We start from the raw sequence: 54685 nt of genomic DNA on the forward strand, positions 1-54685 counted from the left end.
ATCATCTACCAGGCCAAGTAAGCAAAAAGGCCGGCATCTCTCGATACCGGCCTTTTTGCTTACTTGGCCTGGTAGATGATCCCCGGGCTGCACTGCACCATCTGGTAATGGTCCGGCAAGCCGTTCAGCGCTTCCGAGGCGCCGAGGAACAGGTAACCACCGGGCTTGAGGGTACTGTGAATGCGCAGCAGGATGTCCTTCTTCACCTGCGCCGAGAAATAGATCAGCACATTGCGGCAGAACACGATATCGAACTTGCCCAGACTGGCATAGCTGTCGAGCAGGTTGAACGAGCGGAACTCGACACGGCTGCGAATCGCTGGCTTGACCGCCCAGCGCCCCGGTCCCTTGGGGTCGAAGTAGCGCTGCAAGCGTTCCTGGGACAAGCCGCGGGCAATCGCCAGGCTGTCGTATTCGCCAGTCTTGCAGTTGGTCAGCATGGTGCCGGAGAGGTCGGTGGCGACGATCTGCGCCCCCATCTTCAACTGGCCGAGGTTGCTGCGCTCGAACTCATCGATCGCCATCGAGATGGAATACGGCTCCTGCCCCGACGAACAGGCCGCCGACCACATGCGCAGTCGCTGGCCGGGGTTGTTGCGAATGAACTCGGGGATAACCTTGTTCTTCAGCACTTCGAACGGATAGGTGTCGCGAAACCACAGGGTCTCGTTGGTGGTCATGGCATCGACCACCTGCTCGCGCAAGCCGCCGCGCGGCTGGGCCTGAATGCGCTGCACCAGCTCACCCAGGCTCTTGATGCCCTGTTGTTCCATCAGCTTGTTGAGACGGCTGGAAACCAGGTACTGCTTATTCTCGCCCAGCAGGATGCCACAGGCTTTCTCCAGGAAGACCCGGAACTGTTCGAAATCCAAATTACCCGTAGACACTACTGCCGCCTCTTTTCAATCACTGGTGCCGAGGGGCATGCCCCCGGCTGCTTCAATGCGCTGCCTTGATCCGGTCGACCACCCGTTGGGCCAGGTCGTCCGGCTTGAACTTGGCCAGGAAGTCATCGGCGCCGACCTTCTTGACCATTGCCTGGTTGAACACCCCGGAAAGCGAAGTATGCAGGCAGATGTGCAACTTTTGCATGCGCGGATCGCTGCGAATCTCCGCCGTTAGCGTATAGCCGTCCATTTCCGGCATTTCAATGTCCGAGATCATCATCAGGAACTCTTCTTCCGGCTTTTTGCCCTCATCCACCAGCTGACGCAGGTAGTTCAGCGCCTGACGACCATCATTGAGCGCCACCACCTCGACCCCTACGGTCTGCAGGCAACGGCTGACCTGCTTGCGCGCCACCGACGAGTCGTCGACGGTCAGCACCCGCATCAATACCGCCTTGTCCTGCACCTCGGCATCGATCACACCGGCCGATACCGACTCGGACGACGGCGACACTTCGGCCAGCACCTTCTCCACATCGATGATCTCGACCATGCGGTTGTCCACCCGGGTGACCGCAGTCAGATAGTGGTCACGGCCGGTCCCCTTGGGTGGCGGATGAATCTCTTCCCAGTTCATGTTGACGATGCGCTCCACCGAATGCACCAGGAAGCCTTGGGTCTTGGTGTTGTACTCGGTGATGATCACGAAGCTGTTGCGTGTGTCTTCCTGCAGCGGCCGCAACCCGGTGGCCATCGACAAGTCGAGGATCGGGATGGTCGCCCCGCGAATATTGGCAACGCCACGCACCACAGGGTGCGCCTTGGGCAGCAAGGTCAGCGCAGGGCATTGCAGTACTTCCCTGACCTTGAACACATTGATGCCGTAAAGCTGTTCGCCATTGAGGCGGAACAGCAGCAATTCCAGGCGATTCTGCCCCACCAGCTGCGTGCGCTGGTTGACCGAATCCATAACACCCGCCATGCCAGACTCCTTAACGTTTCAGCCTTTCGTTGCCACTCAGGTAGCGAGTCGGCACGGGCTTTGCTTTTTTGAGTGTCATGCACACGAAAACGACATTTTCCCGACGATTGACACGCCTGCTGGCCACGCTGTGCCTGCTGATGCCCGGCGTTCGCACGGTAGCGGACGCGTTCACCTTGCCTGAACAGCTTATCGGTGTCACCCAAGGGTTTCTTGAATTCACCGTTGAAGATTATCTGTCCACCACCCAGACGGCCGGCCGCTATGAAATCCAGGTCAACCCGCTGGACCCACGCCTGCGCATGCCGTTGTGCAGCCAGCAGCTGGACGCTTCGTTGGAAAGCCCGGCCAAGCCGCTGGGCCGGGTGACGGTAAGGATACGCTGCAACGGCGCAGCACCGTGGACGGTATTTGTACCGGCCACCGTGCGACTTTTCCGCGACGTGGTAGTGGTAACCCGCCCGCTCAAGCGCGACAACACGGTCGGCGAAGGTGACGTGGCCCTGCGCGAGCGCGATGTCGGCACCCTGGGCCAGGGCTTTCTGACCGAACTGGACCAGGCGGTGGGCATGAAGATGCTGCGCCCCACGGTGATCGACCAGGTGCTCACCCCGCAACACCTGGAACAGGCCGAGGTGGTTCGCAAGGGTGACCATGTGGTGATCATTGCCCGCAGTGGCAGCCTGAGCGTGCGCATGCCGGGCGAAGCCCTGAGCAAAGGCGGCCTGAGCGAGCAAATCCGGGTACGCAACCTCAACTCCAAACGCGTGGTCAAGGCCAGGGTTACCGGGCCTGGCCAGGTCGAGGTCAGTATGTAGGCCAACCACCAGATTGCGCTGGCAGTGAGGAACCGCTTTTCCTAAACTGTGTCAGAACACGGGTTCGCGGGCTTGCCGACAGGCGGCAGTGCATTTGTGCCTAAAGTTTATATCGGGTTGGCCGAAAACAAGGCAAGCGTCCAAATACCCAGAGGTTTCTGATTATGGTCATCGACTTCAGTCGTTTGAATAACTCTCCGTCCGTCACGGGCGGCGTACGCGGCAACACCGCGTCCGGCAGCGCCGAAAAACCGGCAGCCAGCCAGGAAGCGGCAAGCGCCACCAATGCCAGCGGAGAAGCAGTACACCTCAGCCAGGAGGCCCAGCAGTTGCAGAAGATCAGCGACAAGCTGCGCGACGAGCCGGTGGTCAACAGCGCCCGCGTGGCCGAGTTGAAACAGGCGATCGCCGACGGCAGCTACCAGGTCGATGCCGGCCGGGTCGCCAGCAAACTGCTTGATTTCGAAGCCCAGCGCTGACCGTACGGCGCGCTGACTTCACGGACGCTAGAAAAGCCAAGAGTTAGCCATGCACGACACCACCTTGCTGCAACTGATCGAAGATGACATTGCCCCGATGCAGGAACTGCTCGACCTTCTGCACAAGGAAGCAATCGCCCTGCATGGCCGCGACATGCCGCTGCTGGAGCAAATCCTGGCGCGCAAGCAGTCGTTGATCATCTTGCTCGAGCAGCACGGCCAGCGCCGCAGCCAATTGCTCGGCAGCCTGGGCCTGAGTGCCGACCGCACCGGTGTGCAGGCTGTAGCCGCGCAGTCACCCCATGGTGATGTGATGCTGCAGCGGCTCGACATGCTGTCGCAACTGATGGACGACTGCCAGCAGGTCAACCAGACCAATGGCCGGATCATCCAGGTGCAGCAGCAGGTCACCAACAACCAGATCCGCATCCTTCAGGGCGGCGATTCGCCCTCACTCTACGACAGCCGTGGCAGCACCTCGCCTCTGGCCAAGCCGCGTGCGCTCAGCCAAGTGTGATTTTTCTATCAAGGCACAGAACATAGTGGCAAAATGCCGTCACTTGCGTGTGTCGCTTTTGCCTGGAGAACGATAAGCTGTGTTCAATGAATCCGATGCCCCGCAGCCACCCAAGGTGTTGAGCACCCCCTTGGAGATTGCGGCCAACTTGCGGCAGCTGCAGGAAAGCCACGACCCCCTGATCATCACCTTCCACGACCGCAGCCAGCGCTTCCAGAGCTATGTGGTGCGCGTGGACCGCGAAAGCAACACCCTGGCGCTGGACGAGATGATCCCCCGTGACGGCGAGAAATTCATCGAGAACGGCGAGCACTTCCGCGTCGAAGGCTTCCACGATGGTGTACGCATCGCCTGGGAATGCGATCACGAGCTGAAAATCAGCGAAGTCGACGGCCACCGCTGCTACAGCGGCGCCCTGCCGCAAGAGATGACCTACCACCAGCGCCGCAACGCCTTCCGCGCCGCGCTGAAGCTATCGCAACTGGTCGACATCATCCTCGACGGGGCTCACCTCAAGGGCAACGGCGCCATGCGAGGCAAGCTGCTGGATATCTCGGCCACCGGCTGCAAACTGCGCTTCGAAGGCAATATCGAAGACCGCTTGCAACTGGGCCAGGTGTATGAGCGTTTCAAGGCGGGCAACCCGCTGGGCCTGGTGGATACCATGGTCGAACTGCGTCATCTGCACTATGAAGAGCGCATCAACACTACCTTTGCCGGCGTGCGCTTCCACAATCTGAGCGGGCAGGCTCAACGCAAGATCGAGAGTTTCGTGTACCAGCTGCAGCGTGAGGCGCGGCGGTTCGACAAGGACGATTATTGATCGTCAGTCGGTAAAACAGAAAACGCCACCTGCTGAGGTGGCGTTTTCATTTGTGTTTCTGCTGGGCTGGCCTCTTCGCGGGTAAACCCGCTCCTACACTGACTTGCTGACCTCTTCAGGTTCAGGCGCCTGTTGCTGCGCGCCCTTCTCTTCATCCTCGGTGTCTTCAGCCGCCACCGGCGCCTGCATCACGTCCTGCACGGTCTGCTCATCCACCCGCGGGTCCAGCGCCGCCGACAACGGCGAACCGGCCGCCGGCATTGCCACGTGGCCCAGCGGTGCATCCTGTACCTGATGCAGGCCGGTAACCGCTTTCGGCCGAATGCGCCAGACCAGCACCAGGGCAAAGAATACGAAGAAGGCATACAGCATCTGCGCACCCAATACCTTCATCAGAACCCCTGCCGCCAGCGGGCCGACACATGCACCCACACCGTAGGTCACCAACAGCATCGCCGTCAGCGATACCCGGCGCTCGCTTTCAACGTGGTCATTGGAGAAGGCAACCGCCAGCGGGTACAGGCAGAACTGCAGCAACGAGATCAGGAAGCCGATACCAAACAGCAACTCCAGCGGCACACTGGGCAGTATTGCCAATGGCGCAGCAGCCAGTGCCAGCCCCACCGCCACGCTACGAATCAGCACGGCCCGGTCATAACGGTCAGACAACCAGCCCAGCGGCCACTGCACCAGCAGGCCGGCAAAAATGCAGCTACCCATGAACAGACCGATCTGTTCGGTACTCATGCCCTGGCTTGACGCATATAAAGGCGCCAGACCGTAGAACGAGCCGACAATCAGGCCCGAGCCCAACACCGTACTGAGCGACTGCGGCACACGCTTGATGAAGAACTTCGGCTCCATCGGTGCCGGGCGCAAGGGCGCCGGGTGAATACGCCGGGTCATCGCCACGGGCACCAGGCACAGGGCAAAGCACATCGCCACCAGCATCAGCAACTCAGGGCCGAGCTGCGGGTGCACCACCAGGATCAACTGGCCAAGCACCAGCCCCAGGTACGAGGCAATCATGTAACCGCTGAACACCGCGCCCCGGTGTTTCACATCGGCCTGCTCATTGAGCCAGCTCTCGATGACCATGTATTGGCACATCATCCCCAGGCCGACGATCATGCGCAGCCCGACCCAGGCCGGCAGCCAGCTGGTCAGGCCATGACCGAGCACCGCAGCGCCGACGATACCGGCACAGGTGGCATAGGCGCGTATGTGCCCTACCCGCCCGATCAGCCGGTGGCCAACCTTGCCGCCAACCGCCAGGCCAAAGTAGTTGGCCGCCATCAAAGCACCCACCCACAGGCTGTCGACATGGTCGGCAGCCAGGCGCAGGGCCAGGTAGGTGCTGAGCAGGCCTGAGCCGATCAACATCATCAGCGCGGCGAAATACAACGACTGAAACGGCTTCCATACATTTCGCATACGTCCCGTGGAGCTCCCTGGTCAGGTGGCAGTTTTGGGTGCTAGCAGCATAAATGCAAAAACCGCCTGGCGCAGGCCCCCCGACAGCTATTTGGCTGTGCGGGGGCGTGCCCGGTGCAGGTTGTGTCGCGCTCAGGCCTGTGCCGCCAGCACCCGGCGCTCCCACGGCGTGATCTCGTCGAAGAAATCGCTCAGCTCAAGGGTCTTGCTGGCGATGTAGCCTTCGATGAACTCGCTGCCGAACAGTTCCCGCGCCAGCGTGCTGCGCTCGAGCCTTTCAAGGGCCGCGTGCAGCGTGCACGGCAGGCTCAGGTGCTCGGGCACCTCGAATTCGCCCTGAATGGCCGGCGATGGCTGCAAGCGCTGCTCGATGCCATGCAGCCCGGCGGCCAGGCTGGCAGCAATGGCCAGGTACGGGTTGGCATCGGCGCCAGGCAGGCGGTTTTCCACCCGTCGCGCGACCGGCGCACTGGCCGGTATGCGCAATCCAGCAGCACGATTGTCCTCGGACCAGCATGCATTGTTCGGCGAGGCATAGGGGTGGCACAGACGCTGGTAGGAATTGACGTTGGGCGCGAACAGGGCGGTGAAGTCGGCCATGCACGCCTGCAACCCGCCGATGAAATGGTGGAAGGTGTCTGTCGGCAGGCCTTGTTTGTCACTGAACACGTTACGCCCGCTGCTGGCCTCGACCAGGCTCTGGTGAATATGCATGGAGCTGCCGGGCGTACGCGCCAGCGGCTTGGCCATGCAGACCACCGTCAGCCCGTGCTTGAGCGCCACTTCCTTGAGCAGGTGCTTGAACAGGAAGGTCTGGTCGGCCAACAGCAGCGGGTCGCCATGCAGCAGGTTGATCTCGAACTGGCTGACACCCATTTCATGCATGAAGGTGTCACGTGGCAGGCCGAGCGCGGCCATGCAGTGATACACCTCCTTGAAGAACGGGCGCAGGCCGTTGTTGGAACTGACACTGAACGCCGAATGGCCCAGCTCGCGGCGACCATCGCTGCCTACCGGCGGCAGGAACGGTTGCTGCGGGTCGGTGTTGGGGGCAAAGACGAAGAACTCCAGCTCGGTTGCCACTACCGGCGCCAGGCCCAGTACCGCATAGCGGGCTATCACGGCCTTCAGCTGGCCCCGGGTGGACAGTGCCGAGGGGCGGCCATCCAGCTCGTTGGCATCGCAGATGGCCAAGGCGCGGCCGTCATCGCTCCAGGGCAGGCGGTGGACCTGACCGGGTTCGGCCACCAGTGCCAGGTCGCCGTCGTCACTGCCATAGAATTTCGCTGGTGGATAACCGCCCATGATGCATTGCAGCAGCACGCCCCGGGCCATCTGCAGACGACGGCCTTCGAGGAAGCCGTCGGCGGTCATCACCTTGCCGCGCGGGACGCCGTTGAGGTCGGGGGTGACGCATTCGATTTCATCGATGCCCTGGAGCTGAGCGGTGCTCATGACGCTTGTCCTTGTTGTTGTAGGCTGACAACAACATAGGCTGCGGGTGTTTAAAATATCAAGCAGCCCATTGGGTGGCTGTACCGGCCTCTTCGCGGGTGAACCCGCTCCTACAGGTGGATGCGATCCTTGTGCCGGCGCCGCCCCCCCCTACTCCCGCAAGGTCATGCCATTGGCCGGCAACGGCAACGCCGTCTTGTAGCGCACCTGCTTCAGGGCAAAGCTCGAACGAATATTGGCTACCCCTGGCAAGCGCGTCAGGTAATCGAGAAACCGCTCCAGCGCCTGGATGCTGGGCAATAGCACCCGCAACAGGTAATCCGGGTCACCCGTCATCAGGTAACACTCCATCACCTCGGGCCTTTCGGCAATTTCTTCCTCGAAGCGATGCAACGACTGCTCCACCTGTTTTTCCAGGCTGACATGGATGAACACGTTCACATCCAGCCCCAGCACCTCCGGCGACAGCAAGGTCACCTGCTGGCGGATCACCCCCAGCTCTTCCATGGCCCGCACCCGGTTGAAACAAGGTGTGGGCGACAGGTTCACCGAGCGTGCCAGCTCGGCATTGGTGATGCGGGCGTTCTCCTGCAGGCTGTTGAGAATGCCGATATCGGTACGATCGAGTTTGCGCATGAGACAAAATCACCGGTTTTTTGTGTTTATGCGGAATGTTTATCTGCCCCGCTCGGTAAAGGCAATCAACTTGAGAGAAAAATTCTCCTGCCGGGCCACTAAGATGTAAGTGACGCTGACTTACCAGTCACAAGCCGGTACTCAGCGGCGGCCGCTTCAGAGCTCACAAAAACAAATACCCGAGCGAGCGTAAAAAGCATGAACGAGTACGCCCCCCTGCGTTTGCATGTGCCCGAGCCCACCGGCCGGCCAGGCTGCCAGACCGATTTTTCCTACCTGCGCCTCAACGATGCAGGCCAGGCCCGTAAACCCGCTATCGATGTCGATGCTGCCGACACTGCCGACCTGTCCTGCAGCCTGGTCCGCGTGCTCGACGAGCAAGGCGACGCGCAAGGCCCGTGGGCCGAGGACATCGACCCGCAGATCCTTCGCCAAGGCATGCGCGCCATGCTCAAGACGCGGATCTTCGACAGCCGCATGGTGGTTGCCCAGCGCCAGAAGAAGATGTCCTTCTACATGCAAAGCCTGGGCGAAGAAGCCATCGGCAGCGGCCAGGCGCTGGCGCTGAACCGCACTGACATGTGCTTCCCGACCTACCGCCAGCAAAGCATCCTGATGGCCCGCGACGTGTCGCTGGTCGAGATGATCTGCCAACTGCTGTCCAACGAGCGCGACCCCCTCAAAGGCCGCCAGTTGCCGATCATGTACTCGGTGCGCGAAGCCGGCTTCTTCACCATCAGCGGCAACCTGGCGACCCAGTTCGTGCAGGCGGTCGGCTGGGCCATGGCCTCGGCGATCAAGGGCGATACCAAGATCGCCTCGGCGTGGATCGGTGACGGCGCTACTGCCGAGTCGGACTTCCACACCGCCCTCACCTTTGCCCACGTGTACCGCGCCCCGGTCATCCTCAACGTGGTCAACAACCAGTGGGCCATTTCCACCTTCCAGGCCATCGCCGGTGGCGAGTCGACCACCTTTGCCGGCCGTGGCGTGGGTTGCGGGATTGCTTCGCTGCGAGTTGACGGTAACGACTTCGTCGCCGTGTACGCCGCCTCGCGCTGGGCTGCCGAACGCGCCCGCCGTGGCCTGGGCCCAAGCCTGATCGAGTGGGTCACCTACCGTGCCGGCCCGCACTCGACGTCGGACGACCCCTCCAAGTACCGCCCTGCCGATGACTGGAGCCACTTCCCGCTGGGTGACCCGATCGCCCGCCTGAAGCAGCACCTGATCAAGATCGGCCACTGGTCCGAGGAAGAACACCAGGCCACCACGGCCGAACTCGAAGCTGCCGTGATTGCCGCGCAGAAAGAAGCCGAGCAGTACGGCACCCTGGCCAACGGGCATATCCCGAGCGCCGCCTCGATGTTCGAGGATGTGTACAAGGAGATGCCCGAACACCTGCGCCGTCAACGCCAGGAACTGGGGGTTTGAGATGAACGACCACAACAACAGCATAAACCCGGAAACCGCCATGGCCACCACTACCATGACCATGATCCAGGCCCTGCGCTCGGCCATGGATGTCATGCTTGAGCGCGACGACAACGTGGTGGTGTACGGCCAGGACGTCGGTTACTTTGGCGGCGTGTTCCGCTGCACCGAAGGCCTGCAGAACAAGTACGGCAAATCGCGCGTGTTCGATGCGCCCATCTCCGAGAGCGGCATTGTCGGTACCGCCGTGGGCATGGGCGCCTATGGCCTGCGCCCGGTGGTGGAAATCCAGTTCGCCGACTATTTCTACCCGGCCTCCGACCAGATCGTCTCCGAGCTGGCCCGCCTGCGTTACCGTTCGGCCGGCGAATTCATCGCCCCGCTGACCCTGCGCATGCCTTGCGGCGGCGGCATCTATGGCGGCCAGACTCACAGCCAGAGCCCGGAAGCGATGTTCACCCAGGTGTGCGGCCTGCGCACCGTCATGCCGTCCAACCCTTATGACGCCAAAGGCCTGTTGATTGCCTCGATCGAATGCGACGACCCGGTAATCTTCCTGGAGCCCAAACGCCTGTACAACGGCCCGTTCGATGGTCACCACGACCGCCCAGTAACGCCGTGGTCCAAGCACCCGCACAGCGCCGTGCCCGACGGCTATTACACCGTACCGCTGGACAAGGCCGCCATTACCCGCCCTGGCAATGACGTGACCGTGCTGACCTACGGCACCACGGTGTACGTGGCCCAGGTGGCCGCCGAAGAAAGCGGCGTCGATGCCGAAGTGATTGACCTGCGCAGCCTATGGCCGCTGGACCTGGACACCATCGTCGAGTCGGTGAAGAAGACCGGCCGTTGCGTGGTGGTGCACGAGGCCACCCGTACCTGCGGCTTCGGTGCCGAACTGGTGTCGCTGGTGCAGGAGCACTGCTTCCACCACCTGGAGGCGCCGATCGAGCGCGTCACCGGCTGGGACACCCCCTACCCTCACGCACAGGAATGGGCTTACTTCCCCGGCCCTTCGCGGGTAGGTGCGGCACTGAAAAAGGTCATGGAGGTCTGAATGGGCACGCACGTCATCAAGATGCCGGACATTGGCGAAGGCATCGCGCAGGTCGAGTTGGTGGAATGGTTCGTCAAGGTCGGCGACATCATCGCCGAGGACCAGGTGGTGGCCGACGTCATGACCGACAAGGCCACCGTGGAAATCCCTTCGCCGGTCAGCGGCACAGTGCTGGCCCTCGGTGGCCAGCCCGGTGAAGTAATGGCGGTCGGTAGCGAACTGATCCGCATCGAAGTGGAAGGCAGCGGCAACCATGTGGATGTGCCTCAGCCAAAGCCGGTAGAGGCCCCGGCTGCCCCGATTGCAGCACAGCCGCAACCGCAGAACGATGTAAAACCCGCCGCGTACCAGGCGCCCGCCAACCATGAAGCTGCGCCCGTCGTGCCGCGCCAGGCGGGCGACAAGCCGCTGGCTTCGCCGGCCGTGCGCAAACGCGCCCTGGATGCCGGCATCGAACTGCGTTATGTGCATGGCAGCGGCCCGGCCGGGCGTATTCTGCACGAAGACCTCGACGCCTTCATGAGCAAGCCGCAAAGCACTGCCGGGCAAACACCTGATGGCTATGCCAAGCGCACGGACAGCGAGCAGGTGCCAGTGATCGGCCTGCGCCGCAAGATCGCCCAGCGCATGCAGGACGCCAAACGCCGTGTCGCACACTTCAGTTATGTCGAGGAAATCGACGTCACCGCCCTGGAAGCCCTGCGCCAGCAACTCAACAGCAAGCATGGCGACAGCCGTGGCAAGTTGACCTTGCTGCCGTTCCTGGTTCGCGCTCTGGTCGTGGCGCTGCGTGACTTCCCGCAGATCAACGCGACCTACGACGACGAAGCGCAGATCATCACCCGCCATGGCGCGGTGCACGTGGGCATTGCCACCCAAGGTGACAATGGCCTGATGGTACCCGTACTGCGCCACGCCGAAGCGGGTAGCCTGTGGGCCAATGCCGGCGAGATTTCACGCCTGGCCAACGCCGCACGTAACAACAAGGCCAGTCGCGAGGAGCTGTCCGGCTCGACCATCACCCTGACCAGCCTTGGCGCCTTGGGCGGCATTGTCAGCACGCCGGTGGTCAACACCCCGGAAGTGGCAATCGTCGGGGTCAACCGCATGGTCGAACGGCCAGTGGTGATCGACGGCCAGATCGTCGTGCGCAAGATGATGAACCTGTCCAGTTCGTTCGACCACCGCGTGGTCGATGGCATGGACGCCGCACTGTTCATCCAGGCCGTACGCGGCCTGCTCGAACAGCCCGCCTGCCTGTTCGTGGAGTGAGCATGCACCAGACTATCCAAACGACCCTGCTGATCATCGGCGGCGGCCCTGGCGGTTATGTGGCTGCCATCCGCGCCGGGCAACTGGGCATTCCTACCGTACTGGTCGAAGGCCAGGCACTGGGCGGCACCTGCCTGAACATCGGCTGCATTCCGTCCAAGGCCCTGATCCATGTGGCCGAGCAGTTCCACCAGACTTCGCGCTTTGCCGGGGCGTCCGAGCTGGGCATCAGCGTAGCCTCGCCGCGCCTGGACATCGGCCAAAGCGTGGCCTGGAAGGACGGTATCGTCGACCGCCTGACCACTGGTGTTGCCGCCTTACTGAAAAAGCACGGGGTCAAGGTAGTACATGGCTGGGCCAAGGTGCTCGACGGCAAGCAGGTCGAGGTCGATGGCCAGCGCATCCAGTGTGAGCACCTGTTGCTGGCCACCGGCTCCAGCAGTGTCGAACTGCCGATGCTGCCGCTGGGTGGCCCGGTGATTTCCTCGACCGAGGCCCTGGCACCGAAAGCACTGCCGCAACACCTGGTGGTGGTCGGCGGTGGCTATATCGGCCTGGAGCTGGGCATTGCCTATCGCAAGCTGGGTGCACAGGTGAGTGTGGTGGAAGCGCGTGAGCGCATCCTGCCGACCTACGACAGCGAATTGACCGCCCCGGTGGCCCAGTCGCTGAAAAAACTGGGCATAGCTCTGCACCTGGGCCACAGCGTCGAGGGCTACGAAAATGGCTGCCTGCTGGCCAGCGACGGCAAGGGCGGGCAACTGCGCCTGGAGGCCGACCAGGTACTGGTGGCCGTGGGCCGCCGGCCACGCACCCAAGGCTTCAACCTGGAATGCCTGGACCTGAAGATGAACGGCGCCGCCATTGCCATCGACCAGCACTGCCAAACCAGCATGCGCAACGTCTGGGCCATTGGCGACGTGGCTGGCGAACCGATGCTGGCGCATCGGGCCATGGCCCAGGGCGAAATGGTCGCCGAGATCATCGCCGGCAAGGCACGCCGCTTCGAGCCGACTGCGATTGCCGCCGTGTGCTTCACCGACCCGGAAGTGGTGGTGGTCGGCAAGACCCCGGAACAAGCCAGCCAGCAGGGCCTGGACTGCATCGTCGCGCAATTCCCGTTTGCCGCCAACGGCAGGGCCATGAGCCTCGAATCGAAAAGCGGTTTTGTGCGCGTGGTGGCGCGGCGTGACAACCACTTGATCCTGGGCTGGCAGGCGGTTGGCGTGGCGGTTTCCGAACTGTCCACAGCGTTTGCCCAATCGCTGGAGATGGGCGCGCGCCTGGAAGATGTGGCCGGCACCATTCATGCCCACCCCACGTTGGGTGAAGCGGTACAGGAAGCCGCGCTGCGCGCCTTGGGCCACGCCTTGCATATCTGACACTGAAGCGGCCGAGGCCGATTTGGCCCGCTGCGCCGAGAGGCGCTGCGGGTCTTTTTTCATTCAGGCCATGTAACCTTCCAGAAAACAGCGCCCTCTCCGAGGGGCGCGCTACTCGGCAATTGCGTTCTTGCCTGCCCTCTTGGCCCTGTATAGCGCCTTGTCGGCACGCGCCAGCAGCGCGTGCTGATCCTCCCCTTCCAGCCATTGCACCACGCCATAGCTCATGGTCAGCCGACAATCACCCACCGGCTCCACCTGCTCCAGCACCTGGCGCAAGCGCGCTGCCACCTCCAGCGCCTCCCCCAACGCGGTCTGCGGCAGCACGATGACGAACTCGTCGCCGCCCCAGCGCGCCAGCAGGTCCAGTTCGCGCAAGCAGGTGCGCAGGTTTTCGGCCACCCGCACCAGCGCCGCATCGCCACGGGCGTGACCGTAGCGGTCATTGATCGGTTTGAAATCATCCATGTCCATGGCAATCAGCGACAACGGCTGGCGGAAGCGCTGGGCGCGCTGGCACTCCAGTTGCAATGCGCTCTCCAGCCGGTAACGGTTGGCGACGCGGGTCAACGCATCGCGTTCGGCCAGTTCACGGTTTTCGTCCAGTTGCCGCTGCAACTGCTGGTTCACCCAGGACAACTCGCGAGTGCGTTCGGCCACCTGAAACTCCAGCGACTGGTTCTTCTGTTCCAGTTGAGCTACCAAGCGCTTGCCAGCGTCGATATTGCGATGCGCACCCAGCATGCGCGCCACGGAACCGTCCTCGTTATGCGCGATGATGTAGCCGCTGTCTTCGATCCAGATGTAGCTGCCATCCTGACAACGGCAACGGTATTCAATGCGGTAGCGCTCGTTGCGCTGATTGATATAGGCCTCGAAATGCGCCATTACCCGTGGGTAGTCTTCAGGATGGATCACGCTTTCCCAGGTAAATACCGAGTTGGCCATGGAATGGCTGGCATACCCCAGCATGCTGTACCAGCCCGGATTGCGATAAACGTAGCCAGTATTGGTACTCCAGTCCCAGATGCCATCGCTGATCAAATCGAACAAGGTGTGCAACTGCTGTTCACTGAAGCCGGCAGGTACCGGCCTGGTTTCTTGACTCATGGACACTCTCCCTGATGCCCAGCAACTGCGCTCCGATCAAGGGGCTGCCGACAGTGGTGGTAATTGCCGCAGGCGGCAAGATCATGCCTGACACGGGCAAGCATATGCCCGCTCGCGTGTAACGGAAATAGCGCAAAAGCCCTGATTTCGACCGGCACAGCGCTGGCATGGCTTTTGCGCTGGGTACCTGCCAACGAGATTTCCAAGGAGGAAACATGATAATCGCCCATAACGGCGTGAGCTGGCAGCCCACGCTCCATCAGCCTCGGCACGCCAGCGATGAGCAGGCAGTGGCCCAGATTGCGCCTGTCCGCACGCCAATATCCACCGCCAACACGGCAAGCCAACAGCAGAACGGAGGCAGTACCGCTCAGCAAAACGCTGAGGATGCTCGTGCAGAAGCCTTTGCCAAATTCAAGGTGATGCTGCAAAACCTGGGTTCTGCGACCACCGATCCGGTCATCGGAGAACCACTGCCGCCCAAGACTGCCCGGCAGGAATTTCATGACTTCATGTCCAAGTCGCCTGGCGAGATGATCAAGGAAAAGCTGCTGCGTGAAATAGGCCTGACCGAAGAAGAGTACGACGCCCTGCCGCCAGAAATGAAAGCAAAAGTCGACGAGTTGATTGCCCAGCGCATGAAAGAAGACATCGAGCGCAAGATGGAGGAGAAAGCGCAAGAGCAGGTCGCCAAGGTGGATGGCGGCCAGGATGAAGAGCAACAAGCGGCAAGCCCGGCATGAGGGAGTGGCAGCGCTCGACTGGTATAGCGCCGCGGTTCGTCCAAGGCTCCCCGACCTGACCGGTTTGAAGGCGTCAGGTGGCGTCGATGTTCAGGTGGTGCATGGCTTCGTCAACTGCACCGCTATCGGCGCCATCACCGGCCTCAGGAAAAATCGGCAGGATGTTGTGCAGAGAATTCGTTTGAGGTCCTTGGCCTTATTGTCCAGGGTGGCAGGCTGGTAGCTATTTGCCACGCGTGGACGCAGGCGCATGACGATGCCTGCGTTGGGGGACGATGTCGGATCCCTCCAAGAATAAGAGAGGACAAGGAAATGCAATCCAACAGTTTGAAGCAAAGCCTCAAGCAGCGGCATATCACCATGATCGCGCTGGGTGGGGTGATCGGTGCAGGCCTGTTCATGGGCTCGGGCTCACTGATCGCATCGGCAGGGCCCGCGGCCATACTGTCGTATTTCATTGGTGGCCTGGTGGTCACCCTGGTCATGTTCATGCTGGGCGAAATGGCCTGCCGCAACCCGGATGCAGGGTCGTTCTCGACCTACGCCAACACCTACCTCGGCGACTGGGCAGGGTTTGCGGTCGGCTGGCTGTACTGGTTCAAGTCGATGATGACCATCACCCTGGAAGCGGTACTGCTGGGTGCCATCCTGCATGACTTCCTGCCCTGGCTGCCGATCTGGGCAGGCGCCTTCCTGATGCTGGTGACACTCATGGCCAGCAACGCCTACTCGGTACGCTCGTTTGCCGAAGTAGAGTACTGGCTGGCCGCGATGAAGGTCGCCACCATCCTCATCTTCATGCTGCTGGGCGTCTCGATCCTGCTCGGCCTGCACAGTGAGATTCCCGCCCCCGGCCTGGTCAACCTCACCGCCCATGACGGTTTCATGCCCAACGGCCTGTCACCGGTGATGGCCGGCGTTATCGTGGTGATCTTCTCACTGGGCGGCAGCGAAATTGCCGCTGTGGCCGCGGGTGAATCAGAGAACCCCCGACAGAACGTGATCCGCGCGATCAAGAGCGTGATCCTGCGTGTGATGCTGTTCTATGTGGGTTCCGTGTCGATCCTGATCCTTTGCCTGCCCTGGACCGACAAGGCCAACCTGGCCTCGCCCTATGTTTCGCTGTTCAGCCTGGCCGGGTTCGGTGGTGCTGCAGTGGCCATGAAACTGGTGCTGTTCGTCTCGTTCATGTCGGTCATGAACTCGTTCATGTTCTCCAACTCGCGCATGCTGTTCTCGCTGAGCCAGCGCGGTCACGCGCCCAAACTCTTCTCGCGCACCAGTGCCAAGGGCGTACCGATCAATGCCCTGCTGCTGAGCCTGTCGATCTGCACGATGATCCTGACCGTGCACTTTGTCAGTGGCGGCGACCTTTTCATGACCTTGGCCAAGAGTACCGGCAGCCTGGTCATGGTCGTATGGATCTTCATCATCATCGCTCACGTGGCCATGCGCAGGAAAACCCGCCACGAAGCGGTCGCCCCAAACGCCTTCCGTGCCTGGCTGTTCCCCTACACCAATATCATTGCGCTGTTCGCCTTGCTGGCAGTCATCGGCACCCAGGCGTTCGACCCAGCATCGCGTTTCCAGTTCTGGTTCACGGTGCTGACGGTACTGCTGGTGGTGGCGGGGTACTTCCTGATGCGCCAGCGGCTGGCATCAAGCGCGGCGTTAGCCCACGGACGTGATGCATGACAGCGCTGGCCGAGCGCAGGTGCTGTCAACAGCAGCACGGCGGCAACAAAGGCGACGGAGACAATGATGGGAATGACGAGAATGGCGTCCCAGGCAGGAATTGAACCTGCAACCTTCCCCTTAGGAGGGGGATGCTCTATCCAATTGAGCTACTGAGACGCTACGACCGGCAGCGAGCGCTGCACAGCGGGATGGCCAGCATGTTAACCAGCATGCTGGCGTTTGTCATGCCTGAACTGGGCTTTTTCGCGTAATCCTTTTCTGCGGCTGCTATCCTCGCGGTAGCACGCCCTGATTGCGCAGCAGCGAAAGGAATGCAGCGACCGCCGCCTCCAGTGTGGAAGAATTATCCAGCACATGTACCGACGGGTCGGCTGCAGCCTGCAAGCGTGCGCTGCGCGCCAGGCGCTGCTCTACTTCTTCTGTGGTTTCACGGCCCCGGGCCAGCAAGCGCTGGCGCAGCACCTCAGGCTTGACCTGGACCAACACGACCAACAAATCCGGATAGCGCTGACGGGCCTCTGCCAGATAAGCCCGCGAGCCGTTCACCAGCACCGCCCTCCCCGCCGCCAACCACTGGTCCACCTGCCGGGGTATGCCATAGTCCAGGCCATTGGCCCGCCAGTGCATGGCAAAAGCACCCTGCGCACGCAGGGTATCAAACTGCTCGGGCGTGACCCCTTGGGCGGCTTCGCCTTTGGCTTCGGCCGAACGGGTGATGACCCGGCGGGCAATTTCTACCCCCGAGACGGCCAGTTGCTCACGCAAAGCGTCGATCAGGGAATCTTTCCCGGAACCCGACGGCCCAACCAGAAATAGCAACCGGCCTTTCCCTGATCGGCGGTCGCTTGCGTCATGTTGCATAGCCACTATGCTCTATGGAGGGAACCGGCGCATTCTAGGGTTTTTCCGGGCATTTTTCTGCGTTTTACCAATTGTTGACGGCAAAAGACTGACGGCCAGGCTAGCCAGAGCATGTGAAACTTTTCAAACCAGTGCTCATTTCTGATAATTGGTACTGGCATAAAGCCTTTATCCGGCTCACTATTTGTCACATAATTGACGCCAAGCAAACGGCGACCTTGAGGCAAGATGAGCATCCATTTTTCACTGGCGGTTGAACATTTTGTCGTCGCCACGGTCGTACTTCCATCCCGTGCGGCCAATTTGAGAACCGCTTCCCCTGAACTAAACTCCGGTCAATTTATATGCGCCCAATGAAACAGGCTATTTATTCGAGCCGCACCGCTGACAAGTTCGTCGTCCGCCTGCCAGACGGAATGCGTGAGCGCATTGCCGAGGTAGCGCGCAACCACCACCGCAGCATGAACTCCGAGATTATCGCACGCCTGGAACAGAGCCTTATCCAGGAAGGTGCGCTGGGTGACGAGCTGAGCATGCGCCTGGACAGCCCCGAACTGTCCCTGCATGAGCGCGAGTTGCTGCAGCGTTTCCGCCAACTGTCCCACCGCCAGCAGAACGCTCTGGTCGCCCTCATCGCTCACGATGTGGAAATGGCCGCAGACGCCTCCTGAGGCCTGCACCAAACACAAAAAAGCCAGCGTAAGCTGGCTTTTTTGTGGGCGACTGACTGGCAGCAAACACATGTCCCTGCGGGATTGTTCCCACAGGGAGGATCGGCTTACAACAGGAACACCGTGGCCAGCCCAAGGAAGATGAAGAAACCACCGCTGTCGGTCACAGCAGTGATCATCACGCTCGCCCCCATCGCAGGGTCTCGCCCCAAACGGGCCAATGTCATTGGGATCAGCACGCCCATCAGCGCCGCCAGTAACAGGTTCAAGGTCATCGCTGCGGTCATCACCACCCCCAGCGACCAACTGCCATACAGCCAGAAAGCCACCGCACCGATCACTCCACCCCAAACCAGGCCGTTGATCAGCGACACCGCCAACTCCTTGCGCATCAAGCGACTGGTATTGCCTGGCGACACTTGGTCCAGGGCCATGGCGCGGACGATCATGGTGATAGTCTGGTTACCAGAGTTGCCACCAATACCCGCCACGATCGGCATCAACGCAGCCAACGCCACCAGCTTTTCAATCGAGCCTTCGAACAACCCGATCACTCGCGAAGCAACAAAGGCGGTAATCAGGTTGATGGCCAGCCACGCCCAACGGTTGCGTAACGAACGCCAGACCGAGGCGAAAATATCCTCCTCTTCACGCAGACCCGCCATGTTGAGGACTTCGCTCTCGCTCTCCTCACGGATCAGGTCGACCATTTCGTCGATGGTCAGACGGCCGATCAGGCGTTCGCTCTTGTCCACCACCGGGGCGGATACCAGGTCATAACGCTCGAAAGCCTGCGCTGCATCGTAGGCATCTTCCTCGGGCTGGAAGGAGACAGGGTCGGTCGCCATGACCTCCGCCACCTTCTTTTCCGGGTCGTTGACCAGCAGGCGCTTGATCGGCAATACCCCTTTGAGGATGCCGTCGTAATCGACCACGAACAATTTGTCGGTGTGGTTCGGCAGTTCTTTCAGGCGGCGCAGGTAGCGCAGAACCACTTCCAGGCTGACGTCTTCGCGGATGGTGACCATCTCGAAGTCCATCAACGCACCGACCTGCTCCTCGTCGTAGCTCAGCGCCGAACGTACCCGTTCGCGTTGCTGGGCATCGAGCGTTTCCATCAGCTCGTGAACAACGTCACGCGGCAGCTCTGGGGCGAGGTCGGCCAGCTCGTCGGCGTCCATCTCCTTGGCGGCAGCCAGCAGCTCGTGATCGTCCATGTCGGCGATCAGCGATTGGCGAACCGAGTCGGAAACTTCCAGCAGGATGTCGCCATCGCGCTCCGAGCGCACCAGCTGCCAGACCGTCAGGCGATCTTCCAGGGGCAAGGCTTCGAGGATGTAGGCGATGTCGGCGGGGTGCAGGTCATCGAGCTTGCGCTGCAGCTCGACGAGGTTCTGGCGGTGGACCAGGTTTTCCACCAGGTCGTTGTGCGCGCCTTCCTGGCGATGGGTCAGGTCTTCGACCATGCGCTGGCGCTGCAGCAGTTCGACCACCTGGGCCAGGCGATCCTGCAGGCTTTCTTGCGCTTTTTTAACTTCTACTTCGGTCATAGGCGAACTCCACTCCCAGCAGCGGAGCACGCCGAGGGAATCAATCGGTCAGATCTTTCTGTATGAATCTTGTTAGCGAGTAACTACTGGGTAAGTCCATGGTGGTTTTCCACAAGCCCCGGCGGGGCTGACGGGCGCAATCATACACTGCTAAAGCTGTCAGATCGCTTAAATTTTTGGCCAGAACAATCGTTTGCGTGATAAAGCTGGGACAACGCTCGAAGCTATCAGTGCGACGGTTGTTATGGATGGGAAAGCACATTCGATTTTTGAGGCCGCGCAGCGGCTCCAAACTACACCGCAATCATTACAGAAGAGCGTAGATCGACATGATCAAGAATTCATTGGCGCACAAACAAAAAGCCCGCTCTATTGAGCGGGCTTTTTGAGGGGGTGTGGCGGACTCAGGAGGATTCGAACCTCCGACCGCTCGGTTCGTAGCCGAGTACTCTATCCAGCTGAGCTATGAGTCCGTGGTGGTAGTTTTAGACCAGGTTACCACTGGTTGACTGAAGCAGCTTTGCAAGCATAACCACTTCAAAAAGTGGCGGACTCAGCAGGATTCGAACCTGCGACCGCTCGGTTCGTAGCCGAGTACTCTATCCAGCTGAGCTATGAGTCCGCATTGGTATTTTTAGACCAGATTACCACTGGTTGTTTGAAGCAGCTTCTAAGCAAAGCCACTTCAAAAGTGGCGGACTCAGGAGGATTCGAACCTCCGACCGCTCGGTTCGTAGCCGAGTACTCTATCCAGCTGAGCTATGAGTCCGTGTCTTGCCGCGCATTATAGGTCGCTGAAACATTTTTGCAAGAACTTTTTCGTTTTAAATCAACTACTTAGCGTTCTTACCGTTTACAGCGCCCTAAGCGAATAATGGCGGTGAAGGGGGGATTCGAACCCCCGATACCCTTATGAGGTATACTCCCTTAGCAGGGGAGCGCCTTCGGCCACTCGGCCACCTCACCGCAACACGAGGCGAATATTAAAGAACCTCTTTCACCTTTGCAACCCTTTTTTTGAAAAAAACTTCAAAAAAATTAAAGGCTTGGCTCTTCATCCTTCTCCTTCTTGATCCGCAGGTAGATTTCCTCGCGGTGAACTGCCACTTCTTTCGGGGCGCTCACGCCAATACGCACCTGGTTGCCTTTGACGCCAAGCACCGTCACGGTGATCTCGCCGTCTCCAATGATCAGGCTCTCGGCGCACCGACGAGTCAGAATCAACATAGCTTTCTCCTTACGCAAAACATTCAGGGGTAACAGTCTTGGATATCGGGCCAGGTCGCGGACGACGACCATGGCCCTGGTACTCGCCGCACAGGGCAGGACAAGGCCTGCGCGGCGAGCAGAAACGCGAAGGGCGCGGCAAGCCGCGCCCTTCCAGGCAGCGCCTTACTCGCCCTGTCGGGCAGGAGTATCCAGATCGAACGCGGTGTGCAGCGCGCGTACGGCCAGCTCCAGGTACTTCTCTTCGAGCACCACCGAAACCTTGATCTCGGAAGTGGAGATCATCTGGATGTTGATGCTCTCCTTGGCCAGGGCTTCGAACATGCAGCTGGCAACACCGGCGTGCGAACGCATGCCGACGCCAACGATCGAGACCTTGGCGATCTTGGTGTCGCCGATCACTTCACGGGCACCGATTTCGCGTGCAGTGTTTTCCAGCACGCTATGCGCCTTCTCGTACTCGTTGCGGTGCACGGTGAAGGTGAAGTCGGTGGTGTTATCGTGCGCAACGTTCTGCACGATCATGTCGACTTCGATGTTCGCAGCGCTGATCGGGCCGAGGATCTTGAAGGCCACGCCCGGAGTATCCGGCACGCCGCGAATGGTCAGCTTTGCTTCATCACGGTTGAAGGCGATACCGGAAATGATCGGCTGTTCCATGGATTCCTCTTCATCAATGGTAATGAGGGTACCCGGACCCTCCTTGAAGCTGTGCAGCACGCGCAGCGGAACGTTGTACTTGCCGGCGAACTCAACCGAACGGATCTGCAGCACCTTGGAGCCGAGGCTGGCCATTTCCAGCATTTCTTCGAAGGTGATCTTCTCCAGGCGACGAGCCTGTGGCACGACACGCGGGTCGGTGGTGTAGACACCATCGACATCAGTGTAGATCTGGCACTCATCAGCCTTCAGCGCCGCCGCCAGGGCCACGCCAGTGGTATCAGAGCCGCCACGCCCCAGGGTAGTGATGCTGCCGTGCTCGTCGACGCCCTGGAAACCTGCAACCACAACCACGCGGCCTTCCTTGAGGTCGGCACGAATCTTCTGGTCATCGATTTGCAGAATGCGCGCCTTGTTGTGCGAGCTGTCGGTGAGAATACGCACCTGGTTGCCGGTGTAGGACACCGCTGGCACACCACGCTTGATCAAGGCCATGGTCAGCAGGGCAATGGTGACCTGCTCACCGGTCGACACGATCACGTCCAGTTCACGAGGAACCGGGTTATCGGTAATCTGCTTGGCCAGGTCGATCAGACGATTGGTTTCACCGCTCATGGCCGACAGCACAACCACCAGGTCGTCGCCCGCCTCACGGTGTTTCTTGACCTTTTCGGCTACCTGCTCGATCCGCTCGATGGAACCGACAGAGGTGCCGCCAAATTTCTGTACGATCAACGCCATTTCAATGGTGCCTCAGCCCATACAGGGCCCCAAAAAACAATCCAACATGAAGGGGTGGACGGGAGCGGCCTGCGTGGCCACTAGACCATCCACCCCATCATCTCAAAGTCCCTGCTCTGCGAATGGCACGGCCAGCGCCAGGGCCTGGTCCAGGGCGGCGACGTCGACGCCACCACCCTGTGCCATGTCCGGACGGCCACCGCCCTTGCCACCCACCGCCGCAGCGGCTTGTTTCATCAGATCGCCAGCCTTGAGTTGGCTGGAGAGGTCCTTGGTCACGCCGGCCACCAGCACAACCTTGCCCTCATGCTCGCTGCCCAACAGGATCACTGCGTGGCCGAGCTTGTTCTTCAGCTGATCGACCAGGGCCAGCAGGGCCTTGCCATCCTGCCCATCCAGGCGGGCGGCGAGGACCTTGGCACCCTTGACCTCAACAGCCGCATTGGAGAGATCATCCCCGGCGGCGCTGGCGGCCTTGGCCTGCAGCTGTTCCAGCTGCTTTTCCAGCTGACGGTTGCGCTCAAGCACAGCCGACAGCTTGTCGATCAGGTTGTCGCGGTTACCCTTGACCAGTTGTGCGGCTTCCTTGACCTGCTCTTCGGCAGCGTTCAGGTAGGCCAGCGCAGCGGCACCGGTTACGGCTTCGATACGGCGCACGCCAGAGGCCACGCCGCCTTCGCTGATGATCTTGAACAGGCTGATGTCACCGGTGCGCTTGGCGTGGATACCGCCGCACAATTCCACCGAAAAATCACCGCCCATGCTCAGCACACGCACGGTGTCGCCGTATTTCTCGCCGAACAGCGCCATTGCGCCTTTGGCCTTGGCAGTTTCGATGTCGGTCAGTTCGGTTTCAACCGGGGTGTTCTTGCGAATCTCGCGGTTGACGATGTCTTCCAGCTGCTTGATCTGCTCCGGCTTCACCGCTTCGAAGTGGCTGAAGTCGAAACGCAGGCGCTGGCTGTCGACCAGCGAGCCCTTCTGCTGTACATGCTCGCCCAGCACCTGGCGCAGCGCTTCGTGCAGCAGGTGAGTGGCGGAGTGGTTCAACGAGGTAGCGTGTTGCACCTCTGCATCGACCTTGGCCTCGACTGGCGAACCGATCACCAGCGCGCCGCTGGCAACCACGCCGTGGTGCAGGAAGGCACCGCCGGTCTTGGTGGTGTCGCGCACGTCAAAGCGTGCAGCGCCAGCCTGCAGGAAGCCGGAGTCGCCAATCTGGCCGCCGGATTCGGCGTAGAACGGCGTGCGGTCGAGCACGACCACGCCCTGCTCGCCTTCACCCAACTGGTCGACGGACAGGCCGTCCTTGTACAAGGCGATGATCTTGCCTTGGCCTTCAGTGGCATCGTAGCCGAGGAACTCGGTGGCGCTGTCGACTTTTACCAGGCTGTTGTAATCCATGCCGAAGGCGCTGGCGGAACGGGCACGCTCACGCTGGGCGTCCATTTCACGCTCGAAGCCGGCTTCGTCGATAGTCAGCTCACGCTCACGAGCGATGTCGGCAGTCAGGTCCATCGGGAAGCCATAGGTGTCGTACAGCTTGAACACCACGTCGCCCGGTACCACGTCGCCTTTCAGCTGGGCCAGGTCTTGCTCAAGGATGCGCAGGCCCTGCTCCAGGGTTTTGGCGAACTGCTCTTCTTCGGCCTTGAGCACGCGCTCGATGTGCGCTTGCTGGCTCTTCAGCTCTGGGAAGGCTTCGCCCATTTCAGCGGCCAGTGCGGCAACGATCTGGTAGAAGAAGCTGCCCTTGGCGCCCAGCTTGTTGCCGTGACGGCAAGCGCGGCGAATGATGCGGCGCAGCACGTAGCCACGGCCTTCGTTGGACGGCAGCACGCCGTCGGCAATCAGGAAACCGCACGAACGGATGTGGTCTGCGACCACTTTCAGCGAGGCCTGCCCGTCATTGCTGCAACCGATGGCCTTGGCTGCGGCAGCCAGCAGATTCTGGAACAGGTCGATCTCGTAGTTCGAATGCACGTGCTGCAGCACGGCACTGATGCGCTCCAGGCCCATGCCGGTGTCCACCGACGGCGCTGGCAGCGGGTGCAACACGCCGTCGGCGGTGCGGTTGAACTGCATGAAAACGTTGTTCCAGATCTCGATGTAGCGGTCACCGTCTTCTTCTGGCGAGCCGGGTGGGCCGCCCCAGATATCCGCACCGTGATCGTAGAAAATCTCGGTGCATGGGCCGCACGGGCCGGTATCGCCCATGGTCCAGAAGTTGTCGGAGGCGTACGGGGCGCCCTTGTTATCGCCGATGCGCACCATGCGCTCGGCCGGCACGCCGACTTCCTTGGTCCAGATGTCGTAGGCTTCGTCGTCAGTGGCGTAGACGGTGACCCAGAGCTTTTCCTTGGGCAGGTTCAGCCACTGCTCGGACGTCAGGAAGGTCCAGGCGAAGGTAATGGCGTCGCGCTTGAAATAGTCGCCGAAGCTGAAGTTGCCCAGCATTTCGAAGAAGGTGTGGTGACGCGCGGTGTAACCGACGTTTTCCAGGTCGTTGTGCTTGCCACCGGCACGCACGCACTTCTGGCTGCTGACAGCACGCGTGTAGGCGCGCTTCTCCGCACCGAGGAAGCAGTCCTTGAACTGGTTCATGCCTGCGTTGGTGAACAGCAGGGTCGGGTCGTTGTTCGGGATCAGCGAACTGGAGGCGACTCGGGTATGTCCCTGCTCTTCGAAGAAGCGAAGGAAGGCTTCACGGATTTCTGCGCTTTTCATAGGTTCTTCCACGGAAACGGCGGCCCTGTTGGGCAAACGCGTCGACGAAACGACGGCAAAGGGCCGCATTATATCGGTCCTGCAGTCTCGATGCAGTGTGTTTATACGATAGAAGCCATCGTTTGGACGGTTTTTCGGGCTACGCAAACGAAAACGACATGACCGGATGCTAAATCCTGTGTTTCGCCACTGGCAAGCCAATTACCGCTCAAGGGAAGGGAAAATGGAACAGGCGGTGAATTAAAAGGTTTTCATCATGGATAGGATCCGAAATCGTGTCGCTTGCTTCGCGGGTAAACCCGCTCCTACGGGCACGGCGCCACATTGAGACCTTGCACATATCTCGTAGGAGCGGGTTCACCCGCGAAACAGGCGACACCGGTCTCACCCCAGGTGCTGCCCCGAATCCGGCACGATCAGAATGCCGGCGCGCAAGCCATTCTTGACCTTGGGGTTGGGGAAGATGATGCGTGCGCCCTCCTCCTCGACCACCCAGCGCATCTCGGCCAGGTCTTCAGCCAGCAGGTAACCCTTGCTCAGCTCGGAGAAGTTTTCGATGTCCGCCGGCAGGTGCAGATGGAAACTGTCGCTGTGCTTGATGACTTCTCGGGAAACCCTGAACAGTTGCAGGCCATCCAGCGAACTTTCGTCCTCTGGCTCGGTAGCCTCGATGATGCGGACCAACCGCTCTTCGAGCTTGTCGAGGTTGACCTGCTCGTTCTGGCCGAACGGACGGGCCTTGCCCAGCTCCAGGGTGAAGGCTTCAGCCTCAAGCTGTTCGTAGGTGAATGCGCTGAAGGTGATGGACGACTTGCTTTGCAGCAACACCGCTTCCATACCTGCCGCCGCCAGGCGCGCCAGTTCGCGACGGGAGTGCTTGCGCCCCTCTTTATAAGGGTACAAGGCGAATTGCTCGATCTTCGAACCGCGGATGGCGGTATGCAGGTCGTAATGCAGGCGGTTGCGCTCCGGCTTGCTGAAGAACACCCGGGCGAACTGTTCCAACTCGGCAGCACGCAATGCTTCAAAACCGCTGGACAGCTCATGACGGCCATTGAACAAGCGGTTGATGTCCTGTTCGATAAAACGCTCGCCCTTGCGGATCGCCGCAGGGTTGCCGAACAGGAACAGCACCCGTGCCCTGGGTTTGATCTTGCCGTTGGCCACGCCGTGCAGCAGCCGCTCGAGCAATTCGATCGGCGCTGTTTCGTTGCCATGAATGCCGGCGGACAACAGCAAGTCCAGCCCGCAGTCTTCGCTTTCGGCCGGTCGCACTTCGAGCGCGCCCTCCCCCAGCCACCGTAAACGCGCGCCCTTGGGTGTCACTTGGGTCTTCTCGGCCGGTTCGTGATCGGTGAGGGTCAGCTCAAGCAATTTGCCAAGGGCGAGCATAGGTGCTTCCTTAGTGGTGGTGACCGCAGTCAGGGCCATGAACGTGATCGTCGTCTTCGCCAAGCTCTGCCGGTTCCATTTCCAGCTGCAGGCTGACCAGGTTGGTGGCCATCGGGCGCAGCAGCAAGTTGGCATACTCAGTGTCGTCTTCCTCGACATCCACACCGATCAGCAGCTGGCCACGGCCATCCTGCTGAATCCACACTTCCTTGCCTTGCCAGACCACAGCAAAGCGGGTGCAGGAAGTTTCCAGCTGGGTGCCGTCTTCATCTTCGAGGATCAGGCGCAAGGCGTCGGTCATTACAGAGTCTCTCTTCAAGGTTGGCGTTGGAACGGATACACCGAGCCCAACTTCAGGATCTGGGTCAATTCGTCCAGTGCCGTACGGCACTCCACCAGCAGTTGCGGGTCAGCCAGGTCTGCTTCGCCAAGGCGATCGCGGTAGTGCCTGTCGACCCACTGCAGCAGCGTGTCATACAGCGAGGCCGTCATGATAACGCCTTGGTTGACCGCCGCCAGTTCCGATTCCTTCAAAGCCACGCGCAAACGCAGGCAGGCTGGGCCGCCGCCGTTTTGCATGCTCTGCTTGAGGTCGAACACCTTGACCTCCTTCACCGGGCCTCCCTGGCTGGTCAACTGGCCGAGATAGGCCCAGACCCGCTCGTTGTTGCGGCATTCTTCCGGCACGACCAACAGCATGGAACCGTCGTCGCGGCTCAGCAGCTGGCTGTTGAACAGGTAGGAACGCACCGCGTCCTCCACCGCCACCGCGGCCCTGGGCACGCAGATGGCCTGGAAGTTGCCACCCTTGCTGGCCAGTTTAGCTCGCAACTGCCCAAGTACCGCGTCGGTGTCGAGAAACGCGTCCTCGTGATAGAACAGCACTTCGCCGTTACCCACCGAAATCACATCATTGTGGAACACACCCTGGTCGATCACCGCCGGGTTCTGTTGAGCGTAGACCACACCGTCATCGCTCAGCCCATGCAGCCGGGCCACAGCCTGCGAGGCCTCCAGGGTTTGCCGGGCCGGGTATTTCTGTGGCGCCGGGTAACGGCTGTCAAAGGCGCTGCGGCCGTAGACAAAGAACTCCACACCGGCCTCGCCATAGGCGCGGCAGAAGCGCGTGTGGTTGGCCGCCCCCTCATCACCGAACTGTGCCACAGCAGGCAGCGCGGCGTGGTGGGCAAAGTGCTTCTCGTTGTTGAACATAGCGCCCAGCACACGACTGGTAGTCGGGTGCTCGATGCTGCGGTGATATTTGCAGTTGAGGTTGGCGGCGGTGAAGTGCACGCGACCGTCAGCAGTGTCGGCACTCGGGCTGACTGTCGCGGCGTTGGCCACCCACATGCTCGAGGCCGAGCAACTGGCCACCAGCAACGGCATGGCCTCGCGGGCGGCGCGCTGGATAACTTCGGCATCGCTACCACTGAACCCCAGGCGGCGCAGCGCCGCCACGTCCGGGCGCTCTTGTGGCGCCAGAACACCCTGCTTGAAGCCCATGTCGGCCAGCGCTTTCATCTTCGCCAGGCCCTGGCGCGCTGCCTCACGCGGGTTGGACCCCTGCTGGCTGTTGCTCTGCGAAGCCACGTTACCGTAAGACAGGCCGCCATAGTTGTGGGTAGGCCCCACCAGGCCATCAAAATTCACTTCATAGGATTTCATCGGCTAGGCTCCGTGACCTGTTGTTATAGGGTGACGCCCGGCGTCAGGGTCGCCGGCAAGGCAAGGCTGGCGGTCTCCAGCGAAGCCACGGGGTAAGCGCAGTAGTCGGCTGCGTAATAGGCACTGGCGCGATGGTTGCCACTGGCTCCCACACCACCGAACGGCGCGCTGCTGGCAGCCCCCGTCAGCTGTTTGTTCCAGTTGACGATGCCGGCGCGGCTGCGCAGCCAGAAGTACTGGTAGCGGGCGCGCGAATCAGACAGCAAACCGGCAGCCAGGCCATACTGGGTATTGTTGGCTTCATCGATGGCAGCATCGAAGTCGGCGTAGCGGATCAACTGCAGCAGCGGGCCGAAAAACTCTTCGTCCGGGCGGTCAGCCACGGCGGTGACATCGACAATGCCCGGGGTCAGCAGTGCGGCATCGGCCTGTGGCTGGGTCATTTCCAGCAGTTTCACGCCACCTTTGGCGGCCAGTTCGGCCTGGGCCGCAAGCAGCGCCCGAGCCGCCTGCAGCGAAATCACCGAGCCCATGAAAGGCGCCGGCTGCTCATCGAACGCCCCCACCGTGATGGTTTTGCACACCTCGACCAGGCGCGCGATCAGCGCATCGCCCCAGGCGCCTTGCGGTACCAGCAGGCGCCGCGCGCAGGTGCAGCGCTGGCCAGCGGAAATGAACGCCGACTGGATAATGGTATACACCGCCGCGTCGAGGTCCTTGACCTCGTCCACCACGAGCGGGTTGTTACCCCCCATTTCCAGGGCCAGGATCTTGTCTGGGCGCCCTGCGAACTGTTGATGCAGCAGGTTGCCGGTACGGCTGGAGCCGGTGAAGAACAGGCCATCGATACCTGGGTTGGCGGCCAGAGCCACACCGGTTTCGCGTGCGCCCTGCACCAGGTTCAGCACACCCGCCGGCAGGCCGGCAGCAATCCAGCAGTTGACGGTAAGCTCAGCGACCTTGGGGGTCAGCTCGCTGGGTTTGAACACCACGCAGTTGCCTGCCAGCAGCGCCGGCACGATATGGCCATTAGGCAGGTGCCCGGGGAAGTTGTAGGGGCCGAACACTGCCACGACGCCGTGAGGCTTGTGCCGCAGCACAGCCGTGGCATCGGCCAGCGGGCCACTCTTTTCGCCGGTGCGCTCGCGGTAGCTCTGTACCGAAATCGCCACCTTGTTGATCATGCTGGTGACTTCAGTCGCAGATTCCCACAGCGGCTTTCCGGTTTCCTCGCCAATGCACTGGGCCATGGCTTCGGCATGCACTTTCAACTGCGCGGCAAACTTCTCCAGCACATCGATACGTGCCTCCAGGTTCAACTGCGCCCAGGCCGGGAAAGCCTGCCGCGCAGCCTGCACGGCAGCGTCGACCTGGCTGGCGTCAGCGCCCTGCCCTTGCCAGATCACGGCCTGTGTCACCGGATTGAGCGACTGCAGGGTTTCACCCTGGCCGGCCTGCCAACTGCCTGCGATGTAATGCGTGGTCATTTACTGGGCCTCCCGGCTGGCCGACAGCGGCACCGCGCGCACATTGTCGCCGACGCCCATGCGCAGGCGCTTGGCGGTCAACGGGTCGACCACCAGAGTACCGGCAGCCAACCGTGCAGGTGCAGCAGTGATACGGCAGTCGTCGCGCTTGCGGTTGTGGATGATGAAAGGGGTCGCGTCATCGCCTGGCGTACCGATCGCCAGCACCAGGGTCTGGCTCTCGCGCACGGCGCGGATCTTGGCAGTGTCACATTCGATGGCCGGGCCGGCGTCGAAGATGTCGACGTAGCCCTGGTAGTTGAAGCCTTCCTGCTTGAGCATGGCCAGCGCCGGCTCGGTGTCTTTGTGCACGCGGCCGATCACGTTGCGCGCGGCCTCGGACAGGAAACAGGTGTACAGCGGGAACTTGGGCATCAGCTCGGCGATGAACGACTTGTTGCCCACACCGGTGAGGTAGTCGGCCTGGCTGAACTCCATCTTGAAGAAATGACGACCCAGGCTTTCCCAGAACGGTGAACGGCCCTGCTCGTCAGACATGCCGCGCATCTCGGCAATGATTTTCTTGCCGAAAAGCTCCGGGAACTCGGCAATGAACAGCATACGCGCGCGCGACAGCAGGCGGCCATTGAGGCCGGAGCGGTGGTCGCTGCGCAGGAACAGCGAGCACAGCTCGGAGTTGCCGGTCAGGTCGTTGGCCAGGAACAGCGTCGGGATTTCGCGGTAGATCTTCAGCTCCTGCGAGGCGCTGACCGTCAGGCCGACCCGATAGTTGTACCAAGGCTCACGTAGGCCGACGGCGCCGGCGATGGCGCTGATGCCCACCACCAGACCTTCGTCGTTTTCCAGCACGAACAGGTAATCGGTGTCGCCACGCTCAGCTTCGCCACGAAAGCTTTTTTCCGCCCAACCAACGCGGTGCCCGAGGCGTTCTTCGTTGGCCGGCAGCGTGGTCAGCCCGGTGGTGCCGGTGCTGCGTGCCAATTCGATCAACGCAGGCAAATCGCTGCTGCGTACAGGACGAACGATCATGCTATCTCCTTGTGCGGCGGCATCGGCCGGCGCAAAACTCTGCTAACGCATCAATCCCGAAACGTCTGTTGCCAGACCTCAAACCGCGACCAGGCGCACGCTGGCGCCCTCGCCCACGCCCAGCGCGTCGGCTGCAGCCACGCTCAGGCTGACCGGTTTGCCAGGCACCCAGTCCAGGTCCAGCAACACCGCGCGGTAGTCTTGCAACAGGCCGTTGCACACCAGGTACGGGCGCCCGCCCTTGGCCGGGGCCTCTTCGATCTTCACCGGGACCACCCGGCTCTGAGCGATCGAGCGGATGCCAGAGGTGCGCGCATGCAGGGTCGGGCCGCCGTCGAAAATGTCGATGTAGTGCTCGGTCTCGAAGCCTTCGCGCATGAGTATGTCGAAGGTGATCTGTGCCCGCGGATGTACCTGGCCCATGGCTTCCTGCGCCAGGTCTGGCAGCAACGGCACGTAGATCGGGTAATGCGGCATCAGCTCGGCGAGAAAGGTACGGCTCTTCAGGCCGCACAGGCGCTCGGCGTCGGCATAGTTGAGGTCGAAGAAGTTGCGGCCGATGGCGTCCCAGAACGGTGATTCACCCTGCTCGTCGCTGAAGCCGACAATCTCGGTCACCACTGAATCGGCGAAACGCTCCGGGTGCGCAGCCATGAACAGCAGTCGGCCGCGCGAATTGAGCTCGGCCCAGCCACTGTTGACCAGCTCCGGCGCCACATAGAAGCTGGTCAGCAGGCTGTTGCCGGTCAGATCGTGACACAGCGACAGCACATGGATCTTGTTGTGTATCTTCAGCTCACGCGAGGCGTGCACGAATGTTTCGTTACGAAAACTGTAGAACGGCTCGGAGTACCCGGCCGAAGCGACGATGGCCGAGCAGCCGGCCAACTTGCCTGTTTCACTGTCTTCAAGCACGAAAAAGTAACTCTCTTCACCGTTAAAGCTGACCTCGGCGGCGAAGGATGTCTCAGAGGCGGCAATCTTGTCGCCCAGACGAGCAGTGTCGTCCGGCAGCGAGGTGACACCAATGGGGCTGTCTGCAGCCATGCGCTGCACGTCGTTCAGATCAGCCATTTGCGCGGGGCGCATCACCAGCATGGTGTCACTCCTTTGGAATACGGGCCGTTCACGGCGGCACGGAAAAACGGCAGGCACACAGGCACCTGCACTGGAATCGGGTATCGCCGGCCCGGTTCAGCCTCGTGCCGAGGCTGGGCCGGGGCCGGCGAAAGGACCGCTGGCGGATCAGCCTTTGGTCAGTGTGGCCACAGCGCGTTCGAAGCGATCCAGGCCTGCGTCGATGTCGGCGTCTTCAACCACCAGACTTGGCGCGAAGCGGACCACGTCCGGGCCGGCCTGCAGCACCATCACGCCTTCTTTCTCGGCAGCGTTGAGCACGTCCTTGGCCTTGCCTTGCCAGGCCTCGGCCAAGACGCAGCCCAGCAGCAAGCCAACGCCACGCACCTGGCTGAACAGGTTGTACTGCTGGCCGATCTGTTCCAGGCGGGTTTTGAAGCGCTCGTGCTTTGCCTTGATACCGGCCAGGGTTTCCGGGGTGTTGACCACATCCAGCACAGCGCAGGCAACGGCGCAGCCCAGCGGGTTGCCGCCATAAGTGGTGCCGTGGGTACCAACGGCCAGGTGCTTGGCCAGCTCGGTGGTGGTCAGCATGGCGCCAATCGGGAAGCCGCCGCCCAGGCTCTTGGCACTGGTCAGAATGTCCGGGGTCACGCCGTAGTGCTGGTAGGCATACAGCGAGCCGGTACGGCCCACGCCCGTCTGCACTTCGTCGAAGATCAGCAGAGCGTTGTGCTCGTCACACAACTTGCGCGCGCCTTCCAGGTAGGCCTTGTCGGCCGGCACCACGCCGCTCTCGCCCTGGATCGGCTCGATCACCACGGCGCAGGTCTTGTCGGAAATCTGTGCCTTCAACGCTTCCAGGTCGTTGTACGGCACATGGCTGATACCGGTGATCTTCGGGCCAAAGCCATCGGAGTACTTCGGCTGGCCACCCACGCTGACGGTAAACAGGGTGCGACCGTGGAAGCTGTTCACGGTGGCGATGATTTCGTGCTTTTGCGGACCGAAGCGGTCATGCGCCACACGACGGGCCAGCTTGAAAGCGGCCTCGTTGGCCTCGGCGCCGGAGTTGCAGAAGAACGCGCGGTCGGCAAAAGTGGCGTCCACCAGCTTGTGGGCCAGGCGCAGGGCCGGCTCGTTGGTGAACACGTTGGATACGTGCCAGAGGGTGTTGGCCTGTTCAGTCAGGGCCTTGACCAGTGCCGGATGGCAGTGGCCCAGGGCATTGACCGCGATGCCGCCGGCAAAATCGATCAGCTCGCGACCCGACTGGTCCCAGACACGGGAACCCTCGCCTCGCACAGGAATGAAGGCCGCCGGAGAATAGTTGGGGACCATCACCTGGTCGAAATCGGCACGTTGCACCGGGGCTTGCTCAACGGACATCTGAGTCTCCTGAAGAGGAACGCTGGCCTGGAAGTGGCGAGCGATGGGGGGATTGTAAGGACTGATCCGCGCCTGTCCTTGCGGCCAAGCGACAACTTGTTACAGCGCAAAACCCAGTTTTGACAAGGCTTTCGGCAATGCGACAAACACTGTCGCAATCGCGCAGTGTACGGGAGAGAGGGAGCTGGGTGAACGGGTGTTCACACAGGATTGTGAGGGGGCGGGATGTACGGGTGTTCACACAGGATTGTGAGGGGGACAGGATGTACGGGTGTCCACATAGGATTGTGAGGGGGCAGGATGTACGGCGATGTTGATGTGTTGACGGGGAGATCGAGCGCCGCGTGGGCGGCGCTCGATTTGCGCCCCAACACCACCCCCAAGGCATACACCCCGAACACACCCGAAATCTCAGCCCTTTTCAGCCGGCGCCGAGCTCAACTCAAACGGGCTGCTGCTGCGTCGCTGATTACGGTCTTCCCGCGGCGTGGCACCAAAGAAGTTGCGATAGGCACTGGAAAAATGCGGCCCCGAGGAAAAACCACAGGACAGCCCGATCTGGATGATCGACTTGCTGGTCTGCATCAGCATCTGCCGCGCCTTGTTCAACCGCAACTCCAGGTAGTACTGGCTGGGCACGCGGTTCAGGTACTGTTTGAAGATACGCTCCAACTGCCGACGCGACACACACACATGCTGGGCAATCTCGTCGGTGGTCAGCGGCTCTTCGATGTTGGCTTCCATCAGCAACACCGCCTGAGTCAGCTTGGGATGACTCGAACCCAGGCGGTTCTGCAGCGGGATACGCTGGCGCTCGCCACCCTCGCGGATGCGCTCGACCACCAGCTCTTCCGACACAGCCCCAGCCAGCTCAGCCCCGTGATCGCGCGCCAGCACCGCCAGCAACAGGTCGGTCACGGCCATACCACCGCAGGCGGTCAGACGGTCGCGATCCCAGTCGAACAGGTGGCTGGTGGCGATGACCTTGGGGAAGCGTTCGGCAAAGTCATCCTGCCAGCGCCAGTGCACGGCTGCCCGGTAACCATCGAGCAGGCCCAGCATTGCCAGCGGATATACCCCGGCCGACAGGCCACCGATCAGGCAGCCACTGCGCGCCAGTTGCTTGAGCGCCGTTGAAAAGGCAGCCCCCATCGCCGCAGGCGGCTCGTCGGCCAGCAGAAATAGCTTGTGGCAACCCTCCAGGCGGCCGAGCCACGGCTCGCCCGGCAACCGCCAGGCACCTTCCTGCGCAGGCTCGGCCTGCAGGAAGACCAACTCGTAGACCACATCCGGATGCACCCGCTGCGCCACCAGCAACACTTCCTCGGCCAACGCCAGGGTCAAAGGCCTGGTGCTGGGCCAGATGAGAAAACCGATTCGCTGGGTGGTCATAGGGTACGGTCCGAAACCTGAGGTCGTTCGAGTCTGTGCGCCGGGTCAGGCTGCGCTCGCCGCGCAGCATGCCCTATTCTGGTGCAAAAATGCAGCTTTTACTTCAGGCTGCCGGAGAGGAACTGCTTCAGGCGCTCCGACTGCGGGTTGGCCAGCACTTCACGCGGGCAGCCGGTTTCTTCCACCAGGCCTTTGTGCAGGAACACCAGCTGGTTGGACACCTCGCGAGCAAAGCCCATTTCATGGGTCACCACCACCATGGTCCGACCTTCCTGGGCCAGCGCCTGCATTACCTTCAGCACATCACCTACCAACTCAGGGTCAAGCGCCGAGGTCGGCTCGTCGAACAGCATGACCTCCGGCTCCATGGCCAATGCCCGGGCAATTGCCACACGTTGTTGCTCACCACCCGACATATGCCCGGGGAAGGCATCCTTGCGGTGGGCAACGCCGACCTTGGCCAGGTAGTGCTCGGCCTTCTCCAGGGCTTCCTTGCGGTTCACTCCCAGCACGTGCACCGGCGCTTCGATGATGTTCTCAAGCGCTGTCATGTGCGACCACAGGTTGAAGTGCTGGAACACCATCGACAGGCGTGAGCGCATGCGCTGCAATTGACGCGGGTCGGCGGCCTTCAACGCGCCATCCTTGCCGGCGACCAGCTTCAGCTCTTCGTTGTTGAGCAGGATCTTGCCGGCGTGCGGCTGCTCCAGCAGGTTGATGCAGCGCAGGAAGGTCGACTTGCCCGAACCACTGGAGCCGATGATGCTGATGACGTCGCCGGCCTTGGCCGCCAGCGACACGCCCTTGAGCACTTCGTGGCTGCCATAGCGCTTGTGCAGGTCTTGGACTTCGAGTTTGTACATGCTGTCGATTCTCACAAAGCGGTCAGTGCTTGCGCGGCGCCAGGTAGCCGAGCCAGCGGCGTTCGGCCATCTTGAACAGGCGCACCAGGATGAAGGTCAGGCACAGGTAGAACACGCCCGCCGTGATATAGGCCTCGAAAGGCAGGTAGTACTGGGCATTGACCGTGCGCGCAGCACCGGTGATGTCGATCAGGGTAACGATCGACGCCAGGCTGGTGGTCTGCAGCATCATGATCACTTCATTGCTGTACTGCGGCAGTGCCCGACGCAGTGCCGATGGCAGCAGGATGCGGCGGTACATTTTCATGCGCGACATGCCCATGGCCTTGGCGGCCTCGATCTCGCCATGCGGCGTGGCCTTGAGGCTGCCGGCAATGATTTCGGCGGTATAGGCACTGGTATTGATGCCGAACGCCAGGCAGGCGCAGAAGGTGGCACTGGACAGCAGCGGCCAGAAGATACTCTCGCGCACCGCTTCGAACTGGGCCAGGCCGTAGTAGATCAGGAACAGCTGCACCAGCATCGGCGTGCCACGGATGACGTAGGTGTACAGCCATGCAGCAAGGTTGACCACCGGCTGCCTGGATACTCGCATCAGGCCCAGTGGCACAGCCGCCAACAGGCCGAAGAAAAGCGAAATCGCCAGCAGCTTCAGGGTGGTCAGCAGGCCGCCGAAGTACATCGGCAGCGCTTCCCAGACGACGTTGTAGTCGAAAATCATAGTTCAGCCACCTTGACGCCCACCGAGTAGCGGCGTTCCAGATACTTCAGGGCCAGCAGCGAGACACTGGTCAGCACCAGGTACAGCGCCGCCACTGCCAGGAAGAAGGTGAAGGGTTCGCGGGTGGCGTCAGCCGCCTGCTTGGCCTTGAACATCATGTCCTGCAGGCCGACGACCGAAATCAGTGCAGTAGCCTTGGTCAGCACCAGCCAGTTGTTGGTGAAGCCCGGTATGGCCAGGCGGATCATTTGCGGCACCTGGATGCGGAAGAACACTTGGCGGGGGCTCATGCCATACGCCACGCCCGCCTCGGCCTGGCCCTTGGGAATACCCAGGAAGGCCCCGCGGAAGGTCTCCGAGAGGTAGGCGCCAAAAATGAAGCCAAGCGTACCGATACCCGCAACCAGCGGGTTCAGGTCGATGTAGTCGTCGTAGCCGAGCAGCGGCGCCACCCGGTTGATGATGTCCTGCCCGCCGTAGAAGATCAGCAGGATCAGGACCAGGTCCGGAATACCACGAATCACCGTGGAATACAGATCGCCCAGCCAGGCCAGCCAGCGCACTGGCGACAAACGCAGCGCCACACCGATCAGGCCGAGCACGATGGCCAGGGCCATCGACGACAGGGCGAGCTGCAGCGTCAGCCACGCCCCGTCGAGGATGACTGCCCCGTAGCCTTTCAACATGATGAGGTCCTCGACCTAGAGAATGAAAAATGGTGCAAACCTCAGAGCCTCTGCTGTTTGCACCATTGCACAGGTGAAACCCGACGTCTTACTTCGAGTCTGGACCGTAGATGTCGAAATTGAAGTACTTGCTCTCGATTTCTTTGTACTTGCCGTTGGCACGGATGGCGTCGATAGCCGCGTTGATGCGGTCGACATTCGCCTTGTCACCCTTGCGTACGGCGATACCGATACCGTCACCGAAGTACTTGGCGTCGGTAAAGGCCGGACCTACGAACGCGAAGCCCTTGCCGGCATCAGTCTTGAGGAAGCCGTCTTCCAGCAGGGTGGCGTCAGCCACGGTGCCGTCGAGACGACCCGCAGCGACGTCCAGGTAGATTTCGTTCTGGGTACCGTAAGGCACCACGGTGGCACCTTTGGCACCCAGCACTTCCTTGGCGAAGCGGTCGTGAATGGAGCCGCGCTGCACGCCGATCTTCTTGCCTTTCAGTTCATCGAGGCTGTCGCTGACGGTAGTGCCGTCCTTCATGACCAGGCGCGCCGGAGTCAGGTAGTAGCGCTTGGTGAAGTCGACCGACTTCTTGCGGTCATCGGTGATCGACATGGACGACAGGATAGCGTCGATCTTGCGCACCTTCAGCGCCGGGATCAGGCCGTCGAATTCCTGCTCGACCCAGGTGCACTTGGTTTTCATCTCTTCGCACAGGGCGTTGCCGATATCGTAGTCAAAGCCGGCAATGCTGCCGTCAGGTTGCTTGAAGGCGAAGGGTGGGTAAGCAGCTTCGATACCGATTTTCAGCGGTTTTTCATCAGCCTGCGACACCAGGGAAAACACAGACAGCGCCAGGGCGCCAAGCAGTGCGAGCTTCTTCATCAGGTAACTCCATCGGTACGGGGCAATACAAGGCAGGTAACGGCTGCCCGATATGCGAATGAGTACAACGCGAGCCGCGCAGGGTTCGACCAAGGCCGCATACCACGAGCGAGTGAGTGGCATTTTAACGACAGCCCGGTAGTCGATATTTCTTCAAAGCGACAACTACTTATAGAAGCGCCTGAAACCGCCGCGAGCGATGTTGACAGCCAGTGCAGAATATGCAATGGCGCAAGAAATAGAACCTATAGACCTAGCAATTCCTGGGCCTATTATTGGCAAAGCCTTGTACGACGGCAAGTGTAGCGTGCCGTGATGCACAAAATGGCGACCCCGACGCACCGAAACGGGCCGGAATTGTTTCCTCGCGCCCCGAACCTGTGCAGGGCCGGTGACAGAACAGTTACCGATGATTGTCGGGTAACAATGCAAAAGCGGGCTTGCCCGCGAATGCATGAGATCAGGAGACAGCTTAGCCTGAACTGACGCATTCGCGGGCAAGCCCGCTCCTACAGGGGGTATTGCCGGCGAGGGAATTAGGCCGAAGCCAGGCTCATCGCCTTGTGGGTATCGATCAGGTGCTGCACCACACTCGGGTCGGCCAAGGTCGAGATATCGCCCAGCGCGTCGTATTCACCGGTGGCAATCTTGCGCAGGATGCGGCGCATGATCTTGCCCGAACGGGTCTTCGGCAGCCCCGGCGCCCACTGGATCACATCCGGCGAAGCAATCGGACCGATCTCCTTGCGCACCCAGTTCTTCAGTTCCAGGCGCAATTGCTCGCTGGCCTCGATGCCGGCATTGAGGGTGACATACACATAGATGCCCTGCCCTTTGATGTCATGCGGCACGCCAACCACTGCAGCCTCGGCAACCTTCGAGTGCGCGACCATGGCGCTTTCGATCTCGGCAGTCCCCATGCGGTGGCCGGACACGTTGAGCACGTCATCCACACGGCCGGTAATCCAATAGTAACCATCCTCGTCACGGCGCGCACCGTCGCCGGTGAAGTACATGCCACGGAAGGTCTTGAAGTAGGTGTCGACGAAGCGGTCGTGGTCGCCGTACAGCGAACGCGACTGACCCGGCCAGGAGTCGAGGATTACCAGGTTGCCTTCGGCAGCACCGTCGATCAGGTTGCCCAGGTTATCGACCAGTGCCGGCACCACCCCGAAGAACGGACGGGTCGCCGAACCCGGCTTGAGGGCAGTGGCGCCAGGCAGCGGACTGATCAGGATGCCGCCGGTCTCGGTCTGCCACCAGGTATCGACGATCGGGCAACGCTCCTTGCCGACGGTCTTGTAGTACCAGTTCCAGGCCTCAGGGTTGATCGGCTCACCCACCGACCCCAGCAGGCGCAGGCTGGAACTGTCGGCGCCCTCAACAGCTGCCTGCCCTTCCGCCATCATGGCGCGAATGGCAGTTGGCGCTGTGTAGAGGATGTTGACCTTGTGCTTGTCGACGATCTTCGATACGCGGGTAATGTCCGGGTAGTTCGGCACACCCTCGAACAGCAAGGTGGTGGCGCCATTGGCCAGCGGACCGTAGACGATATAGCTGTGGCCGGTGACCCAACCGACGTCGGCCGTGCACCAGTACACCTCGCCCGGGCGGTAATCGAATACGCGTTCATGGGTCAGCGCGGCGTAAACCAGGTAACCGCCTGTGGTGTGCAGCACGCCCTTCGGTTTGCCGGTGGAGCCGGAGGTATAAAGGATGAACAGCGCCTCTTCAGCACCCATTTCTTTGGGTGCGCAGTGGCTGGAGGCCACTTTCATCAGGTCTTCGTACCAGATGTCGCGGTGCTGGTGCCAGGCAATGTCGCCACCGGTGCGCTTGCACACGATGATTTTCTGCACGCTGCTGGTTTCAGGGTTGGTCAGCGCCAGGTCGACGTTGGCCTTGAGCGGAGTACGACGACCACCACGCACGCCCTCATCGGCAGTGATCACCACCTTGGACTCGCAGTCGATGATGCGACCAGCCAGCGCCTCGGGCGAGAAGCCACCGAACACCACCGAGTGAATCGCACCAATGCGGGCACAGGCCAGCATGGCGACCACAGCTTCAGGGATCATCGGCATGTAGATGGTGACCACGTCACCACGATGCACATCCTGGCCACGCAGGGCGTTGGCGAACTTGCAGACCTGCTCGTGCAACTCGCGGTAGGTGATGTTGCGGTGCTCGGAAGGGTCGTCACCTTCCCAGATGATGGCCAACTGGTCACCGCGCTCTTCAAGGTGGCGGTCCAGGCAGTTGGAGGAAACGTTCAGAGTGCCGTCAGCGAACCATTTGATATCGACATGGTGGTCGTCGAAGGAGGTCTGCTTGACCTTGGTGAACGGCTTGATCCAGTCGATACGCTGGGCTTGCTCGCGCCAGAAGCCGTCCGGGTTGATCACCGATTGCTGGTACATGGCCTTGTAGGTGGCCTCGTCGGTCAGGGTAGTGGCCGCAACCTCGGGACGAACGGGATACAGTGGAGCCGCACTCATCTGTGTTACCTCGGTGTAATAGTTGTTTTTGTATGGAACCGTTTGTAACTGTACCAGAGCGACAAAAGCCATTCGACGTTGGTAGTAATTTGGTACACCCGTTCCGGCAAAGCGCTCTGGCGCGGGCATTACAGCCCTTCCTGAGAAAAACGAGGGGCTTTGGCACAGGATTGTTACAGATTCTGTCAAAACACTTTATCAAAACACCCACTGTTTCCGCATTGGCCACCGCCATAAAATTCATCTCGCCAGCAACGGCAAGGCGATTAACAACTGGTAACAGCCCCCACGAAGGCAAGCGTTAATCTCCCTCTAATCCTGATAGTTAAAACTCGCTGTACTCGCGGCGCCATAAGCGCCGCGTGCCCCCTCACGACCTTAGACAGGTAAATAGAAAATGAAAGCTTTACTGGTATTGGTACTTGGCAGTCTTTGCGGCGCGGCGATGGCCGGTGAAGCAAAAGATGCCGAGCAGATTCCGGTTGAACAGTACAGTTACTCGCAGCACCTGGACATCGCCCGCGTCATCTCCATGAGCGAAGTGCCCAACGTGTGCGAAGTCGTGCCAGCCCGCATGACCTATGAAGACTCCAAGGGCCAGAGACACATTCTCGAATACCGTGTGATGGGGAACGGCTGCTCTAACGGCTGACACCTTGTGAATTGGGGGCCCTGCGGGCCCCTTCGCGGGTGAGCCCGATCCTACGAGCACCACGCACACCATGAATGCGGCGCGGTACCTGTAGGAGCGGGTTCACCCGCGAAGCATTCACCACCCGATTAACAGGCTATTAACTTACAGCCATTTAATCAGTCGACTTGCCCAACGAATAATCCCTCAACTTGTTGGCTATCGTGGTATGCGAAACGCCCAGTCTTTTGCCCAAGGCCCGGCTACTGGAAAACTCTCCCATCAAACTTTCCAGCACCGCCTTTTCAAAACGCCCTACAATTTGCGAAAGGTCCCCTTCCAGCGAAAACTCGCCCAACGGTTGCCGCACGCCATAATCCGGCAAACGAATATGCTCGCTTTTAACCACGCCGCCGTCACATAACGAAACCGCCTGAAACAAAACGTTTTCCAACTGCCTTACATTACCCGGCCAGTGATACTGCCCAAGTTTGTCCATTGCCGCCGGCGCCAGGCGCGGCATGGCACAGCCAATCTGCCGACTGGCCTGATCAAGAAAATGCTGCACCAACCCCTCCAGGCCATCCATGCACTCGCGCAAAGGCGGAATGTGCAGCGACAGTACGTTGAGGCGGTGATACAGGTCCTGGCGAAACTCGCCACGGGCACACAACTCGGACAAATCCACCTGGGTTGCACAAATCACCCGCACATCCAGGTAGACCTCTTCATCGCTACCTACCCGACGGAAGCAGCCGTCCTGCAAAAAGCGCAGCAGCTTTACCTGCAGGCGTGGGCTCATCTCCCCTACCCCGTCAAGAAACAACGTGCCGCCCGCAGTCAACTCCAGCAGCCCCAGCTTGCCTTCGGCGCGTGCCCCTTCAAATGCCCCAGGGCCGTAACCGAACAGTTCGGTCTCGGCCATCGATTCGGGCAACCCGGCGCAGTTGAGGGCCATCAGCGGCGACTGGCCACGCGGGCTGGCCAGGTGACAGGCACGCGCCAGCAACTCCTTGCCGGTACCGGTTTCGCCCTCGATCAGCAACGGTGCGTCCAGCGGCGCCATGCGCCGCGCCTCACGCACCACCGCAGCCATCACCCGCGAGCTCTGGAAGATGCTGTCGAAGCCGCGCAGCTCTTGCTTGCGCACATTGTAGATGCGCTCGCCGATCCGGTCGGCGCGGTGCAAGGTAAGCACCGCGCCGGCCAGCGCCTCGCTGTCATCGTGCTCGGACTGCAGCGGTGCGATATCGGCCAGGAACACATCACCTTTGACTTTGATGCGCAAGCCATTGATACGCGACTTGTTGGCCCGCACCAGCTCCGGTAGGTCGAAGTCTTCGACATAGCGCGCCAGCGGCATGCCCGGCACCTCATCAACCCGCACGCCAAGCAACTGCGCCGCTGCACGGTTGGCGGCAACGATGCTGCCGCCCATGTCGATCGAAAGCACCGGGAAGTCCAGCGCCCCCAGCAACGCATTCAGCTCCATGTGCCGGCGTTCGCTGGGCATCAGGCCCACACGCTTGACGCCGAACACCCCGGCAATCGCTTCGAACTTCGGCCGCAGGGCCTGAAATTGCAGGTTGATCAGGTTCGGGCAGTGCAGGTAGATGGCGTTGCCATGATCACCGCCGACCTCGCCGCGCAGCACGTTGATGCCGTACTCCACCAGCAGGTTGAGGATGTCGCGCAGGATGCCAATGCGGTTCTGGCAATGGACTTTGATACGCATGAGGGCTCTCGAAGCGCCGATGTTTTTCAACACCGCGCAGAAAAGTCGTAAAGATAAGCTGACAAAAACAGGGTTTCTACCAGCCATATACCTCGAATTTTCCGACACTTGCTGAGTTTTGTAAAATTATCGTTACGAAAACCCACATCAGCACCCATACCGGCCAAGGCCCGCCCCCGTGCAAAACCGCTGGTGAAGGGATATTCCTTTAGGCATGTCCTGCACATAACAAGAAAAGCCCTCACCAGGAGAGCCTCATGAAACAGACGCAATACGTGGCACGCGAGCCCGATGCGCATGGTTTTATCGATTACCCGCAGCAAGAGCATGCGGTGTGGAACACCCTGATCACCCGCCAGCTGAAAGTGATCGAAGGCCGTGCGTGCCAGGAATACCTGGACGGCATCGACCAGCTGAAGTTGCCGCATGACCGCATTCCGCAACTGGGCGAGATCAACAAGGTGCTGGGTGCCACCACCGGCTGGCAGGTTGCCCGGGTACCGGCGCTAATCCCCTTCCAGACCTTCTTCGAACTGCTGGCCAGCAAGCGCTTTCCGGTGGCCACCTTTATCCGTACCCCGGAAGAGCTGGACTACCTGCAAGAGCCGGATATCTTCCACGAGATCTTCGGCCACTGCCCGCTGCTGACCAATCCCTGGTTCGCCGAGTTCACCCACACCTACGGCAAGCTCGGCCTGGCCGCGACCAAGGAACAACGTGTGTACCTGGCGCGCTTGTACTGGATGACCATCGAGTTTGGCCTGATGGAAACCGCGCAAGGCCGCAAAATCTATGGTGGTGGCATCCTCTCGTCGCCGAAAGAGACCGTCTACAGTCTGTCTGACGAGCCCGAGCACCAGGCCTTCGACCCGATCGAGGCCATGCGTACGCCCTACCGCATCGACATTCTGCAACCGGTGTATTTCGTGCTGCCGAACATGAAGCGCCTGTTCGACCTGGCCCACGAAGACATCATGGGCATGGTCCACAAAGCCATGCAGCTGGGTCTGCATGCACCGAAGTTTCCACCCAAGGTCGCTGCCTGAGCGACCTTGCCGATAACAACTCGAACCGGAAAACACCTCATGAATGCCTTGAACCAAGCCCATTGCGAAGCCTGCCGCGCCGATGCACCGAAAGTCACCGACGAAGAGCTGGCCGAGCTGATCCGCGAAATCCCGGACTGGAACATCGAAGTACGTGACGGCCACATGGAGCTGGAGCGCGTGTTCCTGTTCAAGAACTTCAAGCACGCCCTGGCGTTCACCAATGCCGTGGGCGAGATCGCCGAGGCCGAAGGCCACCACCCGGGGCTGCTGACTGAATGGGGCAAGGTCACCGTGACCTGGTGGAGCCACTCGATCAAAGGCCTGCACCGCAACGACTTCATCATGTGCGCACGCACTGACAAGGTGGCGGAAACGGCTGAAGGCCGAAAGTAATCACCAGAAAGGGGCCAGCGGCCCCTTTTTTCATGGGGCATATGTGCGTTGTTCGCCCGCAAAACCGACAAACGACCAGGAAAAAAACCAAACTGTCATCCAGACTTGTGTATCCTGCCCCAGCTTTTTGAAGCTCCAAACGCGCCTGGCGCAGACTTTTCACTCACACTTGCGAGGAACGACGAGATGCATGAAATCCCGAATCTTCCCTTCCCAAGCCTGAACCCAGAAGAGCCATCCGTGACCGTTCACGCCGAACCGGCAGCTGCCGCCGAGCAGGATGGTGACGATCAATCCAGCGCTGACCAGGAATAACTGCGCATCCCCGGCTGTGTGAAAACGGCTGACCTGCGGGCTACCCCCGTCATCACGTTTTCACACCGTCTAAAATCAACGTTGTAACAACCCACTACCCCCTACCCCGCCCCTACCCTACGCAGACTCGTGCCTCCAACAGCAAAGAGGCAGAGCCATGTCATCCATCACTGACGCCGCCGACCTACTCGCCCGGATAAACACCCTGGACGCCGAAAGCGTGCGCCTGCACAGCGACCTGTCCGGCCCAATGGACCTGGCCACATCGCTGCGCGAACATTTCAACCAGGCACTGGGCTTCACAGACCTGTTCCCCGTCGACCTGAGCGATCATGACCTGCGCCAGCAGCTGGCCGAAGCTTTCGCCCGTGAACCAGCGCATGAGCACTTCAACCGCATGCTGCGACGGCCCGCCGGCAGCAAAGTGCAGGCGAACCTGGTGGCGACCTTGCAGGCAAAACTGGCCCATATCGTGATCACGGCAACCGATGCCTCACTGATCGCCGAGTTGAGCGAAGGCCTGCCCTATCCATGGCCCTACGCCAGTTGCAGCCTTGCCCAGGCACTCTGGGCCCGCCGGGTGTGCCTGACCCAACGTGACTGCTTCGTAGCGGCCGCCTTGCTGCTCTACCCCAGCTTGCCAACTACCCCCCTGCCCCCACGATCGCCTTCCCGTCCACTGATGCTGGACAACTACCTGGAGCTCCCCACGCTGGCCAGACACCTGCTGAAGCCTCCAGCCGGCGTTCACCTTGCCGTACACCTGTTCAACACTCTCGGTGCCACCGTCTATGCACAAGGCAGGCGTTACCGCCCGCCCACTGCCCGCGAACGGGAGGCTGGCGTAACCCCTGATCAAAATGGAAAGGTGTTTTTCCCAGGCCCGGCATTGAATGCGCCAGCAGCTCAAGCGCTCGACGCCCTGTTGCATTCATCCATGTTCACCCGATGGGCCGGCGAACTGGCCGCCTCGGCAGAATGGGACGCCAGCTCCGATCACTTGGCCTTGGCCGAACAAACCTTGATCGATGTGTTGTACCCACCCGATGACCGCCAGCCGGGGCTGATCATGGCTTTCGATCTGTTCAGCCCGGGCAATGCCACGCTCCCCGTGGAGGAGATCCGCCTCGACCTGATCAACAGCGTGCAAATCCGCCTCGCCTGCACCCCGGCGATTGCGCAACTGGCCGGTGAACTGTTGATGCGCCGCTTCGCCCCCGAACTACTGCTCAGTGGCTACCCGGCCGATTTCAGCCTTGAGCCCGACCTGCGCTGGGCCAGCATCCGCCAGGGGGCCCTGATACTCAGCGCCCGCCAGCAACCGATGACCTTCGACAACGCAGAACAGGTCACGCGCCAGGCCCTGCAAGAGGATGACCCTGTTCCCGACGAAGCACTGCGCCAGACGCTGGCCGTGTGGGCACCCTTGCGCGGATCATTCGAACTCCCCCCGCCCTGGTCGCACCAGCAATGGCAATTGGCGTTGCACCGCTACCTGGCGGTCAGGGACGTTGAAAGCCTCAACGATCTCCCCGACCGCTTCGAGGAGGCGCGTCGTCAGTTGCTCCAGAGCCGGATAGCGCCAGAGTCGCGTAATGCTGACGGCCAAGAGCACCTGCTGATGTACCTCGACCATGGCGCAGGCTACCGAAACAACCCCCGCTTACCGAACGTGACCGCCTGGTATGAAGTGGCCTTCGGCGCTTGGGAACAGCGTGCCATCATCCTCTATCAAGGTATCCTGCACCGCTGTTTTAACCACCTGCCGGAAGACATCAAGGACCGCCTGCGTGACGGCCCCTGGACCGCCTACGCCGTTACCTGGCCGGTCTACGTGGGCCCCCATAACCGACCTGAGTACGGCTCCAGCCCCAGAGCGGACTGGCACATGCAGACGGCCACCCAGGGTTTCGTCGTACATGCCCCCGGCACCGAGGGCGATTGGCTTTACGAGCTGTTCCCCGAACGGCTGCACTGGCAAGCGCACGCCATTGCCCGCACGGCGCCGGCGGGCCTGGCCGAGCAATTGACGCTGCTCTACAGCGAATACAACCAATCGCAACTGCCGTGGATTGCTGCTGACTTTCCCGCCTTGCGACAAGTGCTCAGCGCCCCCTCGCAAGATCGCCTCGACTCACTGGCCAGGCACTACGCCAGCGATATCGCCCTAGGCAACCGGGATGCCTTGCATGCACTGGGCAAAGGCGCTACCCCGCATGAACAATTCCTGGCCAGGCGTCAGTCCGTGAGCACTGGGCGCTACTTGCAACGGTTGTTTTCCAACCTGATACCAGGCTTGAGTTGCTTGAACCCAGAGGATGGCAGCGATGCACTGGCTTGCGTCCTGGACATCGCCGCGCTGAAAGGCGCGGCAGTCACGCTCGGTGGACGGGCCTTCAAACCATTGGCCAAGCTTCCCGGCGTACTGGGCCAAAGTGCCAGCATCGCACGCCTGAACGCCGCACGTGCCGCCCGACGCTGGAGCAGCATCCCCGTCACGCCAGACTTCAGCGAGCGCATTACCCCGCCCAAGCGCTGGCGCAGCGCGCCCGAACTGACGACGGTCGTTCCCGAATCCCGGGAGCTCATGGTGCAGCGAAGGGTACTGCCGGGCCAAACGCCCGATGCCCTGCTACTTGACCAGGTACCCGACAGCCATGGTCCGTTGCCACGGGAGCTGCCTGGGACCGCCACGCTCATACCCCGCGACAATGCCACGGTCGATGCAATCATTCACGGCGCCGCCTATCGCCTGCAAACGCCGAACACCTCGGGGCTGGTCCGTCGGGTTGCCCATGAGCCGCTACTCGGCCAGCCGCCCACCGTGGTGCCGCCGCCCTACCCCGGCGGCGAAGCGCAAATGGCCCTGAGCTTCTCGCCCTTGCCCAATGACGCGGGCACACCCGTGTTCGGACAACACGTCAGTCACGCCTTCCAAACCGTGCGGATCGAGCCGGTACCGATTCGTTACCGCCCGCAGCACACACGCTTCGACATCTGGGCGCAGGTCATGGTGCGCGAGGGCAAGGTTGTCGTGCACGCCCCTAATCACCCCAGGCAATTGAAAGCCTTGCCCGTCGGAGAAACCCAGTTACGCCTTGGCGTCATCTCGCCGCCCGTGTACCACAGGCGCATCGTGGTCGACCCATCGCCTGAACTACGCTTTGGCTTGCCTGCGGACATGCCGATCGAGCAAGTCAGGCAGATTACCGAGCACTGCCCTCCCGTGCGCCTGGGCGGGCTGGCGCGGACCATCCCCGACCGCCGTACCCTGCGCGGCGCATTGATCGACTGGCGCGGTGAGCAGTGGTTGATCGTCGAGGCCGATCTGGGGGTATTTTATGGCGCCCCCCATCAGCCCTGGGCGTGGCAGACAAAGCTGCTGGATGCCCCGGCACTGCCAGCTTCGCTGCCACATCCACCCAGAGGGCTGCGTCGCAAGTTCGAGAGAATCACCGACCACGAGGCCATCGAGCGGTACCTGGAAATCAGCGAAACCTACCGCATCGTCGCCGAGCGCCCCAACCTGCAGCGCGATGTCGATAACGTGACCAGATTGCTGCGCGACTGGATAGAACAAGGGCGAACATGGCAGCTCCGCCACCCCTCGCGATTCCTGCAGTTCATCGAAGCCATGGAGTCGCGCCTGCTCCCGGATTACGCGCGCAACATCCTCACGCAGAGCACGGCCCAGGACGCTTTGGCGGGCCCCGCCAGTCGCGGCATCGCAGCGTTGAACCGGGAGATAATCCCGATCTGGAGGCAGTTCCACAGCACCAGCGCCGCAGACCGCCAACACATCCTTGGCGTACTGGACGATCTGCTACCTGCGCGCGGCGCCACTACCCCTTACACACCGGCAGCAGGTGCGCAGTCGCTCGACGACAACGCGATGGCCGCCCTGCGTCAGCACCTCTACCCAGTTAACCTGGCCTTTGCCAGCGTCACGCTGAAGGACCATAGCCGCGTGGTGTTCTTCGCCCTGTCAGGCAGCCCTGGCCGACGCGCATTGCATATCATCCCGACGCCCCGCCTCACACCGGCTGTGGACTATGTCGATGCACGTCAGGTTAACCAGTTTTTCCCGCCAGACCCGCGGTTTACCGAGCTGCCCACCCTGCGGCGCGCAGATTTCCTGTGGACGCGCGTCCATAAGCGACATCTCGATGCCGAACGGCACATCGCCAGCGCGCTGAACCGCAGGCTGCTTCACCGCCACACGGAGGTCGAGCGTATCGAAGTCTTCACACTGCTCGACTCTTGTCGCTCCTGTGGTGGCTTCGTCCTGCCGCGCTTGCGGCTGGATTACCCGCAAGCCGAGTTCAGTGTGACCTGGATGCTCGATTACACCAACTGATTACAGGCTGACAGCTTCGCCCGCAAACACCCTTGCTGTGGTTAAGATGGCGGCACACACCGCCATCCTTACCGCAGCAACGGATCCCCAATGCCAGTTCGCAGTCCCACGTCCCTTGCCGTCACTGGGCAAGTCGTCTCCATCGTCCTGTTCACCTTCATCGGCTACCTGAACATCGGCATCCCACTGGCCGTGTTGCCCGGCTATGTGCACAACGACCTGGGGTTCAGTGCCGTGGTCGCCGGCCTGGTGATCAGCGTGCAGTACCTCGCGACACTGCTCAGCCGCCCTGGCGCCAGCCGCATCATCGATAACCACGGCAGCAAGAAGGCGGTCATGTATGGCCTGGCCGGCTGCGGGCTCAGCGGGGTATTCATGCTGGCCTGCGCCTTCCTCACCCACCTGCCTTGGCTGAGCCTGACCTGCCTGCTGGTCGGCCGCCTGGTGCTGGGCAGCGCCGAAAGCCTGGTGGGCTCTGGCGCGATCGGCTGGGGCATTGGTCGGGTGGGTGCCGCGAACACGGCCAAGGTCATCTCCTGGAACGGCATCGCCAGCTATGGTGCGCTGGCCATCGGCGCCCCGCTGGGCGTGCTGATGGTCAAGGGCCTCGGGCTGTGGAGCATGGGTGTGAGCATCATCCTGCTGTGCGTACTCGGTATGCTGCTGGCCTGGCCCAAGCAAGCCGCCCCCATCGTCAGCGGTGTACGCCTGCCGTTCCTGCGGGTGCTGGGCAAGGTATTCCCGCATGGCTCGGGGCTTGCTCTGGGCTCGATCGGCTTTGGCACCATCGCCACCTTCATCACCTTGTACTACGCAAGCCGTGGCTGGGCCAATGCGGCGCTGACCCTGAGCCTGTTCGGCGCCAGTTTCATCAGCGCCCGGCTGCTCTTTGGCAACCTGATCAACCGCATCGGTGGTTTCAGGGTGGCGATCGCCTGCATGTCGGTGGAAACGCTCGGGCTGTTGATGCTGTGGCTGGCACCCAACGCCGAACTGGCCTTGGCGGGGGCTGCACTGAGCGGGTTTGGTTTCTCCCTGGTGTTTCCGGCATTGGGCGTGGAGGCCGTGAACCAAGTGTCGGCGGCTAACCGCGGGGCCGCAGTGGGGGCGTATTCGCTGTTCATCGACTTGTCACTGGGGGTGACCGGGCCATTGGTCGGTGCGGTGGCGGCGGGGTTCGGCTTTGCTTCGATGTTTCTGTTCGCGGCAGCTGCGGCAGCGTGCGGATTGGTGTTGAGCTTCTATTTGTACCGCCAGGCGCGCCGTGGCAGGGACCGTACAACAGAAGCCTGAAAGCCGCTGCCGGCCTCTTCGCGGGTAACCCCGCCCGCCTGGCTTGCACTATCCCCCGTAGGAGCGGGTTCACCCGCGAAGGGCTGCAAAGCAGCCCCCAAAGGCCCAGAACCTTAGCGCTGAGCGTACTGCAACACCACCTCAAGCGGGTGACGCATCTTTCGCTCGGTCATGCGCTTGACCTGGCTACGGCACGAATAACCGGTCGCCAGCGGCTCCCCTTCCTTGTCCAGCTTGGTCGCCCAGCTCTGCTCGAATATGGCCCGCGAGGTTTCCTGATTGCGAGCTTCGTGCCCGTAGGTACCGGACATACCGCAGCAACCCGTAGCCTCGGTCACCAGCTTCAGCCCCAGACGGGCGAACACCTGCTCCCACTGCCGGGTGCTGGCCGGCACGTTGGTCTTCTCGGTGCAGTGCGCCATCAGGCGGAAACTACCCGGTGCGGTCGGCGCCTGCTCGGGCAGCACATCCATCAGCCATTCCTGCGGCAGCAGCACCTTCGGGCAACCCTCCAGGCCTGGCACTTTCTGATACTCCTGGCGATACACCAGCGTCATCGCCGGGTCCAGCCCCACCAGCGGCACACCGCAATCGGCCAGGGCCTTGAGCTGCGTGGCGTTGCGGATCGCCGCCTTGGCGAACGCACCAAGGAAACCCTGTACGTGCAACGGCTTGCCGTTGGCGCTGTACGGTGCCAGGAATACCCGGTGGCCCAGGCGGTGGGCCAGGTCGATGAAGGCCGACAGCAGCGGCGTTTCGAAGTAGCGGGTGAAGGCGTCCTGCACCAGCACGATGCTGCGCTCGCGCTGGGCCGGGGTCAGCTCGCGCAGGGCCGGCACCGAGGCCACGCCGACGCGGCAACGGGTCAGGGTAGCCTGGAAGTTGAAGCGGCTGATCAGCGGGCTGTCGACCATGCCCACCTTGTCGGCCAGCAGCTGGCTCACCCACTTCGAGCCCATCACCGCGTTGTACAGCCCCGGTGCGTGCGCCAGGTAGGGGATGGTGAACTCGAGCGAGCCGATCAGGTAGTCACGCAGCGGGCGCTGGTAGCGGCCGTGGTACAGCTCGAGGAAGCGCGAGCGGAAGTCCGGCACATTGACCTTGATCGGGCACTGCCCGGCGCACGACTTGCACGCCAGGCAGCCGGCCATGGCGTCGTACACTTCATGGGAGAAGTCTTCCTGGCCCTGGTTGCGCGCGCGGTTGTTGCGCAGACGCGCCGGCAGGCCCTTGAGCCACGACACCTTGTTGCGCGCCGCAGCCAGCACATCGATGTTCGCCTCGCCCTGCAGGCGCAGCCACTCGCGCATTAGCGAGGCGCGGCCCTTGGGCGAATGCTGGCGTTCGCGGGTAGCCTTCCACGACGGGCACATGGCGTCGTTGGGGTCATAGTTGTAACAGGCGCCATTGCCGTTGCAGTGCACGGCGCTGGGGAAGTCCTGCCATACGCGCTCGTCAATGGTACGGTCAAGGTCGCCGCGCAATGTCACGCCATCGACCGGGGTCAGGCTCTCGGCGCTGTCCGGCGGCGTGCAGATCTTGCCCGGGTTGAGCTGGTTGTGCGGGTCAAAGGCGCCCTTCAGGCGCTGCAATGCCGGGTACAGCTCGCCGAAGTACTCGGGCACGTATTCCGAGCGCAGGCCCTTACCGTGCTCACCCCACAACAGGCCGCCATAACGCTTGGTCAGCGCGGCAACGGCGTCGGAAATCGGCTTGACCAGCGCAGCCTGCGCCGGGTCTTTCATGTCCAGTGCCGGGCGCACGTGCAGCACGCCGGCATCGACGTGGCCAAACATGCCGTAGGCCAGGCCGTAGCCATCGAGCAATGCGCGGAAGTCGGCAATATAGTCGGCCAACTGCTCTGGTGGTACTGCGGTGTCTTCCACGAACGGCTGCGGGCGCACTTCGCCTTCGACGTTGCCCAGCAGGCCCACCGAACGCTTGCGCATGGTATAGACGCGGGTGACTGCCTCGGCGCCTTCGGCCAAGGTGTGGCCCAGGCGCTCGACGCAGGTGTCGCTTTGCAGGTGCTGGATGAACGCCTGCACCTTGGCGTTGACCTCGGCCGGTTCGTCGCCGCAGAACTCCACCAGGTTGATGCCCAGCGTAGGGCGCTCGGGGTCCGCCGGGAAGTACTCGGCAACGCTGTGCCAGACGATGTCTTTCATCGCCAGCATCAGCACCTTGGAGTCGACCGTCTCGATCGACAGCGGCTTGTGCGCCATCAGCGCGTTGGCATCACGCAGCGCATCCATGAAGCTGGTGTAGCGTACGTTGACCAGCACCGCATACTTGGGAATCGGCAGCACGTTGAGTTTGGCTTCGACCACGTAGCCCAGCGAGCCCTCGGCGCCGCACAGCACGCTGTTGAGGTTGAAGCGGCCCTGCTCGTCGCGCAGGTGCGCCAGGTCGTAGCCGGTCAGGCAACGGTTGAGCTTGGGGAAGGTGGTTTCAATCAGTTCGGCCTGGGTTTCCTGAATTTCCCGGGCCATGCGGTACACCTCGCCGACCCGGCCCGGCGCGGCGCAGGCCTGTTCCAGCGTAGCATCGCCGATCGGCAGGCTATGCAGGCGCTCGCCACCGAGCAGCACGCTGTGCAGCTCCAGCACGTGGTCGCGGGTTTTACCGTAGGTGCAGCTGCCCTGGCCACTGGCATCCGTGTTGATCATGCCGCCGACCGTGGCGCGGTTGGAGGTGGACAGCTCAGGGGCGAAGAACAGCCCGTGCGGCTTGAGCGCAGCATTGAGCTGGTCCTTGACCGTACCGGCCTGTACCCGCACCCAGCGCTCTTCCACGTTGATTTCGAGAATGTTGTTCATGTGTCGCGACAGGTCGACGACGATACCGTCGGTCAGCGACTGGCCGTTGGTGCCGGTGCCACCACCGCGCGGGGTCAGCTTGACCTGCTGGAAGCGCGGCTCGCCCATCAGCGTGGCGACCCGCGCCACATCGTCGGCATCCAGCGGGAACACCGCCGCCTGCGGCAAACGCTGGTAGATCGAGTTGTCGGTGGCCAGTACCGTGCGGGTTGCGTAGTCGGCACTGATCTGGCCACGGAAGCCGCTGTTGCGCAGGGCTTCGAGGAATTCGGGGTAATTGGCGCTCGGTGCAACGGTGGACAGCTGGGCGATCATCGAAGGATGGCCTCTTGATATTGGCTAGATCACGGGATACCTGTCGCTCCAGCATGGGTTCAGGCATGCAGGGATGACGTATAGGCCAATGTTCCTGTAGTTTCGCGTCAGGGGCAAACGGATAATCCTGCCGCTATCAATGACTTTTATGAATGAATTACCGCCACCTGACCCCATCCATGTCACTGCTGCTGGCTTTCGAGGCCGCCGCCCGGCATGAAAGCTACACCCGCGCCGCCGCCGAACTGTCGCTGACCCAAAGCGCGGTCAGCCGCCAGGTACAGGCCCTGGAGCAGCAGTTGGGCCTGACCCTGTTCCGTCGCGAGGGGCGCCAGGTGCAGCTGACCGATGTCGGCCGCCTGTACCAACGCGAGCTCAGCGAGGCACTGGGGCGCATCCGCAGCGCTACCTTGCAGGCACTGGCCTATCAATCGGGGGTGGGCACCTTGCGCCTGGCTACCCTGCCAACATTCGGCTCGAAATGGCTGTTGCCGAGGCTGCATGCGTTCTACAGCGCTCACCCGGGCATGCTGGTGCACATTCATTCACGCATTGAAACCATCAACTTCGACACCAGCGAAATCGATGCCGCCATCGGCGTGGCCAGCCACGACTTGCCGGGGCTTGTCTGCCATCGCCTGCATGCCGAGGAACTGGTGGTGATCTTGCCGCCGGAAGCCGGTGCCGACAGCCAGGGCTGGAGCCCGGCCAGGATCAGCGAAGAGGTGCTGCTGAATGTGGCCAACAACCCGCATGCGTGGGGCGAGTGGTTTACCCATCATGGCCTGCCGCATCGGGCGATGCGGCTGGGGCCTAGCTTCGAGCTGACCTCGCACCTGATCCAGGCGGTACGTGCCGGGATCGGAATCGGGCTGGTGCCGCGCATATTGGTGGAGGAGGAACTGGCCAAGGGGGAGCTGTACAGCCCGGGTGTGGCGTTTGCCAGCCAGCGCAGTTATTACCTGATCTACCCGCCAAGGAATGAGGCGCTGCCATCGTTGCGGGCATTCAGAGGGTGGTTGCTGGAGCAGATCTGATTTTTGGCGGGGTCACCTGATCTGAGGGCAACGCTGTACCTGTAGGAGCGGGTTTACCCGCGAAAGGGCCGGGCCTGCTGGCCAATCTCCACCTGCCGCTCACCGTTGCCGCCGCTACCGTATTCGCGGGTAAACCCGCTCCTACAAGGGTTACGCAAGCCTCAGGTATACCAGGTCGTTGCAGGAGCGGGTTTACCCGCGAAAGGGCCGGGCCTGCTGGCCAGTCTCCACCTGCCGCTCACCGTTGCCGCCACCACCGTATTCGCGGGTAAACCCGCTCCTACAAGGGTTACGCAAGCCTCAGGCATACCAGGTCGTCGTAGGAGCGGGTTCACCCGCGAAAGGGCCGGGCCTGCTGGCCAATCTCCACCCGCCGCTCACCGTTGCCGCCGCTACCGTATTCGCGGGTAAACCCGCTCCTATGTATGGACTCGCCCACACTGTCTAGCTGCTTTTTGAACATAGGAACCCGGTTGCATCTATGTATCAGGCCTATTCGAGGAA

The 54685-nt window shown here is 61.5% G+C and carries 45 protein-coding genes and 5 tRNA genes; 18 read left to right on the forward strand and 32 right to left on the reverse strand.

The features are described 5' to 3' along the window. Nucleotides 1-59 precede the first annotated feature (59 nt). The gene (gene cheR, locus ACYCCG_RS24520; protein WP_004575768.1) at nt 60-887 is read right to left on the reverse strand and encodes a protein-glutamate O-methyltransferase CheR; all 828 of its coding nucleotides are present in this window, start codon (nt 885-887) and stop codon (nt 60-62) included. A gap of 52 nt (nt 888-939) precedes the next feature. Next, a complete protein-coding gene (locus ACYCCG_RS24525) occupies nt 940-1869 on the reverse strand; it encodes a chemotaxis protein CheV (protein WP_010955104.1) in 930 nt (309 codons plus the stop codon). 77 nt (nt 1870-1946) lie between these two features. Between ACYCCG_RS24525 and flgA the strand changes: the two genes are divergently transcribed. From flgA to ACYCCG_RS24545, 4 genes are all read left to right on the forward strand, one after another. Further along, nucleotides 1947-2687, forward strand: a complete 741-nt coding sequence (gene flgA / locus ACYCCG_RS24530; RefSeq protein WP_209967381.1) for a flagellar basal body P-ring formation chaperone FlgA — start codon at nt 1947-1949, stop codon at nt 2685-2687. 164 nt (nt 2688-2851) lie between these two features. Continuing rightward, nucleotides 2852-3166 (forward strand): flagellar biosynthesis anti-sigma factor FlgM, encoded by a 315-nt coding sequence (gene flgM / locus ACYCCG_RS24535; RefSeq protein ID WP_176685243.1) that lies wholly within the window; start codon nt 2852-2854, stop codon nt 3164-3166. A 49-nt stretch (nt 3167-3215) separates the two neighbouring features. Next, nucleotides 3216-3683, forward strand: coding sequence for a flagella synthesis protein FlgN (locus tag ACYCCG_RS24540; protein ID WP_176685242.1), 468 nt, complete (start codon nt 3216-3218; stop codon nt 3681-3683). Nucleotides 3684-3762: 79 nt separating this feature from the next. Then, the gene (locus ACYCCG_RS24545; protein WP_209967383.1) at nt 3763-4506 is read left to right on the forward strand and encodes a flagellar brake protein; all 744 of its coding nucleotides are present in this window, start codon (nt 3763-3765) and stop codon (nt 4504-4506) included. Nucleotides 4507-4599: 93 nt separating this feature from the next. Here ACYCCG_RS24545 and ACYCCG_RS24550 read toward each other — a convergent pair whose 3' ends face one another. From ACYCCG_RS24550 to bkdR, 3 genes are all read right to left on the reverse strand, one after another. Then, nucleotides 4600-5940: an MFS transporter gene (locus ACYCCG_RS24550; protein ID WP_064614948.1), complete on the reverse strand. Its 1341-nt coding sequence runs from the start codon at nt 5938-5940 to the stop codon at nt 4600-4602. 132 nt (nt 5941-6072) lie between these two features. Then, on the reverse strand, nt 6073-7314 hold the full coding sequence (locus ACYCCG_RS24555; RefSeq protein ID WP_209969879.1) for a glutamine synthetase family protein: 1242 nt from the start codon (nt 7312-7314) through the stop codon (nt 6073-6075). 231 nt (nt 7315-7545) lie between these two features. Continuing rightward, nucleotides 7546-8031, reverse strand: coding sequence for a Bkd operon transcriptional regulator BkdR (gene bkdR / locus ACYCCG_RS24560; protein WP_003254485.1), 486 nt, complete (start codon nt 8029-8031; stop codon nt 7546-7548). Nucleotides 8032-8229: 198 nt separating this feature from the next. On the opposite strand from bkdR, the gene ACYCCG_RS24565 reads away from it, so the two are divergent. Genes ACYCCG_RS24565 through lpdA form a run of 4 tightly spaced genes read left to right on the forward strand, consistent with a single transcriptional unit; the run spans nt 8230 to nt 13176 of the window. Further along, complete coding sequence (locus tag ACYCCG_RS24565; RefSeq protein ID WP_176685240.1) at nt 8230-9462, forward strand: 3-methyl-2-oxobutanoate dehydrogenase (2-methylpropanoyl-transferring) subunit alpha; 1233 nt, start codon at nt 8230-8232, stop codon at nt 9460-9462. A gap of 1 nt (nt 9463) precedes the next feature. Further along, nucleotides 9464-10522 (forward strand): alpha-ketoacid dehydrogenase subunit beta, encoded by a 1059-nt coding sequence (locus ACYCCG_RS24570; RefSeq protein WP_012051588.1) that lies wholly within the window; start codon nt 9464-9466, stop codon nt 10520-10522. After that, nucleotides 10523-11794, forward strand: a complete 1272-nt coding sequence (locus ACYCCG_RS24575; RefSeq protein ID WP_392460947.1) for a dihydrolipoamide acetyltransferase family protein — start codon at nt 10523-10525, stop codon at nt 11792-11794. A gap of 2 nt (nt 11795-11796) precedes the next feature. Continuing rightward, nucleotides 11797-13176 carry a dihydrolipoyl dehydrogenase gene (lpdA, locus tag ACYCCG_RS24580; RefSeq protein ID WP_459672073.1) on the forward strand — a complete coding sequence of 460 codons (1380 nt, stop codon included), beginning with the start codon at nt 11797-11799 and terminating at the stop codon, nt 13174-13176. A gap of 111 nt (nt 13177-13287) precedes the next feature. Here lpdA and ACYCCG_RS24585 read toward each other — a convergent pair whose 3' ends face one another. Next, the gene (locus tag ACYCCG_RS24585; RefSeq protein WP_209967387.1) at nt 13288-14286 is read right to left on the reverse strand and encodes a sensor domain-containing diguanylate cyclase; all 999 of its coding nucleotides are present in this window, start codon (nt 14284-14286) and stop codon (nt 13288-13290) included. A gap of 215 nt (nt 14287-14501) precedes the next feature. Here ACYCCG_RS24585 and ACYCCG_RS24590 point away from each other — a divergent pair, with 215 nt between their 5' ends. After that, entirely contained in the window at nt 14502-15029 is a 528-nt protein-coding gene (locus tag ACYCCG_RS24590; protein ID WP_209969881.1) for a hypothetical protein, read from the forward strand. A gap of 312 nt (nt 15030-15341) precedes the next feature. Further along, entirely contained in the window at nt 15342-16724 is a 1383-nt protein-coding gene (locus ACYCCG_RS24595) for an amino acid permease (RefSeq protein WP_176685236.1), read from the forward strand. Between the two features lie 82 nt (nt 16725-16806). Here ACYCCG_RS24595 and ACYCCG_RS24600 read toward each other — a convergent pair. The 3 genes from ACYCCG_RS24600 to ACYCCG_RS24610 form a co-directional block, all read right to left on the reverse strand. Then, nucleotides 16807-16883: transfer RNA gene (locus tag ACYCCG_RS24600), tRNA-Arg, on the reverse strand. A 111-nt stretch (nt 16884-16994) separates the two neighbouring features. Beyond that, the gene (gene phnN, locus ACYCCG_RS24605; RefSeq protein ID WP_209967392.1) at nt 16995-17588 is read right to left on the reverse strand and encodes a phosphonate metabolism protein/1,5-bisphosphokinase (PRPP-forming) PhnN; all 594 of its coding nucleotides are present in this window, start codon (nt 17586-17588) and stop codon (nt 16995-16997) included. 5 nt (nt 17589-17593) lie between these two features. After that, a complete protein-coding gene (locus ACYCCG_RS24610) occupies nt 17594-17863 on the reverse strand; it encodes a hypothetical protein (RefSeq protein WP_176685190.1) in 270 nt (89 codons plus the stop codon). A gap of 69 nt (nt 17864-17932) precedes the next feature. Between ACYCCG_RS24610 and ACYCCG_RS24615 the strand changes: the two genes are divergently transcribed. After that, a complete protein-coding gene (locus tag ACYCCG_RS24615; protein ID WP_003254499.1) occupies nt 17933-18259 on the forward strand; it encodes an Arc family DNA-binding protein in 327 nt (108 codons plus the stop codon). A gap of 107 nt (nt 18260-18366) precedes the next feature. Here ACYCCG_RS24615 and mgtE read toward each other — a convergent pair whose 3' ends face one another. The 21 genes from mgtE to acs all read right to left on the reverse strand — a co-directional run bounded on the left by mgtE (nt 18367) and on the right by acs (nt 40237). Beyond that, a complete protein-coding gene (gene mgtE, locus ACYCCG_RS24620; protein WP_176685234.1) occupies nt 18367-19809 on the reverse strand; it encodes a magnesium transporter in 1443 nt (480 codons plus the stop codon). Nucleotides 19810-20205: 396 nt separating this feature from the next. Then, nucleotides 20206-20282: transfer RNA gene (locus tag ACYCCG_RS24625), tRNA-Arg, on the reverse strand. Between the two features lie 72 nt (nt 20283-20354). Beyond that, nucleotides 20355-20431, reverse strand: a tRNA-Arg gene (locus ACYCCG_RS24630). A gap of 70 nt (nt 20432-20501) precedes the next feature. Then, nucleotides 20502-20578 (reverse strand) — tRNA-Arg (locus tag ACYCCG_RS24635). Nucleotides 20579-20684: 106 nt separating this feature from the next. Beyond that, nucleotides 20685-20775, reverse strand: a tRNA-Ser gene (locus tag ACYCCG_RS24640). Nucleotides 20776-20847: 72 nt separating this feature from the next. Beyond that, entirely contained in the window at nt 20848-21036 is a 189-nt protein-coding gene (csrA, locus tag ACYCCG_RS24645) for a carbon storage regulator CsrA (protein WP_003254503.1), read from the reverse strand. A 165-nt stretch (nt 21037-21201) separates the two neighbouring features. Continuing rightward, on the reverse strand, nt 21202-22437 hold the full coding sequence (locus ACYCCG_RS24650; RefSeq protein ID WP_252458789.1) for an aspartate kinase: 1236 nt from the start codon (nt 22435-22437) through the stop codon (nt 21202-21204). Nucleotides 22438-22539: 102 nt separating this feature from the next. Then, nucleotides 22540-25164 carry an alanine--tRNA ligase gene (alaS, locus tag ACYCCG_RS24655; RefSeq protein ID WP_252458790.1) on the reverse strand — a complete coding sequence of 875 codons (2625 nt, stop codon included), beginning with the start codon at nt 25162-25164 and terminating at the stop codon, nt 22540-22542. 384 nt (nt 25165-25548) lie between these two features. Further along, a complete protein-coding gene (gene astE, locus ACYCCG_RS24660) occupies nt 25549-26556 on the reverse strand; it encodes a succinylglutamate desuccinylase (RefSeq protein ID WP_459672078.1) in 1008 nt (335 codons plus the stop codon). A 10-nt stretch (nt 26557-26566) separates the two neighbouring features. Further along, the gene (locus tag ACYCCG_RS24665; protein WP_003254508.1) at nt 26567-26857 is read right to left on the reverse strand and encodes a topoisomerase II; all 291 of its coding nucleotides are present in this window, start codon (nt 26855-26857) and stop codon (nt 26567-26569) included. Nucleotides 26858-26871: 14 nt separating this feature from the next. Next, nucleotides 26872-28221 carry an N-succinylarginine dihydrolase gene (astB, locus tag ACYCCG_RS24670; RefSeq protein WP_103444745.1) on the reverse strand — a complete coding sequence of 450 codons (1350 nt, stop codon included), beginning with the start codon at nt 28219-28221 and terminating at the stop codon, nt 26872-26874. 23 nt (nt 28222-28244) lie between these two features. Then, the gene (astD, locus tag ACYCCG_RS24675; RefSeq protein WP_459672081.1) at nt 28245-29708 is read right to left on the reverse strand and encodes a succinylglutamate-semialdehyde dehydrogenase; all 1464 of its coding nucleotides are present in this window, start codon (nt 29706-29708) and stop codon (nt 28245-28247) included. Then, on the reverse strand, nt 29709-30737 hold the full coding sequence (gene astA / locus ACYCCG_RS24680; RefSeq protein WP_176685229.1) for an arginine N-succinyltransferase: 1029 nt from the start codon (nt 30735-30737) through the stop codon (nt 29709-29711). A gap of 78 nt (nt 30738-30815) precedes the next feature. Next, entirely contained in the window at nt 30816-31835 is a 1020-nt protein-coding gene (aruF, locus tag ACYCCG_RS24685; protein WP_012051578.1) for an arginine/ornithine succinyltransferase subunit alpha, read from the reverse strand. A 147-nt stretch (nt 31836-31982) separates the two neighbouring features. After that, nucleotides 31983-33203: an aspartate aminotransferase family protein gene (locus tag ACYCCG_RS24690; RefSeq protein WP_459672084.1), complete on the reverse strand. Its 1221-nt coding sequence runs from the start codon at nt 33201-33203 to the stop codon at nt 31983-31985. Between the two features lie 411 nt (nt 33204-33614). After that, nucleotides 33615-34595, reverse strand: a complete 981-nt coding sequence (gene argR / locus ACYCCG_RS24695) for a transcriptional regulator ArgR (RefSeq protein ID WP_021783461.1) — start codon at nt 34593-34595, stop codon at nt 33615-33617. Between the two features lie 98 nt (nt 34596-34693). Next, nucleotides 34694-35458, reverse strand: coding sequence for an ABC transporter ATP-binding protein (locus ACYCCG_RS24700; RefSeq protein WP_028699586.1), 765 nt, complete (start codon nt 35456-35458; stop codon nt 34694-34696). Between the two features lie 22 nt (nt 35459-35480). Beyond that, nucleotides 35481-36179, reverse strand: coding sequence for an ABC transporter permease (locus ACYCCG_RS24705; RefSeq protein WP_176685226.1), 699 nt, complete (start codon nt 36177-36179; stop codon nt 35481-35483). Continuing rightward, nucleotides 36176-36865 (reverse strand): ABC transporter permease, encoded by a 690-nt coding sequence (locus ACYCCG_RS24710; protein WP_176685225.1) that lies wholly within the window; start codon nt 36863-36865, stop codon nt 36176-36178. The genes ACYCCG_RS24705 and ACYCCG_RS24710 overlap by 4 nt, the downstream gene beginning before the upstream one ends. Before the next feature lie 88 nt (nt 36866-36953). Then, a complete protein-coding gene (locus tag ACYCCG_RS24715; protein WP_012051577.1) occupies nt 36954-37739 on the reverse strand; it encodes an ABC transporter substrate-binding protein in 786 nt (261 codons plus the stop codon). A gap of 536 nt (nt 37740-38275) precedes the next feature. Then, complete coding sequence (gene acs, locus ACYCCG_RS24720; RefSeq protein WP_176685224.1) at nt 38276-40237, reverse strand: acetate--CoA ligase; 1962 nt, start codon at nt 40235-40237, stop codon at nt 38276-38278. A gap of 397 nt (nt 40238-40634) precedes the next feature. Between acs and ACYCCG_RS24725 the strand changes: the two genes are divergently transcribed. Continuing rightward, nucleotides 40635-40889 carry a DUF2790 domain-containing protein gene (locus tag ACYCCG_RS24725; protein ID WP_021783457.1) on the forward strand — a complete coding sequence of 85 codons (255 nt, stop codon included), beginning with the start codon at nt 40635-40637 and terminating at the stop codon, nt 40887-40889. A 154-nt stretch (nt 40890-41043) separates the two neighbouring features. Here ACYCCG_RS24725 and ACYCCG_RS24730 read toward each other — a convergent pair whose 3' ends face one another. Next, nucleotides 41044-42603, reverse strand: coding sequence for a sigma-54-dependent transcriptional regulator (locus ACYCCG_RS24730; protein ID WP_209967403.1), 1560 nt, complete (start codon nt 42601-42603; stop codon nt 41044-41046). A gap of 257 nt (nt 42604-42860) precedes the next feature. On the opposite strand from ACYCCG_RS24730, the gene phhA reads away from it, so the two are divergent. The 5 genes from phhA (at nt 42861) to ACYCCG_RS24755 (ending at nt 50010) form a co-directional block, all read left to right on the forward strand. Then, nucleotides 42861-43649, forward strand: a complete 789-nt coding sequence (gene phhA, locus ACYCCG_RS24735) for a phenylalanine 4-monooxygenase (protein WP_003254528.1) — start codon at nt 42861-42863, stop codon at nt 43647-43649. A 39-nt stretch (nt 43650-43688) separates the two neighbouring features. Then, the gene (locus ACYCCG_RS24740) at nt 43689-44045 is read left to right on the forward strand and encodes a 4a-hydroxytetrahydrobiopterin dehydratase (protein WP_003254532.1); all 357 of its coding nucleotides are present in this window, start codon (nt 43689-43691) and stop codon (nt 44043-44045) included. A 186-nt stretch (nt 44046-44231) separates the two neighbouring features. Further along, nucleotides 44232-44360 (forward strand): hypothetical protein, encoded by a 129-nt coding sequence (locus ACYCCG_RS24745; protein WP_003254533.1) that lies wholly within the window; start codon nt 44232-44234, stop codon nt 44358-44360. 157 nt (nt 44361-44517) lie between these two features. Next, nucleotides 44518-48717 (forward strand): deaminase domain-containing protein, encoded by a 4200-nt coding sequence (locus tag ACYCCG_RS24750; RefSeq protein ID WP_459672090.1) that lies wholly within the window; start codon nt 44518-44520, stop codon nt 48715-48717. Nucleotides 48718-48807: 90 nt separating this feature from the next. Next, nucleotides 48808-50010 (forward strand): MFS transporter, encoded by a 1203-nt coding sequence (locus ACYCCG_RS24755; RefSeq protein WP_459672092.1) that lies wholly within the window; start codon nt 48808-48810, stop codon nt 50008-50010. A gap of 113 nt (nt 50011-50123) precedes the next feature. Here ACYCCG_RS24755 and ydiJ read toward each other — a convergent pair whose 3' ends face one another. Continuing rightward, nucleotides 50124-53144, reverse strand: a complete 3021-nt coding sequence (gene ydiJ, locus ACYCCG_RS24760; RefSeq protein ID WP_459672095.1) for a D-2-hydroxyglutarate dehydrogenase YdiJ — start codon at nt 53142-53144, stop codon at nt 50124-50126. Between the two features lie 152 nt (nt 53145-53296). Between ydiJ and ACYCCG_RS24765 the strand changes: the two genes are divergently transcribed. Then, entirely contained in the window at nt 53297-54181 is an 885-nt protein-coding gene (locus ACYCCG_RS24765; RefSeq protein WP_176685220.1) for a LysR substrate-binding domain-containing protein, read from the forward strand. The last annotated feature ends 504 nt before the right edge of the window (nt 54182-54685 follow it).

This window comes from Pseudomonas sp. VEM90 (genome assembly GCF_054611535.1).

What these genes read in the sequence shown, in the direction of transcription:
- ACYCCG_RS24525 (WP_010955104.1), bottom strand. Translation starts at nt 1,869, where the DNA reads ATGGCGGGTGTTATGGATTCGGTCAACCAGCGCACGCAGCTGGTGGGG.
- flgA (WP_209967381.1), top strand. Translation starts at nt 1,947, where the DNA reads ATGCACACGAAAACGACATTTTCCCGACGATTGACACGCCTGCTGGCC.
- flgM (WP_176685243.1), top strand. Translation starts at nt 2,852, where the DNA reads ATGGTCATCGACTTCAGTCGTTTGAATAACTCTCCGTCCGTCACGGGC.
- ACYCCG_RS24540 (WP_176685242.1), top strand. Translation starts at nt 3,216, where the DNA reads ATGCACGACACCACCTTGCTGCAACTGATCGAAGATGACATTGCCCCG.
- ACYCCG_RS24550 (WP_064614948.1), bottom strand. Translation starts at nt 5,940, where the DNA reads ATGCGAAATGTATGGAAGCCGTTTCAGTCGTTGTATTTCGCCGCGCTG.
- ACYCCG_RS24555 (WP_209969879.1), bottom strand. Translation starts at nt 7,314, where the DNA reads ATGACCGCCGACGGCTTCCTCGAAGGCCGTCGTCTGCAGATGGCCCGG.
- bkdR (WP_003254485.1), bottom strand. Translation starts at nt 8,031, where the DNA reads ATGCGCAAACTCGATCGTACCGATATCGGCATTCTCAACAGCCTGCAG.
- ACYCCG_RS24565 (WP_176685240.1), top strand. Translation starts at nt 8,230, where the DNA reads ATGAACGAGTACGCCCCCCTGCGTTTGCATGTGCCCGAGCCCACCGGC.
- ACYCCG_RS24570 (WP_012051588.1), top strand. Translation starts at nt 9,464, where the DNA reads ATGAACGACCACAACAACAGCATAAACCCGGAAACCGCCATGGCCACC.
- ACYCCG_RS24575 (WP_392460947.1), top strand. Translation starts at nt 10,523, where the DNA reads ATGGGCACGCACGTCATCAAGATGCCGGACATTGGCGAAGGCATCGCG.
- lpdA (WP_459672073.1), top strand. Translation starts at nt 11,797, where the DNA reads ATGCACCAGACTATCCAAACGACCCTGCTGATCATCGGCGGCGGCCCT.
- ACYCCG_RS24585 (WP_209967387.1), bottom strand. Translation starts at nt 14,286, where the DNA reads ATGAGTCAAGAAACCAGGCCGGTACCTGCCGGCTTCAGTGAACAGCAG.
- ACYCCG_RS24590 (WP_209969881.1), top strand. Translation starts at nt 14,502, where the DNA reads ATGATAATCGCCCATAACGGCGTGAGCTGGCAGCCCACGCTCCATCAG.
- ACYCCG_RS24595 (WP_176685236.1), top strand. Translation starts at nt 15,342, where the DNA reads ATGCAATCCAACAGTTTGAAGCAAAGCCTCAAGCAGCGGCATATCACC.
- phnN (WP_209967392.1), bottom strand. Translation starts at nt 17,588, where the DNA reads ATGCAACATGACGCAAGCGACCGCCGATCAGGGAAAGGCCGGTTGCTA.
- ACYCCG_RS24615 (WP_003254499.1), top strand. Translation starts at nt 17,933, where the DNA reads ATGCGCCCAATGAAACAGGCTATTTATTCGAGCCGCACCGCTGACAAG.
- mgtE (WP_176685234.1), bottom strand. Translation starts at nt 19,809, where the DNA reads ATGACCGAAGTAGAAGTTAAAAAAGCGCAAGAAAGCCTGCAGGATCGC.
- csrA (WP_003254503.1), bottom strand. Translation starts at nt 21,036, where the DNA reads ATGTTGATTCTGACTCGTCGGTGCGCCGAGAGCCTGATCATTGGAGAC.
- ACYCCG_RS24650 (WP_252458789.1), bottom strand. Translation starts at nt 22,437, where the DNA reads ATGGCGTTGATCGTACAGAAATTTGGCGGCACCTCTGTCGGTTCCATC.
- alaS (WP_252458790.1), bottom strand. Translation starts at nt 25,164, where the DNA reads ATGAAAAGCGCAGAAATCCGTGAAGCCTTCCTTCGCTTCTTCGAAGAG.
- astE (WP_459672078.1), bottom strand. Translation starts at nt 26,556, where the DNA reads ATGCTCGCCCTTGGCAAATTGCTTGAGCTGACCCTCACCGATCACGAA.
- ACYCCG_RS24665 (WP_003254508.1), bottom strand. Translation starts at nt 26,857, where the DNA reads ATGACCGACGCCTTGCGCCTGATCCTCGAAGATGAAGACGGCACCCAG.
- astB (WP_103444745.1), bottom strand. Translation starts at nt 28,221, where the DNA reads ATGAAATCCTATGAAGTGAATTTTGATGGCCTGGTGGGGCCTACCCAC.
- astD (WP_459672081.1), bottom strand. Translation starts at nt 29,708, where the DNA reads ATGACCACGCATTACATCGCAGGCAGTTGGCAGGCCGGCCAGGGTGAA.
- astA (WP_176685229.1), bottom strand. Translation starts at nt 30,737, where the DNA reads ATGATCGTTCGTCCTGTACGCAGCAGCGATTTGCCTGCGTTGATCGAA.
- aruF (WP_012051578.1), bottom strand. Translation starts at nt 31,835, where the DNA reads ATGCTGGTGATGCGCCCCGCGCAAATGGCTGATCTGAACGACGTGCAG.
- ACYCCG_RS24690 (WP_459672084.1), bottom strand. Translation starts at nt 33,203, where the DNA reads ATGTCCGTTGAGCAAGCCCCGGTGCAACGTGCCGATTTCGACCAGGTG.
- argR (WP_021783461.1), bottom strand. Translation starts at nt 34,595, where the DNA reads ATGACCACCCAGCGAATCGGTTTTCTCATCTGGCCCAGCACCAGGCCT.
- ACYCCG_RS24700 (WP_028699586.1), bottom strand. Translation starts at nt 35,458, where the DNA reads ATGTACAAACTCGAAGTCCAAGACCTGCACAAGCGCTATGGCAGCCAC.
- ACYCCG_RS24705 (WP_176685226.1), bottom strand. Translation starts at nt 36,179, where the DNA reads ATGATTTTCGACTACAACGTCGTCTGGGAAGCGCTGCCGATGTACTTC.
- ACYCCG_RS24710 (WP_176685225.1), bottom strand. Translation starts at nt 36,865, where the DNA reads ATGTTGAAAGGCTACGGGGCAGTCATCCTCGACGGGGCGTGGCTGACG.
- ACYCCG_RS24715 (WP_012051577.1), bottom strand. Translation starts at nt 37,739, where the DNA reads ATGAAGAAGCTCGCACTGCTTGGCGCCCTGGCGCTGTCTGTGTTTTCC.
- acs (WP_176685224.1), bottom strand. Translation starts at nt 40,237, where the DNA reads ATGAGTGCGGCTCCACTGTATCCCGTTCGTCCCGAGGTTGCGGCCACT.
- ACYCCG_RS24725 (WP_021783457.1), top strand. Translation starts at nt 40,635, where the DNA reads ATGAAAGCTTTACTGGTATTGGTACTTGGCAGTCTTTGCGGCGCGGCG.
- ACYCCG_RS24730 (WP_209967403.1), bottom strand. Translation starts at nt 42,603, where the DNA reads ATGCGTATCAAAGTCCATTGCCAGAACCGCATTGGCATCCTGCGCGAC.
- phhA (WP_003254528.1), top strand. Translation starts at nt 42,861, where the DNA reads ATGAAACAGACGCAATACGTGGCACGCGAGCCCGATGCGCATGGTTTT.
- ACYCCG_RS24740 (WP_003254532.1), top strand. Translation starts at nt 43,689, where the DNA reads ATGAATGCCTTGAACCAAGCCCATTGCGAAGCCTGCCGCGCCGATGCA.
- ACYCCG_RS24745 (WP_003254533.1), top strand. Translation starts at nt 44,232, where the DNA reads ATGCATGAAATCCCGAATCTTCCCTTCCCAAGCCTGAACCCAGAAGAG.
- ACYCCG_RS24750 (WP_459672090.1), top strand. Translation starts at nt 44,518, where the DNA reads ATGTCATCCATCACTGACGCCGCCGACCTACTCGCCCGGATAAACACC.
- ACYCCG_RS24755 (WP_459672092.1), top strand. Translation starts at nt 48,808, where the DNA reads ATGCCAGTTCGCAGTCCCACGTCCCTTGCCGTCACTGGGCAAGTCGTC.
- ydiJ (WP_459672095.1), bottom strand. Translation starts at nt 53,144, where the DNA reads ATGATCGCCCAGCTGTCCACCGTTGCACCGAGCGCCAATTACCCCGAA.
- ACYCCG_RS24765 (WP_176685220.1), top strand. Translation starts at nt 53,297, where the DNA reads ATGAATTACCGCCACCTGACCCCATCCATGTCACTGCTGCTGGCTTTC.